Annotated in this window: 54 protein-coding genes and 1 pseudogene (2 of these 55 cut by a window edge); 33 read left to right on the forward strand and 22 right to left on the reverse strand. The window is 65.5% G+C overall.

What is annotated here, in order from left to right; translation table 11 throughout:
• On the forward strand, positions 1-1065 hold the 3' portion of the coding sequence (locus ARADN35_RS0109540; RefSeq protein ID WP_029413789.1) for an MFS transporter. The gene continues 135 nt to the left of window position 1, outside the view; 1065 of the gene's 1200 nt are visible here — the last part of the coding sequence; the start codon falls outside the window, past its left edge; its stop codon occupies positions 1063-1065.
• 21 nt (positions 1066-1086) lie between these two features.
• Here the strand turns inward: ARADN35_RS0109540 and arsB are convergent, their stop codons facing one another.
• The 4 genes from arsB to ARADN35_RS0109560 all read right to left on the reverse strand — a co-directional run bounded on the left by arsB (position 1087) and on the right by ARADN35_RS0109560 (position 3759).
• Entirely contained in the window at positions 1087-2109 is a 1023-nt protein-coding gene (arsB, locus tag ARADN35_RS0109545) for an ACR3 family arsenite efflux transporter (RefSeq protein WP_035196852.1), read from the reverse strand.
• Between the two features lie 231 nt (positions 2110-2340).
• Positions 2341-2847 carry an arsenate reductase ArsC gene (locus ARADN35_RS0109550; protein WP_010461440.1) on the reverse strand — a complete coding sequence of 169 codons (507 nt, stop codon included), beginning with the start codon at positions 2845-2847 and terminating at the stop codon, positions 2341-2343.
• A 17-nt stretch (positions 2848-2864) separates the two neighbouring features.
• Positions 2865-3377: an ArsI/CadI family heavy metal resistance metalloenzyme gene (locus ARADN35_RS0109555; protein ID WP_010461442.1), complete on the reverse strand. Its 513-nt coding sequence runs from the start codon at positions 3375-3377 to the stop codon at positions 2865-2867.
• A gap of 55 nt (positions 3378-3432) precedes the next feature.
• Positions 3433-3759 carry an ArsR/SmtB family transcription factor gene (locus ARADN35_RS0109560; RefSeq protein ID WP_010461444.1) on the reverse strand — a complete coding sequence of 109 codons (327 nt, stop codon included), beginning with the start codon at positions 3757-3759 and terminating at the stop codon, positions 3433-3435.
• Positions 3760-4060: 301 nt separating this feature from the next.
• On the opposite strand from ARADN35_RS0109560, the gene ARADN35_RS0109565 reads away from it, so the two are divergent.
• Together ARADN35_RS0109565 and ARADN35_RS0109570 are read left to right on the forward strand one after the other, a co-directional pair.
• On the forward strand, positions 4061-5107 hold the full coding sequence (locus ARADN35_RS0109565; RefSeq protein ID WP_010461445.1) for a methionine ABC transporter ATP-binding protein: 1047 nt from the start codon (positions 4061-4063) through the stop codon (positions 5105-5107).
• A 15-nt stretch (positions 5108-5122) separates the two neighbouring features.
• Positions 5123-5788 carry a methionine ABC transporter permease gene (locus ARADN35_RS0109570; protein ID WP_010461447.1) on the forward strand — a complete coding sequence of 222 codons (666 nt, stop codon included), beginning with the start codon at positions 5123-5125 and terminating at the stop codon, positions 5786-5788.
• A gap of 252 nt (positions 5789-6040) precedes the next feature.
• Here ARADN35_RS0109570 and ARADN35_RS0109575 read toward each other — a convergent pair whose 3' ends face one another.
• The 3 genes from ARADN35_RS0109575 to ARADN35_RS0109585 all read right to left on the reverse strand — a co-directional run bounded on the left by ARADN35_RS0109575 (position 6041) and on the right by ARADN35_RS0109585 (position 9102).
• Positions 6041-6823, reverse strand: coding sequence for a GNAT family N-acetyltransferase (locus tag ARADN35_RS0109575; protein ID WP_010461449.1), 783 nt, complete (start codon positions 6821-6823; stop codon positions 6041-6043).
• A 55-nt stretch (positions 6824-6878) separates the two neighbouring features.
• Entirely contained in the window at positions 6879-7838 is a 960-nt protein-coding gene (locus ARADN35_RS0109580; protein ID WP_010461451.1) for a Bug family tripartite tricarboxylate transporter substrate binding protein, read from the reverse strand.
• Between the two features lie 172 nt (positions 7839-8010).
• Entirely contained in the window at positions 8011-9102 is a 1092-nt protein-coding gene (locus tag ARADN35_RS0109585; RefSeq protein WP_010461453.1) for a tartrate dehydrogenase, read from the reverse strand.
• Positions 9103-9268: 166 nt separating this feature from the next.
• On the opposite strand from ARADN35_RS0109585, the gene ARADN35_RS26135 reads away from it, so the two are divergent.
• Together ARADN35_RS26135 and ARADN35_RS0109595 are read left to right on the forward strand one after the other, a co-directional pair.
• Positions 9269-10234, forward strand: a complete 966-nt coding sequence (locus tag ARADN35_RS26135; RefSeq protein ID WP_010461460.1) for a LysR substrate-binding domain-containing protein — start codon at positions 9269-9271, stop codon at positions 10232-10234.
• 65 nt (positions 10235-10299) lie between these two features.
• Positions 10300-10890 (forward strand): Lcl C-terminal domain-containing protein, encoded by a 591-nt coding sequence (locus tag ARADN35_RS0109595; protein WP_029413794.1) that lies wholly within the window; start codon positions 10300-10302, stop codon positions 10888-10890.
• Positions 10891-10901: 11 nt separating this feature from the next.
• Here ARADN35_RS0109595 and ARADN35_RS0109600 read toward each other — a convergent pair whose 3' ends face one another.
• Complete coding sequence (locus ARADN35_RS0109600) at positions 10902-11795, reverse strand: LysR family transcriptional regulator (protein ID WP_010461467.1); 894 nt, start codon at positions 11793-11795, stop codon at positions 10902-10904.
• Positions 11796-12045: 250 nt separating this feature from the next.
• Here ARADN35_RS0109600 and ARADN35_RS0109605 point away from each other — a divergent pair, with 250 nt between their 5' ends.
• The 7 genes from ARADN35_RS0109605 (at position 12046) to ARADN35_RS0109635 (ending at position 18221) form a co-directional block, all read left to right on the forward strand.
• Positions 12046-13119, forward strand: a complete 1074-nt coding sequence (locus ARADN35_RS0109605; RefSeq protein WP_010461468.1) for an alkene reductase — start codon at positions 12046-12048, stop codon at positions 13117-13119.
• Between the two features lie 30 nt (positions 13120-13149).
• Positions 13150-13974: a pirin family protein gene (locus ARADN35_RS0109610; protein WP_010461469.1), complete on the forward strand. Its 825-nt coding sequence runs from the start codon at positions 13150-13152 to the stop codon at positions 13972-13974.
• 80 nt (positions 13975-14054) lie between these two features.
• Positions 14055-14660: an isochorismatase family protein gene (locus tag ARADN35_RS0109615; RefSeq protein WP_010461470.1), complete on the forward strand. Its 606-nt coding sequence runs from the start codon at positions 14055-14057 to the stop codon at positions 14658-14660.
• Positions 14661-14744: 84 nt separating this feature from the next.
• On the forward strand, positions 14745-15890 hold the full coding sequence (locus tag ARADN35_RS0109620; protein WP_029413797.1) for an FAD-dependent monooxygenase: 1146 nt from the start codon (positions 14745-14747) through the stop codon (positions 15888-15890).
• A 195-nt stretch (positions 15891-16085) separates the two neighbouring features.
• Positions 16086-17225: a zinc-binding dehydrogenase gene (locus ARADN35_RS0109625; protein WP_010461472.1), complete on the forward strand. Its 1140-nt coding sequence runs from the start codon at positions 16086-16088 to the stop codon at positions 17223-17225.
• Between the two features lie 287 nt (positions 17226-17512).
• Positions 17513-17752: a hypothetical protein gene (locus ARADN35_RS0109630; protein WP_010461474.1), complete on the forward strand. Its 240-nt coding sequence runs from the start codon at positions 17513-17515 to the stop codon at positions 17750-17752.
• A 121-nt stretch (positions 17753-17873) separates the two neighbouring features.
• The gene (locus ARADN35_RS0109635) at positions 17874-18221 is read left to right on the forward strand and encodes an RNA recognition motif domain-containing protein (RefSeq protein ID WP_010461476.1); all 348 of its coding nucleotides are present in this window, start codon (positions 17874-17876) and stop codon (positions 18219-18221) included.
• Between the two features lie 153 nt (positions 18222-18374).
• On the opposite strand, the gene ARADN35_RS0109640 is transcribed toward ARADN35_RS0109635, so the two are convergent.
• Complete coding sequence (locus ARADN35_RS0109640) at positions 18375-19280, reverse strand: LysR family transcriptional regulator (protein WP_010461478.1); 906 nt, start codon at positions 19278-19280, stop codon at positions 18375-18377.
• Between the two features lie 214 nt (positions 19281-19494).
• On the opposite strand from ARADN35_RS0109640, the gene ARADN35_RS26140 reads away from it, so the two are divergent.
• The 3 genes from ARADN35_RS26140 to ARADN35_RS0109655 all read left to right on the forward strand — a co-directional run bounded on the left by ARADN35_RS26140 (position 19495) and on the right by ARADN35_RS0109655 (position 22382).
• Positions 19495-19848: a cyclophilin-like fold protein gene (locus tag ARADN35_RS26140; RefSeq protein WP_035196926.1), complete on the forward strand. Its 354-nt coding sequence runs from the start codon at positions 19495-19497 to the stop codon at positions 19846-19848.
• Positions 19849-20138: 290 nt separating this feature from the next.
• Complete coding sequence (locus tag ARADN35_RS0109650) at positions 20139-21134, forward strand: alpha/beta hydrolase (protein WP_081474599.1); 996 nt, start codon at positions 20139-20141, stop codon at positions 21132-21134.
• 99 nt (positions 21135-21233) lie between these two features.
• Complete coding sequence (locus tag ARADN35_RS0109655; protein WP_010461486.1) at positions 21234-22382, forward strand: MFS transporter; 1149 nt, start codon at positions 21234-21236, stop codon at positions 22380-22382.
• On the opposite strand, the gene ARADN35_RS0109660 is transcribed toward ARADN35_RS0109655, so the two are convergent.
• Together ARADN35_RS0109660 and ARADN35_RS0109665 are read right to left on the reverse strand one after the other, a co-directional pair.
• On the reverse strand, positions 22369-22938 hold the full coding sequence (locus ARADN35_RS0109660) for a GNAT family N-acetyltransferase (RefSeq protein WP_010461488.1): 570 nt from the start codon (positions 22936-22938) through the stop codon (positions 22369-22371). The genes ARADN35_RS0109655 and ARADN35_RS0109660 overlap by 14 nt on opposite strands.
• Complete coding sequence (locus ARADN35_RS0109665) at positions 22935-23582, reverse strand: helix-turn-helix domain-containing protein (protein WP_010461490.1); 648 nt, start codon at positions 23580-23582, stop codon at positions 22935-22937. Before ARADN35_RS0109665 ends, ARADN35_RS0109660 begins: the two co-directional genes overlap by 4 nt.
• Before the next feature lie 266 nt (positions 23583-23848).
• Here ARADN35_RS0109665 and ARADN35_RS0109670 point away from each other — a divergent pair, with 266 nt between their 5' ends.
• From ARADN35_RS0109670 to ARADN35_RS0109680, 3 genes are all read left to right on the forward strand, one after another.
• On the forward strand, positions 23849-24937 hold the full coding sequence (locus tag ARADN35_RS0109670) for a DUF6817 domain-containing protein (protein ID WP_010461492.1): 1089 nt from the start codon (positions 23849-23851) through the stop codon (positions 24935-24937).
• 233 nt (positions 24938-25170) lie between these two features.
• Complete coding sequence (locus ARADN35_RS0109675; protein ID WP_050812476.1) at positions 25171-26007, forward strand: MetQ/NlpA family ABC transporter substrate-binding protein; 837 nt, start codon at positions 25171-25173, stop codon at positions 26005-26007.
• 304 nt (positions 26008-26311) lie between these two features.
• Positions 26312-28618: a putative bifunctional diguanylate cyclase/phosphodiesterase gene (locus ARADN35_RS0109680; RefSeq protein ID WP_029413806.1), complete on the forward strand. Its 2307-nt coding sequence runs from the start codon at positions 26312-26314 to the stop codon at positions 28616-28618.
• 163 nt (positions 28619-28781) lie between these two features.
• Here the strand turns inward: ARADN35_RS0109680 and ARADN35_RS0109685 are convergent, their stop codons facing one another.
• Positions 28782-29426, reverse strand: coding sequence for an FMN-dependent NADH-azoreductase (locus tag ARADN35_RS0109685; RefSeq protein WP_010461496.1), 645 nt, complete (start codon positions 29424-29426; stop codon positions 28782-28784).
• Positions 29427-29557: 131 nt separating this feature from the next.
• On the opposite strand from ARADN35_RS0109685, the gene ARADN35_RS0109690 reads away from it, so the two are divergent.
• Both ARADN35_RS0109690 and ARADN35_RS0109695 read left to right on the forward strand, forming a co-directional pair.
• Positions 29558-30505: a LysR family transcriptional regulator gene (locus ARADN35_RS0109690; protein WP_010461497.1), complete on the forward strand. Its 948-nt coding sequence runs from the start codon at positions 29558-29560 to the stop codon at positions 30503-30505.
• Between the two features lie 180 nt (positions 30506-30685).
• Positions 30686-31555, forward strand: a complete 870-nt coding sequence (locus tag ARADN35_RS0109695) for an HDOD domain-containing protein (RefSeq protein WP_029413807.1) — start codon at positions 30686-30688, stop codon at positions 31553-31555.
• A gap of 52 nt (positions 31556-31607) precedes the next feature.
• On the opposite strand, the gene ARADN35_RS26945 is transcribed toward ARADN35_RS0109695, so the two are convergent.
• The 3 genes from ARADN35_RS26945 to ARADN35_RS0109710 form a co-directional block, all read right to left on the reverse strand.
• The gene (locus ARADN35_RS26945) at positions 31608-32759 is read right to left on the reverse strand and encodes an ankyrin repeat domain-containing protein (RefSeq protein WP_010461499.1); all 1152 of its coding nucleotides are present in this window, start codon (positions 32757-32759) and stop codon (positions 31608-31610) included.
• Positions 32756-33298 (reverse strand): sigma-70 family RNA polymerase sigma factor, encoded by a 543-nt coding sequence (locus ARADN35_RS0109705; RefSeq protein WP_010461500.1) that lies wholly within the window; start codon positions 33296-33298, stop codon positions 32756-32758. The genes ARADN35_RS26945 and ARADN35_RS0109705 overlap by 4 nt, the downstream gene beginning before the upstream one ends.
• A 113-nt stretch (positions 33299-33411) precedes the next feature.
• Positions 33412-34326: a hypothetical protein gene (locus ARADN35_RS0109710; protein WP_010461501.1), complete on the reverse strand. Its 915-nt coding sequence runs from the start codon at positions 34324-34326 to the stop codon at positions 33412-33414.
• A 219-nt stretch (positions 34327-34545) separates the two neighbouring features.
• Between ARADN35_RS0109710 and ARADN35_RS0109715 the strand changes: the two genes are divergently transcribed.
• The 7 genes and pseudogenes from ARADN35_RS0109715 to ARADN35_RS26150 form a co-directional block, all read left to right on the forward strand.
• On the forward strand, positions 34546-35187 hold the full coding sequence (locus ARADN35_RS0109715; protein ID WP_010461502.1) for a peroxiredoxin: 642 nt from the start codon (positions 34546-34548) through the stop codon (positions 35185-35187).
• A 65-nt stretch (positions 35188-35252) separates the two neighbouring features.
• Positions 35253-35834: an RBBP9/YdeN family alpha/beta hydrolase gene (locus ARADN35_RS0109720; protein WP_373404698.1), complete on the forward strand. Its 582-nt coding sequence runs from the start codon at positions 35253-35255 to the stop codon at positions 35832-35834.
• 231 nt (positions 35835-36065) lie between these two features.
• Positions 36066-37070, forward strand: a complete 1005-nt coding sequence (locus ARADN35_RS0109725) for a sulfate ABC transporter substrate-binding protein (protein ID WP_029413810.1) — start codon at positions 36066-36068, stop codon at positions 37068-37070.
• Positions 37071-37101: 31 nt separating this feature from the next.
• Positions 37102-37971, forward strand: coding sequence for a sulfate ABC transporter permease subunit CysT (gene cysT / locus ARADN35_RS0109730; protein WP_029413812.1), 870 nt, complete (start codon positions 37102-37104; stop codon positions 37969-37971).
• Complete coding sequence (gene cysW, locus ARADN35_RS0109735) at positions 37968-38876, forward strand: sulfate ABC transporter permease subunit CysW (RefSeq protein WP_029413814.1); 909 nt, start codon at positions 37968-37970, stop codon at positions 38874-38876. The genes cysT and cysW overlap by 4 nt, the downstream gene beginning before the upstream one ends.
• A 12-nt stretch (positions 38877-38888) precedes the next feature.
• Positions 38889-40013, forward strand: a complete 1125-nt coding sequence (locus tag ARADN35_RS0109740; protein WP_010461518.1) for a sulfate/molybdate ABC transporter ATP-binding protein — start codon at positions 38889-38891, stop codon at positions 40011-40013.
• Between the two features lie 146 nt (positions 40014-40159).
• A pseudogene (locus ARADN35_RS26150) lies at positions 40160-40678 on the forward strand (disulfide bond formation protein B); the annotation flags it as partial.
• Positions 40679-41112: 434 nt separating this feature from the next.
• Here ARADN35_RS26150 and ARADN35_RS0109750 read toward each other — a convergent pair.
• Both ARADN35_RS0109750 and trhO read right to left on the reverse strand, forming a co-directional pair.
• Entirely contained in the window at positions 41113-41778 is a 666-nt protein-coding gene (locus ARADN35_RS0109750) for a glutathione S-transferase (RefSeq protein WP_010461521.1), read from the reverse strand.
• Positions 41775-42776 carry an oxygen-dependent tRNA uridine(34) hydroxylase TrhO gene (gene trhO / locus ARADN35_RS0109755; RefSeq protein WP_010461522.1) on the reverse strand — a complete coding sequence of 334 codons (1002 nt, stop codon included), beginning with the start codon at positions 42774-42776 and terminating at the stop codon, positions 41775-41777. Before trhO ends, ARADN35_RS0109750 begins: the two co-directional genes overlap by 4 nt.
• 103 nt (positions 42777-42879) lie before the next feature.
• Between trhO and ARADN35_RS0109760 the strand changes: the two genes are divergently transcribed.
• Positions 42880-44511: a GAF and HD-GYP domain-containing protein gene (locus tag ARADN35_RS0109760; RefSeq protein WP_029413816.1), complete on the forward strand. Its 1632-nt coding sequence runs from the start codon at positions 42880-42882 to the stop codon at positions 44509-44511.
• Positions 44512-44583: 72 nt separating this feature from the next.
• On the opposite strand, the gene ARADN35_RS0109765 is transcribed toward ARADN35_RS0109760, so the two are convergent.
• Entirely contained in the window at positions 44584-45339 is a 756-nt protein-coding gene (locus ARADN35_RS0109765; RefSeq protein WP_010461524.1) for a Crp/Fnr family transcriptional regulator, read from the reverse strand.
• A 219-nt stretch (positions 45340-45558) separates the two neighbouring features.
• On the opposite strand from ARADN35_RS0109765, the gene ARADN35_RS0109770 reads away from it, so the two are divergent.
• The 4 genes from ARADN35_RS0109770 to ARADN35_RS0109785 are packed head-to-tail and all read left to right on the forward strand — an operon-like array spanning position 45559 to position 49375.
• A complete protein-coding gene (locus ARADN35_RS0109770; RefSeq protein WP_010461525.1) occupies positions 45559-46110 on the forward strand; it encodes an ester cyclase in 552 nt (183 codons plus the stop codon).
• Positions 46107-46898, forward strand: a complete 792-nt coding sequence (locus ARADN35_RS0109775; RefSeq protein ID WP_010461526.1) for an SDR family NAD(P)-dependent oxidoreductase — start codon at positions 46107-46109, stop codon at positions 46896-46898. The genes ARADN35_RS0109770 and ARADN35_RS0109775 overlap by 4 nt, the downstream gene beginning before the upstream one ends.
• A gap of 26 nt (positions 46899-46924) precedes the next feature.
• Positions 46925-47998, forward strand: coding sequence for an MBL fold metallo-hydrolase (locus ARADN35_RS26155; RefSeq protein ID WP_010461527.1), 1074 nt, complete (start codon positions 46925-46927; stop codon positions 47996-47998).
• 54 nt (positions 47999-48052) lie between these two features.
• The gene (locus tag ARADN35_RS0109785; protein ID WP_010461528.1) at positions 48053-49375 is read left to right on the forward strand and encodes an MFS transporter; all 1323 of its coding nucleotides are present in this window, start codon (positions 48053-48055) and stop codon (positions 49373-49375) included.
• A gap of 69 nt (positions 49376-49444) precedes the next feature.
• Here ARADN35_RS0109785 and ARADN35_RS0109790 read toward each other — a convergent pair whose 3' ends face one another.
• Positions 49445-50320, reverse strand: coding sequence for a LysR family transcriptional regulator (locus ARADN35_RS0109790; RefSeq protein WP_010461529.1), 876 nt, complete (start codon positions 50318-50320; stop codon positions 49445-49447).
• Positions 50321-50418: 98 nt separating this feature from the next.
• Between ARADN35_RS0109790 and blaACA the strand changes: the two genes are divergently transcribed.
• Complete coding sequence (blaACA, locus tag ARADN35_RS0109795) at positions 50419-51324, forward strand: ACA family class A beta-lactamase (RefSeq protein ID WP_029413817.1); 906 nt, start codon at positions 50419-50421, stop codon at positions 51322-51324.
• 316 nt (positions 51325-51640) lie between these two features.
• Here blaACA and argA read toward each other — a convergent pair whose 3' ends face one another.
• From argA to ARADN35_RS0109815, 3 genes are all read right to left on the reverse strand, one after another.
• Positions 51641-52987, reverse strand: a complete 1347-nt coding sequence (gene argA / locus ARADN35_RS0109805) for an amino-acid N-acetyltransferase (protein WP_010461531.1) — start codon at positions 52985-52987, stop codon at positions 51641-51643.
• Positions 52988-53071: 84 nt separating this feature from the next.
• Positions 53072-55186, reverse strand: coding sequence for an AAA family ATPase (locus ARADN35_RS0109810; RefSeq protein WP_010461532.1), 2115 nt, complete (start codon positions 55184-55186; stop codon positions 53072-53074).
• Between the two features lies 1 nt (position 55187).
• Positions 55188-55292 carry the final stretch of a hypothetical protein gene (locus tag ARADN35_RS0109815; RefSeq protein ID WP_010461533.1) on the reverse strand. 141 nt of this gene lie beyond the right edge of the window, so the window shows 105 of its 246 coding nt (coding positions 142-246); its start codon lies off the right edge, out of view — the gene reads right to left on this strand; the stop codon is at positions 55188-55190.

A 55292-nucleotide genomic window follows, 5' to 3' on the forward strand; every position in this document is an offset into this window, starting at 1 on the left:
GTGATTGCGGCGTTTGCCGTGGCCTATGGCGTGCTGCAGCTGGTGTATGGCCCGCTGGGTGACCGGGTGGGCAAGGTGCGCGTGATCATCGGCGCCACGGCGGCGTGTGCGGTGTTCAGCGCCATGACGGCGCTGGCGCCCAGCTTCAGCCTGCTGGTGGTGGCGCGTGCGGCCATGGGGGCGGCGGCGGCCGGGATCATTCCGCTGTCGATGGCGTGGATTGGCGATGAGGTGGCCTACGAGCAGCGGCAAGAGACCCTGGCGCGCCTGATGGTGGCCACGGTGACCGGGATGATGGCGGGCCAGTGGTTTGGCGGTTTTGCCACCGAAACGCTGGGGTGGCGTGCGGCGCTGGGTGTGCTGGCCGTGCTGTTCTTCACGGCGGCCACGCTGCTGTTGCGCCATGCGCGTGCCAGCGGGGCGCTGCGCCCGGTGGTGGTGCCAGGCGCACCGGCGTTCTCGCTGGCCAACTACCTCGCGGGCACCATGGCGCTGCTGCGCATCCCGCGTGTGCGCTGGGTGCTCACAGTGGTCACGATTGAGGGCGCGCTCGCGTTTGGCACGCTGGCCTTTGTGCCCGCGCGCATGGTGGATGGGTTTGGCCTGTCGGCCTCGGCCGCTGGCGGCGTGATGGTGCTGTATGGCGTGGGCGGGTTGATCTACAGCGTGTTTGCGCGGCGCTGGCTGGCGGCGCTGGGCGAGCGGGGGCTGGCCGTGCTGGGTGCCAGCTTCATTGCCATAGGGCTGCTCTCGCTGGCGTGGGCGCCCGCAGTGGGCTGGGCCATGCTGGGCTGCTTTTTGGCGGGCATCGGCTTTTACATGTTGCACAACACGCTGCAGGTGCAGGCCACGCAGATGGCGCCCCAGGCACGGGGCACGGCGGTGACGCTGTTTGCGTGCCTGCTGTTTCTGGGGCAGTCCACAGGCGTGCTGATGGTGGCTTTCAGTGTGGACCGGGGCTGGCTGCCACCGGTGTTCACGGTGGCGGCGGTGGGTATTTTTGGGCTGGGCCTGCTGATCTCGCGCCGGGTGCAGGCGCGGGGGGCGGTGGCGGCAGGCACCTGACCGTCCCAGGTGGCGTGCCTGTCAGCCCCGCGCTTCGTACCAGCCCTTGCTGCGGTTGACCACGGCCACCACCAGCAGCATCACGGGCACCTCGATCAATACGCCCACTACGGTGGCCAGCGCTGCGCCGGAGTGAAAACCAAACAGGCTGATGGCCGTGGCCACGGCCAGCTCGAAGAAGTTGGACGCGCCGATCAGCGCCGAGGGGCAGGCAATGCTGTGCTTTTCGCCCACGGCGCGGTTCAGGCCATAGGCCAGGGCGGAGTTGAACAGCACCTGGATCAGGATGGGCACGGCCAGCAGGGCGATCACCAGCGGTTGCTGCAGGATGGCCTCGCCCTGAAAGGCAAACAGCAGCACCAGCGTGGCCAGCAGCGCGGCGATGGACCAGGGGCCGGTGCGCGCCACGGCGGCGTCGAAGGCGGCCTGGCCCTTGCGCAGCAGGCGCTTGCGCAGCCACTGGGCGATCACCACGGGGATCAGGATGTACAGCACCACCGAGGTGAGCAGCGTGTCCCACGGCACGGTGATGGCCGACAGGCCGAGCAAAAAGGCCACCAGCGGCGCGAACGCCACGATCATGATGCTGTCGTTGAGGGCCACCTGCGACAGCGTGAACAGCGGGTCGCCGCCCGTGAGGCGGCTCCACACAAACACCATGGCCGTGCAGGGCGCGGCGGCCAGCAGGATAAGCCCTGCTATGTAGCTGTCGAGCTGCTCGGCCGGCAGGTACGGTGCAAACCAGTGGCGGATGAACAGCCAGCCCAGCAGCGCCATCGAAAACGGCTTGACCAGCCAGTTGACGAACAGCGTCACGCCAATGCCGCGCACATGCTGGCGCACCTCGGCCAGCGCGCCAAAGTCCACCTTCAGCAGCATGGGGATGACCATCACCCAGATGAGCAGGCCCACCGGCAGGTTGACGCGCGCGACTTCCATCGCGCCCACGGCGCGGGCCGCGCCAGGGAACCATTGCCCCAGCGCAATGCCCGCGACGATGCACAGCAGCACCCAGACGGTGAGGTAGCGCTCGAACACCGCCATGCCAGCGGCCGGGGAGGGGGGCAACGCGCTGGCAGCAGCGCGTTGCAAAGGGCTTGGTGGTAGGGGCATTTCAGTTATCCATTGCGCTGCGCGCCACCCGCGATGCATGAAACTGGCGCGGCCCAAACCCGTGCACCCGTGGAACTGGCTTTGCCAGGCCACCGGGTGCGTCCCCCTCCCGCGCAGCGAGAGAGGGGTGAAGGCGCGAAGCGACTCAGGGGGTGTTTCATTTCATTGCGCGGGCAGGTTACGGGCCGTCGCTTGCAGCACGGCGGCGGCCAACTTGTCGTGGGGCAGGTTCACCAGCAGCTCCAGGCGCCGCTGGATGGCGTGCAGGGTTTTGCGGAAGGCTTCGAGCTTGTCGGCGTCCGAGCCACCGCCCGCTGACGGGTCGGCATAGCCCCAGTGCGCCGTGGCCGGGTGGCCGGGCCAGAAGGGGCAGGCCTCGCCCGCTGCGTTGTCGCACACGGTGACGATCAGGTCCATGTGCGGCGCGCCGGGGGCGGCAAACTCGTCCCAACTTTTGCTGCGCAGTCCCTCGGTAGGGATGCCGGCCTGCGCCAGCACCTGCAGGCCGAGAGGGTGCGGTTGCTGATGCTCACGCGGGCTGCTGCCGGCCGAGTAGGCCTTGAAGCGGCCCTGGCCCATGGCGTTGAGCAGGGCTTCGGCCAGGATGCTGCGCGCGGAATTGTGCGTGCACAGAAACAGCACGTTCAAAGGGGTGCGTGGGTCGCTCACTGGGGGCTCCGGGCAGGTCAGCAGCACTTGTTGGCGACGGTGGACTTGGGGCCGCAGCACGCCGCCTGGGCAGGAGCTGCGGCAAGGGCTTGTGCCGATGGGGCGCCGGTAGGGCAGCAGGCCGCAGCGGTAGTTGCAGCTGATGGCGCAGCCGCTTCGTTGAACACCGGTATGTTGCCCAGCGTGTGGAAGTGCTCCCACGCCACGCCTTGCGGGTCGGTGATCCAGTGCTTGTCGCTGCGGGCGTAGCAGCAGGTGGTGGCGCCTTCGTCGAGCAGCGCCATGTCGGCGCCTTCAGCACGGGCTTTCAGCTCCGCCAGCTCATCGGCCTCATCGACCTGGAAACCCAGGTGGTCCACGCCGGGCTTGTCGCCCCGGGTGGAGATGGCGAAGTTCACGCGCGGGTCTTCGAGCATCCATTTGGCGTAGTCGCCCTCGACGCGCGCCGGCTCGGCTGCGAACAGCCTGGAGTAGAACGCGATGCTCTTGGCAAGGTCATCGACATGCATGTGGACGTGGAATCGCTTCATGGTGGTTTCCTTTCGGCTGTGGGTCGTGGGGGTGGGGTCGTCGGCGGGTGATGGGTCAGCACTTGCAGGCGGCTGTGGCTTCGTCGGTCGCGCACTCGGAGCCCTGGCAGCAGTTCTCGGTCAGGTAGGCGAGCAGGTCGTTCATGGTGGCAAACGATGCGCGGTAGATCAGGTTGCGGCCCTGGCGCTCCTGGCTGACCAGGCCGGCGCGGGTCAGCTCCTTGAGGTGGAAGGACAGCGTGTTGGGCGCTATGCCCAATTGCTCGGCAACGGCACCGGGCGTGAGCCCGTCTTGGCCCGCCACCACCAGTGCGCGGAACACGCGAAGGCGGGCTTCCTGGGCGAGGGCGGCGAGGGATTGAATAACATCAGCTTCTTGCATGCTTCGATAATACAACAAACGTTGAAATATGGAAGTACCAAAATGAGCTGCAGCGAACGATTCCGTGAAAAATTGAGTCTAAATGGGTGCTGGCGCTTATTGGTATTGCGCAATAAGCTATAAAAACAATAGCGATTGAAGAGGGACTACCACGCGCTTCATAACCAGGCGATCTAATCACCCGATTTTTCAATCGTTTGTGAACTTACGATCTGCCACTACAGTCGCCCATCCCAACCGACCCAACCCTGACCCTGCGGCAGAGGCCACGACCCATGGCTACGCTGCGCCACTGCATTTCATGATCGACTTACGGGGTATCACCCAAACCTACCAGGGCCCACAAGGCCCGGTCGAGGCCCTGCGCGGCATCGACCTGCACATCAACCCGGGCGAAGTGTTCGGCATCATCGGCAAGAGCGGCGCGGGCAAAAGCTCGCTGGTGCGTGTCATCAACCTGCTCAACCGGCCCACCCAGGGTCAGGTTTTCGTCGATGGCCGCGACCTAACGCAACTCAATGACGCTCAATTGCGCGAGGCCCGCCGCGAAATCGGCATGGTCTTCCAGCACTTCAACCTGCTGTCGTCGCGCACGGTGTTCGACAACGCCGCGCTGCCGCTGGAGCTGGCCGGCATGAGCAAAGCCGCCATCCGCGAGCGCGTGAACCCGCTGCTGGAGCTCGTGGGCCTGTCAGCCCTGGCCGACCGCTACCCCGCGCAGATCAGCGGGGGGCAAAAGCAGCGCGTGGGGATTGCACGCGCACTGGCCAGCCGCCCCAAGGTGCTGCTGAGCGACGAAGCCACGTCGGCGCTGGACCCGGAGACCACGCGCTCCATCCTCGACCTGCTGCGCCAGGTCAATCGCGAGCTGGGCCTGACGGTGGTGCTCATCACCCACCAAATGCAGGTCATCAAGCAGGTGGCCGACCGCGTGGCGGTGATTGAGGCGGGCCGCATCGTGGAGCAGGGCCGCGTGCTGGAGGTCTTCACGCGCCCGCAGCAGACCATCACCAAGAGCCTGATCGACGAGATCCTGCCGCAAGAGCTGCCCGCCAGCGTGCTCGGCCATGTGCGCAAGCTCGCAGGCCAACTCAGCACAGGCCGCACCGGCCAGCTGTTGCGCTTGTCGTATGCGGGGGACAGCGCCTATCAGCCCATCCTGTCGCAGCTGATCCGCGAGTTCGGCGTGGACATGAGCATCCTGCACGGGCAGGTGGACGAGATCCAGGACGAAACCTTTGGCTCGCTGGCGGTGTACGCCAGTGGCGAGGCCGAGCGCCTGCGCGGCGCCGTGGCGCACCTGCGCGCGGGCGGTGTCGAGGTGCAAGAAGTGGCCGTGGCAGGCTGAGAAGGATAGATAACCATGTTCAACAACTTCACTCCGGCCATGCTGGATCTGTTTGCCTCTTCGCTGTGGGAAACGCTCATCATGGTCGGCATCTCTGGCCTGGTGGGTGGTCTGCTGGGCGTGCCGCTGGGCGTCTTCCTGCGCCTGACCGACCACGGCGGTGTGCTCGAAAACGGGCCCGTCAACAAGCTGGTGGGCTGGCTGGTCAACGCCGTGCGCTCCACGCCTTTCATCATCCTGCTGGTGGCCATCATCCCGTTCACGCGCTTCATCACAGGTTCGTCCATCGGCACGGCTGCTGCCGTCGTGCCGCTGACGATTGCTGCCGCACCCTTTGTGGCCCGCCTCGTTGAAGCGGCCTTGCGCGAGGTGGACCATGGCCTGGTCGAGGCCGCCCAGGCCATGGGCGCCACCACCAGCCAGATCGTCTGGAAGGTGCTTCTGCCCGAGGCGCTGCCCGGCATCGTGGCGGGCCTGACCATCACCTTCGTCAGCCTCACCGGTTACTCGGCCATGGCCGGAGCCATTGGCGGTGGTGGTTTGGGTGATCTGGGCATCCGCTACGGCTACCAGCGCTTTCTGCCCGAGATCATGCTGGCCGTGGTGCTGGTGCTGATCTTTTTTGTGCAGGCGGTGCAGAGCCTGGGCGACTGGGCTGTGCGCAGGCTGAGCCATCGGTGATCTGGGTATTGGGCCCGGGCATTGTTTGCTATTGAATAAATAGCTGCTAGCGCTTGATGGTCAAGCGCCAGGGGCCAATTTCATTCAAATTTTCGATCTCAAACCTCTGAGCCAGCAACGGCGCCGGTCTTCACTCCCTCTCCCCTTGCGGGAGAGGACGGGGGGAGAGGGGGCAACGGAGTGTGCTGCGCTGACCTACCCCTCTCCCCAACCCTCTCCCGCAAAGGGAGAGGGAGTCTGGAAAAAACCCCCTCAACCCGGCACCCGGTAGTGGTAGCCATACGCCGTCTTGAACCCCATCGACTCATACAGCCGCAGCGCCGGAGCATTCTGCGCGCGCACCTGCAGGTAGGCACTGGTCGCCCCGGCCTCGGCCGCCCAGTGCAGCAGGGCCGTCACCAGCGCGCGCCCGCGCCCGCCGCCCCGGTGCTCGGGCGCCACGGCCAGGTCGTACAGGCCCACGGCGCCGCGCTCCAGCACCGCCAGCCCAAAGCCCACGGGTTGGCCCTGTGCGTCGTGCTGCAGTGCAAACGCGGCAGGGTGGGCGATGTGGTCCAGCATGCTGTTGTGCAGGGCGCGGTGGTGCAGGGGCACGCTGTTGGCAGCGGCAAAACCCTCCAGCCACGCATTGGAGGGGGTGGTGGCGATGGGGGTGCTGCCATCGGGCCTGCCCACGCTGCCTGCACCACCCAATGCCAGCGGCCGGTGCAGGACGAGGGAAGGGTCGAAGTGCTGGTAGCCCGCCTCGGCCAGCTCCTGGTCGGCCCCGGCCGGGGCCAGGGGCGAGATGCGGAACACGGCGGGCAGCCCATGCCGCGCATACAGCGCCGCAGCCGCTTCGCGCACCCCATCAAACGGCGCACCGGGCACGAGCGCATTGACCGAGTTGGCGCGCTTGGTGTAGCCCCCCGACAACCGGAACACCCAGCCCCGGTGAAACACCGTCTGCCGCGCTGGCCAGGCGTTGAAGGCGCGCTCTTCAAGGGCACGGATGAGGGCGACGGGAACGGTGGGCTCGATGGTGTTGGGCGTCATGGCAGGCGTTATACCAACCCGCCCCGCAGGCGCACAGTCAGTCGTTTCGGTCGGTTCAATCGGTCGTGATCTTGTGGTCGACCACCAGCTTGCCAAAGCGCGTGGTGTCGCTGGCAATCTGCTCGGCCATCTGCGCGGGCGTGTTGCCGATAGGCTCGGCGCCGATGTCTTGCATGCGCTTCTTGAAGTCGGGTGACTGGATCACCTTGACCATCTCGGCGTTCAGCCTGGCCACCACATCGGCGGGCGTGCGTGCCGGTGCCAGCACGCCAAACCAGGTGCCGATGTCGAAGCCCGCAAAACCACTCTCCTGCAGCGTGGGCACGTCGGGCAGCGACGAGGACCGCTTGGCCGTGGTCACGGCCAGCGCGCGCAGCTTGCCGGCCTTGATGTGGGGCAGCACGGGCGTGATGGTGTCGAACGACATGGATACCTGCCCGCCCAGCAGGTCGGTGGTGAGCGGCCCGCTGCCTTTGTAGGGCACGTGCAGCAGCGGCTGGCCGATGGCGGTGGAGAACTGCGTGCCGATCAGGTGCTGCGCCGTGCCCGCGCCGTTGGAGCCATATGAAAACTTGTCGGGCGCTGCCTTGATCAGGGCCACGAGTTCCTTCACATCCTTGGCGGGCGTGGTGGCGCTGACCGCGAGCACGTTGGGTACCAGGGCCACGGTGGTGATGGGCGCAAAGCTCTTTTGGAAGTCGTAGCTGAGCTTCTTGTACACGCTGGTGGCAATGGTGTGGTGCACTGCGCCCATCAGCAGCGTGTAGCCGTCGGCCGGTGCCTTGGCCACGTAGTCGGCACCAATGGTGGCGCCCGCGCCGCCCCGGTTTTCCACGATCACGGGCTGGCCCAGGGCCGTGCCCAGCTTTTCACCCAGCGCACGCGCCAGCACGTCGGTGGTGCCGCCCGCCGCAAACGGCACGACGATGGTGACGGGCTTGGTCGGCCAGGCCTGCGCGTGGGCGGCTGTGCTGGGCAGCAGGCAGGCGGCTGCGGCGGCGACCGCCAAGGCCATTAGATGGTGGCGGCGCAAAGGCTGGGAGATGCCGGTGTGGTGGGCAACAGGGAGGTGCATGGTTTGTCTCCGAAAGGATGGTGGTGCGGCGAATGCATGGTCTTTGCGACCTTGTTGTTGTGTCCGCCGGGCGGTGCCCAGGCCCGTCTTTGCGGGCCGTGGGCGTGCGCGATCAGGCGGCCTTGCGTGCGGCCTGTGTGCCGCTGACCAGCGCGCACACGGCGTCCGTCACCTGCGCCGTGGTGGCCGTGCCGCCCAGGTCGCGGGTGTGCAGGGCCGGGTTGGCGGTGACCTGTTCGATGGCCTGCATCACGTCGCGGGCCGCATCGGTCTCGCCCAGGTGCTCCAGCAACATCACCACCGACCAGAAGGTGCCGATGGGGTTGGCCAGGCCCTTGCCCATGATGTCGAACGCCGAGCCGTGGATGGGCTCGAACATGCTGGGGTAGCGGCGCTCGGGGTCGATGTTGCCGGTGGGTGCAATGCCCAGGCTGCCCGCCAGCGCGGCGGCCAGGTCGCTGAGGATGTCGGCATGCAGGTTGGTGGCGACGATGGTGTCGAGCGTGGCGGGGCGGTTAACCATGCGGGCCGTGGCGGCGTCCACCAGCTCCTTGTCCCATTTCACATCGGGGAACTCGGCTGCCACCTGCGCGGCGATCTCGTCCCACATCACCATCGCGTGGCGCTGGGCATTGCTCTTGGTGATGACGGTGAGTTGCTTGCGGGGGCGCGACTGCGCCAGGCGGAAGGCAAAGCGCAGGATGCGCTCCACGCCGACGCGGGTCATGATGGACACATCGGTGGCCGCCTCGATGGGGTGGCCCTGGTGCACGCGGCCGCCCACGCCCGAGTATTCGCCCTCGGAGTTTTCGCGCACGATGACCCAGTCCAGGTCCTTGGGCGTACAGCGTTTTAGGGGCGCATCGATGCCCGGCAGGATGCGTGTGGGCCGCACGTTGGCGTATTGATCGAAGCCCTGGCAGATCTTCAGGCGCAGGCCCCACAGCGTGATGTGGTCGGGGATGTCCGGGTCACCGGCAGAACCGAACAGGATGGCGTCTTTGCCGCGCAGGGCATCCAGCCCATCGGCCGGCATCATCACGCCGTGCGCGCGGTACCAGTCGCCGCCCCAGCCAAAATTTTCGAACTCGAACTGCAGGCCGGGGTGCTGGGCGGACAGGGCTTCGAGCACGCGCTGGCCGGCGGGAATCACTTCCTTGCCGATGCCGTCTCCGGGGATGGTGGCGATTTGATAGGTGGTCATGCGGATGCCTTGGTGGAAAGGTCTGGGAATGCCCGTGCCGCGATGGCCGGGCGTGGAAAACGAGACACGAGAAAAGCCAAACGTTGAGAAGGACTGTAGGCCTGGACGCCCTTACGGAACGGCGCTAAAGTGAATCCATCGTTAACCTGCAGTTAAGAGCTATTCGATGAGTTCCACCATTCAACCCGCTGAACTGGGCTTCTTCTCTGCGCTGGCCGCCAGCCCCAGCCTGAGCGCCGCCGGGCGCGAAATGGGGGTCTCCACGGCGGCGGTCAGCAAGCACCTCACGCAGATGGAAAAGCGCCTGGGCGTGGTGCTGGTCAACCGCACCACGCGCCGCATGAGCCTCACGCCCGAGGGCGAGCTGCTGCTGGAGCACGCGCGCCGCATCCTGCGCGAGATTGATGCGCTCGATGAACTCATCGTGCAGTCCAAGGCCAGCCCCAAGGGCCTGCTGCGCGTGAACGCCACCCTGGGCTTTGGCCGCATGCACATCGCCCCCGTGATCTCGGACTTTGTGCGCCAGTACCCCGAGGTGGATGTGCAGCTGCAACTGTCGGTGCACCCGCCGCCGATCACCGACGACGCCTACGACGTGTGCGTGCGTTTTGGTGAGCCGCCCGATGGCCGCGTGATCGCCCGCCGCATCGCTCCCAACCGGCGCGTGCTGTGCGCCGCGCCTGCCTACCTGGACCGCCATGGCAGGCCCCGGGTGCCGCGCGACTTGATGGAGCACCACTGCATCGGCATCCGCCAAGGCGATGAGGCCTATGGCCTGTGGCGCCTGACCACCGGGCGCGGCAGCAAGGCACACACCGAGTCGATCAAGATCACCGGCAACCTCACCACCAACGACGGCGAGATCGCCGTGTTGTGGGCCTTGCAGGGCCATGGCATCGTGATGCGCGCGGAGTGGGACGTGAACCGCCACTTGGCGCAGGGCTTGCTGGAGCCCGTGCTGCCGCAGTACCAGACCCCGGCGGCCGACATTTATGCCGTGTACCCCCAGCGGCACCAGTTCTCCACGCGGGTGCAGGCCTTTGTAGGGTTTCTGGCCGAGGCGCTGGCAGCGTCGGGGGCACCGGCGGGAGTGGCGGGCAGGGTGGGCAAACGCGCGTTGACGGTTTCTTGATCGGAAGGGGTGGCGCTGGTGTCGCTGTGCGGGTAGGGTGTCAGCGTTCGAGTCCGTTTTTGCCCATGAAACCAATTCCGCAACTTTCGACCTTGTTGGCCTGCACCCTCGCAGCCCTGCCAGTGCTGGCCGCCGACCCCACGGCATCGGCCGACTGGGCGCTGTCGGACGACGGTGCCTATGTGCTGGACCACCGCGCCGGGCTTGCCTGGCCGCGCTGCGTGGAAGGCATGCAATGGACCGGCAAGACCTGCACCGGCAAGCCCCTGCTGCTGGACCGCGCCGAAGCCACCACCCTGGCCGCCGACCGCTGGAAGGCTGAGGGTGTGGGCTGGCGCCTGCCCCGCGCGGCAGAGCTGCAGCGCCTGGTGGACAAATCGCTCTCCCCCCCGGGCACCAACCCCATCCTCTTTCCGGCCGCGCCCGGCGAGTGGCACTGGTCCGCCACCAGCAACGTGAGCGCACCCAACGTCAATCCCTACACCTACGGCAACATCGCACAAGGCCGTGCGGGCGACGGTGCGCGGCAGGCTGCCATGATCAACGGCTGGGCGGTGAACCTTTCCACTGGCGAGGCGCGGGGCGATGCCGCAAGGGCCAGCAAACTGCCCGTCCGGCTGGTGAGGCCAAAGCCGGTGGGTGGGGCAGGGCAGTAGATGAGCTGCAGCTAGTCCCGCGCCTCGTCGCCCCGCTGGCTCAGGCGCTCCTGCAGGAACTCGATGAAGCGCTGCACCTTGGCAGGCAGCAGGCGTGTTTCCGTCAATGCATAGACCGGAGTCGGCTTGCCCTCCCAGTCCGGGAGAACCTTCTGCAGGCGACCCGCCGCCACGTCATCGGCCACGATTTCTGCAGGCAGGAGAACGATGCCCATGTCCAATGTGGCCAATCTGCGGAACATACCTACGCTGTTGACCAGGAATCGCCCCCCGACATCAACCTTCACGGTTTCTCCGCTTCGGTGCAGCTCCCAGGTTGCTGCCTTGGGGAACCCGAGACACTCGTGCCGGGACAGTTGCGATGGATGCTCCGGCGTACCCGACACCTTCAGATAGCTGGGGGATGCATAGGCCTGCACCGAGAGGCGGGCCAGCAGCCTGGCAATCAGATTGGAGTCGCTAAGGTCCCCCATGCGGATGGCCACGTCAAACGGTTCGGAGACCAGGTCCACGCGCCGGGGAGTGAGGTCGAAATCGAAGCTGATACCGGGATAGCGGCGCGCGAAGTCTGCCACCAGCGGCGCCATGTAGATGGTCGCGAAATCGACCGGTAGAGAAGCGCGCAGTACGCCGCTGGGCTGCGCGAGCATTTCGCTAAGCTGTTCGTGCGCAATGCGCGCTTCATCCACGATTCGTCGGCTGCGCTCGTAGTACAGCTGCCCGGCTTCCGTGAGTTCAACCTTGCGTGTCGTGCGATGCAGCAGTCGCAGGCCGATGGCTTTCTCCAGCGCGCTGATCCTGCGTGACAGGGTCGAGTTCGGTACGCCGGTCACATCGGCCGCGCCCCTGAAGCTGCGTGCGTGTGCCACCTCCACAAACAGCGCCATGTCATTCAGCAACTCCAATTGATTGCTCCATTTTTGAATCAATGATTGCCATTTTTATGTATTTATCTCTTGGTGGGAATAATAAAAAATACTGACATCGCATTCAAAGGATCGATTCGATGTTCACCAGCACGGCCGCTCTCTCCGCAGGGCCACAAAGCAAAAGGGACGGTCCCACCGGATGGGCCGTCTCCGGCTGCCAGTGCTTTTGACATTGCCGTCGCGGCCTGTCTATCAACCCAAACCCCCAAATGCCCAAGGAATTCCAATGAACCCGTTGTTCACACCCATCCGCATCGGCCGCCTTGTCGCCCCGAACCGCGTCCTCATGGCACCCATGACACGCTCTCGCGCCAGCGATGACGGTGTTGTGGGCGACATCACGGTGACCTACTACGCCCAGCGTGCCAGTGCCGGTCTGATCATCACCGAGGGCGTGTTTCCTTCGGCCTTGGGCAAGGGCTACGTCAACACGCCCGGCGTCGAGACGCAAGCCCAGGTCGTGGCCTGGAAGAATGTGACCGAGGCGGTGCACGCCCGTGGCGGGCGCATCTTCATGCAGCTCATGCACTGCGGCCGTGTGTCGCACCCATCGCTGCTCCATGGCCAGACGCCTGTGGCGCCCTCCGCCATCCAGCCCGAGGGGCAAGCCTGGACACCTGCGGGCCAGGTGGACTTCGTGACGCCCCGTGCGCTGGGTCTGGAAGAAATTGCCGGGGTCATCGACGACTACCGCCAGGCCACCCGCCGGGCCCTCGACGCGGGCTTTGACGGTGTCGAACTGCACGCAGCGTCGGGGTACCTTCCCGAACAGTTCCTGTCCTCGGGAAGCAACCAGCGCACGGACCTGTACGGCGGCTCGGTCGAGAACCGCGCGCGGTTTGTTCTGGAGGTGCTGGACGCCATGACCGCCGAAGCCGGCGCAGACCGTGTCGGTATCAAGATTTCGCCGGAGATGAACTACAACAGCATCACGGATGCTGCGCCCCAAGAAACCTACACGTACCTCGTGGGTCAACTGCGCGACCGGGGCCTGGCGTATCTGCATGTCGCACTGTTCGGCAACCCTGCCGTGGACTACCACGCCGTGCTGCGACCCCTGTTCAGCGGCACCTACCTGATGGGCAGCGGCCTCACGAAAGGAAGCGCCGAAAAGCTGCTGCAAGACAAGCAGGCCGACGCCGCCGTGTTTGGCGCGCCGTTCCTCGCCAACCCCGACCTGCCAGAGCGCTTTCGCGTGGGTGCTGCGCTCAACGCACCCGACCGCAACACATTCTTCGCACCACCCACTGCCAAAGGTTACATCGACTATCCCGCGCTGGTGCCCGCTGAAGCCGATTGAAGTGGCCAACGCCACAAGGAGAAAGCCATCATGACGACCATCGCCCGCATGCAACGCGCCAACCGGGGAACGCAGTTCCGCGCCTACCGCTTGCACGGCTCCGATCCAACGCTGCTCGATCCCTTCATGGGCATCGACCATGCCTGGATGAGCGCACCTACGTTCCCGCCGCATCCGCATGCCGGGTTCTCTGCCGTGACCTACCTCTTCCTGGATTCGGAGACAGGCATTGCCAACCGCGATTCGCAAGGGAACAGGACGTTGATTGAGCCTGGCGGACTGCACTGGACCGCAGCAGGGCGCGGGGTGGTCCATGAAGAAAACCCGGCCGTCCTGGGAAGCACCACGCACCTGCTGCAAATCTTCGTCAACTTGCCGGAAGCTCGCCAGGCCGATGCTCCGTTTGCATTGACCTTGCGCCCGCAGGACGTGCCTGTCGTGCAACGTTCAGGGGCCAGAGTGCGTGTGCCATTGGGCAGCTTTGGAGACGTGAAGTCGCCATTGACTCCCCCGACCGACGTTACCCTGCTGGACGTCACGCTGGAGCCATGGGCATCCGTGGAGATACCCGTGCCCGCCGGTCAACGGGCGTTCTTCATGCCGGTGTTTGGCAGCGCTGAGATTGACGGGGAGGTGTTCGGTCTCGACGACCTCAGCGCCCCCGTCCTGCCAACCAGCGCGGAGGCGACGACCCACAAGCTGATGGCCAGGACGAGCGGGGCCAAGGTTGCCGTCTTCATCGGTCAACCCTTGCACCAACCTGTTCTGTCGAACGGACCGATGGCGTTTGCCAACCAGGATCATCTGGTTGCTGCAGCCGCCGCCTATCAACGTGGCGAGTTGGGAAGCCTTTAAGGGCGCCACACACCGCCGGGGCGGGTGTCCCCTACGCCCCATTTCATTCATTGACCACTTAGGTACTCAGGAGCTACACCATGAAAGTTGAAACATTCACCGCCGAAAACTCTGCCTTGCTGCTCATCGACCACCAGGTCGGTACCATGCAACTCATCAAGAACATCGACAGGGAACTGGCGGCCAAGCAGTCGATTGCCCTGGCGAAGATGGCCAAGATTCTCAACATGCCGGTCGTCATCACGTCCAGCCAGGAAGAGCGCGCCCAGGGCCCCATCCTTCCTGAGATTGCAAAGATTCTCCCTGAGGCCCATGACGCTCGCATCAAGCGCCCTGGCGTGGTCAACGCCTGGGCTTACCCCGACTTCAAGAAGGCGGTGCTCGCCACCGGTCGCAAGAACCTCATCATGGCTGGCGTGACCACCGACGTATGCCTTATCTTCCCCGCCATGGATGCCGCCAAGGAAGGTTTCGGCGTGCAGGCAGTGATGGACGCCTCCGGCTCGCCTAGCGATCTGTCCGAAGAGTTTTCGCGCCAGCGCATGCACGACGCAGGTGTCGTGCTCACCGCCACCAACACGCTGATGGCTGAAATTGCACAGGACTGGTCCACCCCCACCGGCGAGCAGCTGATCACCCTGCTGTTCACGGATGTGTTCCCTGCGCTGGGCGCAGCCATCGCCTAATGTGATTGATGTGCCTGTGAGCCTGGGCATGAGGCGCTTTGACCTGTAGGCACCATATCTTCTATCCGCGCAGATTTGCCCACGATGACTTCTTCACAACCTCTGGTGGTCGTGGTGGGGGGCTCACTGGCCGGGCTGACGCTGGCCCTCGCGAGCGCTGCACGAGGGGTGCCCGTTCAGGTCGTGGAGCGGGCTGCCGGGAGGGCGCAAGGCGGAGACAGCCTGAGCGTTGACCTCGCTGCCATTGCAAGGGCCGTGGGTCACGACCCGCGCTCCTACCCGGTGCTGCCCGTGGTGCCAGCCTACCGCGACCGGCATTTGACAACCTGGCCTGCGTTGTACGGTTGGTTGCGTGACCGGGTCGGCGAGACACCGGGCATCGTGCTTCAAGGGGGCAAAGCCGTCGCGTCGGTCCGGGCGCGGGACGGCATGGCAGAGCTGTCCTTTTCCGATGGAACCCAAACCATGGCTGATGCGGTCATTGGTGCCGACGGGTATCAGAGCGTTGTCCGCCGAGCGGTGTTGCCCGAAGCTCCCTTTGCCCGCTATGCGGGCTATCTGGTCTGGCGAGGCCTGGTGCCGGAGCAAGCGCTGAAGCACCCCGTCTCATGGCCATCGAATGGCGGGCTGTGGATTGACTTTGTGCAGGGCTATCGTCTGGTGGCTGCTGTTGTGCCGGGGCGCGATGGTTCCACCGATATCGGGCGGCGCCAGGTGACTTTTGCATGGTTCGACGCCCACCGCGATGGACTGCTGCGCGCCATGAACCGCTTGACACCCGATGGGCACCTCGTCGGCACACTGGGGCGCAGGAACATCGATGCAGATATCCGCTTGGAGCTGGTGGCCATGGTTCCGACGCTGTGGCCGCAGACATGGGCTGAGGCTGTGACGGTTGGGGTGCGATCCACAGATTCGCTCAGTGGTGCCTCCATTGCGGAGTACCTGCCCGAGAGGCTGGCTCAGGGCCCTCTGGCGCTTGTGGGGGATGCCGCCCACACCGTGTCGCCTATGACGGGGAGTGGTTTCGCAGCAGCGGTAGATGACGCCGTGGTGCTGGCCCGCATGCTTGCCGAGCGTCCTTCAAGCGAGCGCTTCTCCGCCGCCTTGCAACGCTACGAGTCCGTACGATTGCCCTGGGTGCGTGCCCTGGTCAACCACTCGCGTCGCCTGAGCTCGGAATACGTTCAGTACGCAACCCAAGGCAGAGAGGCTGGGGTGGGGAAGTAGTCGGAGCGGATTCAGCAGCCACCGACCGGCGCGTGTTGTGTGCGGCGAAAAACGTGGGGGACAGCAAAGCCAGCCCACTTGATCAAAAATGACGGCTGATAGCGAAGAGGCTCTGGCCAGCTCGGTCCCGCGCCTCCCTCCACACAGTCCGCCGAGCGCACGGCCCCATTTCCACACCCCTACCGCGAGTCACCCATGAACCCCTCCATCCCGACTACCGCACTCCAACTGCGCTCGCTGGTTCAAGCCGACGGCACCTTGCAGATCAGCCTGGAATCCGTGTCCGTGCCCACCCCGGGGCCCGACGAGGTGTTGATCCAGGTGCAAGCCACGCCCATCAACCCGTCGGACATCGGCCTGCTGCTGGGCCCTGCCGATTTGTCCACCGTGCAGGTCGCTGGCAGTGCCGATTTGCCCGTGGCGACTGCCCGCATCCCCGAGCGCGCGATGCCGGGCATGGCTGCACGCCTCGGTCAAAGCATGCCCGTGGGCAACGAGGGCGCGGGGCTGGTGGTGGCCGCAGGAGCCTCTCCCGCCGCGCAGGCGCTGCTGGGCCGCACGGTGGCCGTGATTGGCGGAGCCATGTATGCGCAGTACCGCGCCATGCCGGCTGCGCAGTGCCTTCCATTGCCAGAAGGCACCACGGCCGCCGAAGGGGCATCGTGTTTCGTCAACCCGCTGACCGCACTGGGCATGGTCGAGACCATGAAGCGCGAGGGCCACACGGCGCTGGTGCACACGGCGGCGGCCAGCAACCTGGGCCAGATGCTCAACAAGGTTTGCCAGAAAGACGGCATTGGCCTGGTCAACATCGTGCGCAAACCCGAACAGGCGGTGCTGCTGCGCGAGGCCGGCGCCCAGTACGTCTGCGACAGCAGTGCGCCTGGATTCATGGCCGACCTGACCGACGCGCTCGCGGCCACTGGCGCCACCATCGCCTTTGACGCCACGGGCGGTGGCACGCTGGCTGGGCAGATCCTGCAGTGCATGGAAAGCGCCATCAACCGCAGCGCCAAGGAATACAGCCGCTACGGCTCGGCCGTGCACAAGCAGGTCTACCTGTATGGCCACCTGGACACCCGCCCCACCGAGATCCAGCGCACCTTCGGCATGGCCTGGGGCGTGGGTGGGTGGCTGCTGTTCCCGTTCCTGAACAAGATAGGCGATGTTGCCGCCCAGGCACTGCGCGCACGCGTGGCGGCCGAGTTGAAGACCACGTTCGCCAGCCACTACGCACGCACGGTATCGCTGGCGGGCGCGCTCAGTGCTGACGCCATCGCGTTTTATGGCCCGCGCAATACCGGCGCCAAGGTGCTGATTGATCCGTCGATGTAGTTGAGGGTGGCCTGCCTCCAACGGGGAGTGGAGCAGGGTGTGGGCGGTGCAGCGGTTTTAATACTAAAAATAATATTAATTGCCAATTAAATGCTTATTGGTATATAATTGGCTTGGTTGTAGTCACGGCTCTTGACGCGTGCCGTCACCGCAACGCTTGCTCAGCGGCGTCAAGCCGCCCACGCAGGCCGCCTTTTGCGACCTTGTCGCCCAGTTGGTCTGTAGAGCTGCAGCCGACCGAGTCCTTCGATGCTCACGCAGGTCGATTTCCAAGCCTGCGATCCTGAATGAATCAGATTTCACAGACCGCCATTTCCATGGGCAAGTACGTCGTTTCGCCCGCGACACACCCGACCGACTGCGGCCGCTTTCGTGCCTCCTTCTCGGTCCATCGTTCCCAGGGCAACGGCAGCTACTGCCGCGTGTTCCGTTTTGACAAAGCCTTTGCCTCGCGCGAAGCCGCCCGGCTCTTTGCAGTCACCCAGGGCTGGCTGCAAACGTGCATGTTGCACCCTCCGGCGTGTTGATGATCTGCTGACCGCAGACTCCATCCAACCTTCCAAGTTGTGGCGGACTCCCAGTCTGCACATCCCGTATCCCCAACGGTGCGTCATTCGTTGCGCACCCTCCTTCAGAAAGGCTCTTTTCATGAGCAGCAAAATCTACGTGGGCAACCTGCCTTACTCCGTGACCGACTCCGTCCTGGAAAGCAATTTCTCCGAGTTCGGCAATGTCACTTCGGCCAAGGTCATGATGGACCGCGAAACCGGTCGCTCCAAGGGCTTCGGCTTTGTGGAAATGGCTTCGGCTGAAGTCGCCCAGGCCGCGATCAGCGCCCTGCACGGCATGTCCGTCGACGGCCGCTCGATCGTCGTGAACCTGGCCCGCCCCCGTGAAGAAGGTGGTGTTCGTTCGGGCGGCGCGGGTGGCTACACAGCCAGCAAGCGCTCGGACGTTGGCTATGGCACGGGTGGCTACGGCGGCGGTCGTTACTGAGCTCAGCAACCTTCTGCGAAAGACCGGCTCTGCGGAGCCGGTTTTTTTTCGTCCCGTGCAGGCCCGCGCCATGGAGGGATCTGTGCAAAGGGCGCCCGTGGGGCCTGGTGAGCGTGCCATTGCCCCAGGCCGCCAACCCGGCCACGAGGTACCCTACCGACGGCCTTTCTCCCCCAGTTGCAACGCCTGCAGCACCAGCGAAAAAGCGGGTGATGGCTGGCGCCGGCTGGGGTAGTACAGGTGGTAGCCCGCAAACGGGGGGCACCAGTCTTCCAGCACACGCACCAGGTGGCCGTCTTCGATGTGGGAGGCCAGTTCATCCTCGGGCAGCAGCGCGATGCCCAGCCCCGCCAGTGCCGCATCGACCTGGGGCGGGGCGGTGTTGAAGATCAGCGGGCCGTCCACCCGCACATTGACCTGTTTGCCCTTGCGCGAGAAATCCCACACATACAAGCCACCCGAAGTGGGCATGCGCTGGTTGATGCAACGGTGCGCCGTCAGGTCGTGGGGGGTCTTCGGAATGGGATGGGCAGCAAAATAGCCGGGGGAGGCCACCACGGCCATGCGCAAGGGCGGGCCGATGGGCACGGCAATCATGTCCTTGTCGATGGTGTTGCCCAGGCGCACCCCGGCGTCAAAGCGGTCGGCCACGATGTCGCGAAAGCCGTAGTTCATGTCGAACTCCAGCGTGATGTCGGGGTTCTCGTGCAGCAGCGGCATGAGCTTGGGCAGCAGCGTGGTGTGCATGACATGGTCGCCACAGGTGATGCGCACGGTGCCTGCGGGTTTGTCGCGCAGCGCGGTCAGGGCATCGAGCTCGGCCTCGATGTCGTCAAAGCGGTGGCCGATGGCGTGCATCAGGCGTTCGCCCGCTGGCGTGGGCGAGACGCTGCGTGTGGTGCGCGTGAGCAGCCGGATCTGCAGGCGCTCTTCGAGGCCACGGATGGTCTGGCTCAGCGCGGACTGCGTGACGCCCAGAGTGGCGGCGGCCCGGGTGAAGCTGCCCTCGCGCGCCACGGTGACGAAGGCCAGCAGGTCATTCAGGTTGCGTCGCGCCATGTTCGATTTCCCCATTTGATTGGTTAGCCAGGCTTATAAAGCCATTCGGTATTCATTATCTAGTCGTGGCTCTGGAAGGAAGGCAAACTCCTTTTTCATGACCTTGCGCAACCTTCCGCCTCTCCTCCATCGCCGCTCGCTGGCGGGTTTTTCCGTTGCGTGGTGCCTGGCCGCCAGCATGGCGCCCGCACCAGCCTTTGCACAACAAAAGCCCATGAAAATCCGCCTGCACCTCGACGACGCCGTTGCCACTGCCACGTTGGAAGATTCCGTGGTCGCCCGCGATTTCGCGGCCATGCTGCCGCTTTCGGTGACGCTGAAGGACTACGCAGCGATTGAACGCATCACCGACTTGCCGCGCAAGCTGCCCACCGCGCAGGCGTCCATGGGCATGACCCCCGTGACCGGTGACATTGCTTACTACGCGCCATGGGGCAACCTGGCGATCTATCTGAGTGGCACCGTTTACGACCGAGGCCTGGTGCGCCTCGGCAAGGTAGACAGCGGCCTGTCTGCCTTGCAGCGGCCTGCGCCATTCACTGTGCGCATCGAGCGTGCCAGCGATTGAACGGCGGCCGGACAGAAAGAAGCAAGCGGGCGGAACGCCAGCGTATTCCCGGCCGCCGTCTTTGCCGCCCAGCGGCCTCAACGCCCACTTTTCGTCATTTCTCCCATTCATTTTCCCCATTCACAGGACCATCGAACATGGACAACACCCTCAGCACGTTGGGCGCATTCCGCGCATTGAACACAACACCCGGCACAGATCACCCCACTTCGGACCGTCGCGACTTTCTCATCCGGGCGGGTTTCGGAGCCGCAGCCCTGGGCGGGTTGTCTGCTGTGGGCGGCAGCGCCATGGCGGCGGGGCCGCAGCCAGCACCCGGCAAGGTCAGTGGTGCCGACAATTTCTACAAGAGCGACCGGGTGGTGGTGCGCAAGGTGACCTTCAAGAACCAGTACCGCATGGCGGTGGCCGGGAACCTGTTTGTGCCCAAGAACCTGGACCGCAGCAAGAAAAGCCCGGCCATTCTGGTGGGCCACCCCATGGGCGCGGTCAAGGAACAAAGCGCCAACCTGTATGCCACCAAGATGGCGGAGCAGGGCTTCATCGCACTGTCGCTGGACCTGCCTTTCTGGGGCGAGAGCGACGGCCAGCCGCGCAACGCCGTGGCGCCAGACATCTATGCCGAGGCTTTCAGCGCGGCGGTGGATTTTCTGGGCACGCAGGCGATGGTGGACCGCGAGCGCATCGGTGCCATTGGCGTGTGCGGCAGTGGCAGCTTTGTCGTCAGTGCCGCCAAGATTGACCCGCGCATGAAGGCCATCGCCACGGTCAGCATGTACGACATGGGCGCTGCCAACCGTGATGCGCTGAACCACTCGCAGACTGTGGAGCAGCGCAAGCAGATCATTGCCGCCGCTGCCGAGCAGCGCTACGTGGAATTCACCGGCGGGGCCATCCAGTACACCGGTGGCACGGTGCACGCGCTGACGGCAGACACACACCCCATTCAGCGGGAGTTCTATGACTTCTACCGCACCCCGCGTGGCGAGGTCACGCCCAAGGGCGGCTCACCCAAAACCACCACCCACCCCACGCTGACCAGCAACGTCAAGTTCATGAACTTCTACCCGTTCAATGACATCGAGACGATTTCTCCACGCCCGATGCTCTTCATCACGGGCGACCAGGCGCATTCCAAGGAGTTCAGCGAAGACGCCTTCAAGCGCGCTGCCGAGCCCAAGGAGCTGTACATCGTCCCCGGTGCGGGCCATGTGGATCTGTACGACCGCGTGACCCTGATTCCGTGGGACAAGCTGACGGCGTTCTTCGGCAAACACCTGGCGTAAATGGTGACGACTCAGGTTTGCGGCGCGCCACCACCGGGCGACGCCGGCGACGCACGTGGTGCGGCGGTGGACCCTGCGCGCTGGAGCGGGGTATTCGCGATGACGCTCTGCGTGTTTGCGCTGATCGCCTCGGAGTTCATGCCGGTCAGCCTGCTCACGCCGATGGCCGACGACCTGGGTGTCAGTGAAGGTTGGGCTGGGCAGGGCATTGCGGCATCCGGCGTCTTGGCGGTGCTCACCAGCCTGAGCATTGCGGCGCTCGCAGGCAGGATGGACCGCAAGACCCTGCTGCTGGGACTGACGGCGCTGATGTGCCTCTCCGGGGCGGTCATCGCGCTCGCACCAAATTACGCGGTGTACATGGTGGGGCGCGCGCTCATCGGGGTGGTGGTGGGCGGGTTCTGGTCCTTGTCGGCAGCCACGGCCATGCGGCTGGTGCCTGTCCAGCAGGTGCCACGGGCGCTGGCCATCTTCAATGGCGGCAACGCACTCGCCACGGTGGTGGCGGCGCCGCTGGGCAGCTATCTGGGGGCTGTGATCGGCTGGCGCGGGGCCTTCTTGTGCCTGGTGCCGGTGGCGGTGGTTGCCTTCGTCTGGCAGTGGGTGAGCCTGCCGCCAATGCCTGCAGGGCCGCAGCGTGCTGGGGGCTCTGGCGCTGTTTTGAGGCTGCTCCAGCGCCGGGTGATTGCTGTCGGCATGCTGGCCGTGGGCAGTTTCTTCCTGGGGCAGTTTGTGCTGTTTACCTACTTGCGGCCGTTTCTGGAAACCGTGACGCATGTAGGCGGGTTCACCCTGTCATTCGTGCTGTTGGTGATCGGGGTGGCGGGTTTTGTGGGCACCACGCTCGTCAGTGCGGTGCTGGCCAGGGGCTTCTACCGAACCCTTTTCATGGCACCCCTCCTGATGGCGCTCATCGCCGTTGCGCTGATCTGCCTGGGCGACCGGTTGACCGCTGTGACGGCATTGCTGGGCCTGTGGGGCCTGGTGGCCACCGCTGCGCCCGTAGGCTGGTGGACGTGGGTCGCCCGATCGATGCCGGAGGACGCCGAAGCCGGAGGTGGCCTCATGGTGGCGGTGGTTCAGCTGGCCATTGGCCTGGGCTCCACGGTGGGTGGCCTGCTGTTCGACAGCAGCGGCTACCAGAGCACCTTTGCCGTGAGCGCCGCCTTGTTGTTGCTGGCCGCTTTGCTGGTCTTCCTGACCTGGCGCACCAGCATGGCCGATGGCCGCGCCATCACAGGTGCTTGAAGAAAAACGTGGTGCCGCACAACGCGCCATCCGGCATCAACGCGTAGCCGGGCACCACGCCCACGCGCTGCCAGCCTGCGCGTTCGTACAGGCGCTCGGCGTCGCCGCCGGTGACGGTGTCGAGCACCAGCACGGTTTTTCCCTCTGCGCGTGCGGCGTCGTCCACGGCTGCCATGAGCTGCTGGGCGATGCCCTGGCGGCGGGCCTTGCGGTGCACCAGCATCTTGGCCACGTCGGCGCGGTGGGGCTGGTTGTCGGGCATCGCGGTGACGAGCTGCACGGTGCCCACAACGGCGCCTTGCGCGTCTTCGGCCACCAGCAGCACGCGCTCGTTGCGCGCCACGCCTTCGGCCACGTTGTGCCAGAAGGCCACAGCCTTATCGCGCGGCAGGGGCTGCATGAAGCTGACCGACGCGCCACCCTGCACGCAGTCGATCAGCACGTCGGCCAGGGCTGGCACAGTGGCGGCAGCTTCGTTGGGGCCGAGGCGGCGCACGGTGGTGGATGCGTGGGGGGCATCCACGCAGGGCGATGAAAGGGCCAGCGGGGCGGTCATGGGGATTTTCTCCGTGTTGTGGTGTTGGAGGAGGGGGATGGTGGCGCGGGGGAGGCCACGCGCGGCGCAAAACCCTGCGGCGCGAGCGTGGCCAGGGCCACGAGGTAGCGCGCGGCCTTGCGCGTGGGGTTGTGGAACACGATCGGCTGGCTCAGTTGCATGGCCAGGCAGTCGCCTGCCTCCAGCGGCCAGGTGGTGCCGCCCACGGTGAGGTCCATGCGGCCTTCGATGACCCAGACCTGCTGGTGGATGTTGGCGTCGTGCACCGCAGAGTCCAGGGCCACGCGCTGGCCGGGCGGAAACTCCACTTCCACCAGCTGCAGCGGCGAGCGCGCTGGCGGCGAGAGCTGGCGGCGCATATAGCCCGACGCCGGGTCTTGCCACAGCGGCTGGTCGGCCGCGCGGATGAACGGGGAGGGCGCCTGACCACTGCGGGCACTGTCGTCAAAAAACGAGGCCAGGGCCACGCCGAGGCCGATGGCAAGCTTGTCCAGCACAGCCGCCGTGGGGCTGCTTTGTCCGCGTTCGATGAGCGAGATGTTGGAGCGGCTAACGCCGCTGCGTTCGGCCAGGGTGTCGAGCGAATAGCCCCGGGCGTCGCGCAGTTCGCGCAGCCTGCCGGCGATGCGGGTGTGGATGTCCATGAGGTCAGTTTAATGGAAAAAAATCCATAAAACTGGAAATTGTCTGAAATGATGGCGCCACAGATTGGTGCGCGGACCGGCCATGGCACAGGATTGGCGGGTAGATTGCTATTATTTGAATAGCTAAAAATACAATGTGGATAAGCGACAAGCCACTATTTTTCTTGTGATTTGATCGCGCCATGGCGAGTGGCGCAGGTCCTGGCGATGCTGATACTGTGTGTACTTTGCATTTCACGCACCTTCGACCGCCGGAGACAAAAACCATGACCCTGCCGTTTCATTCCCTGGATGCTGACCTGTTCGCCCGTGCCCAGACCTTGCTGGACGAGGAGTGGCTGGCACGTGACCCGGACCTGGCCCCCGTGTTGCCCACAGTGCTGGCGCGCAATGTGGGGCAGGACTGGCACAAGGCGGGCACCTTCCGCCACCATCTGGTGGGCGTGGCGCGCTCGCTCACCATGTGGCAGCAGCCGCGCGATGTGCGCCTGCTGGGGCTGTTGCACAGCGTGTACGGCAATGCGTTCGTGGATCTGGTGAAGTTCGACCCGGCCCAGGAGCGCGCCCGCGTGCGCGACCTGGTGGGTGAATCGGCCGAGCACCTGGTCTATGTGTTCTGCACCCAGTCGCGCACGCAGTTTGTGCAGAAGGTGCTGGCCCATGCGCTGGAGGCCGATGGCAGCCTGGTGCTGCAAAAGGACGGCATGGACCATGTGCTCACGCCATACGAGGTAGCCACCTTCATCATCGTCAGCATGGCCGACACCATCGAGCAGTGGTTCAGCTGGCAGGACGACATCTTCTCGCGCTTCCCGGAGGTGCAGCATCGCCACCAGAAGGCCCACTGGGCGGCATCGCTCTGGCCCGGGCCCATGCGGCCATCGGGGCGCATGGTGCACCAGATCAACGGGCTGGCCAAGGCGCTGCAGCACCCGGGCCTGAAGGGCCTGTTGCCCGTGCCACCGGTGTTTGGCCATTGCACGCAGCACCTGTCGGCCGCCAACGAGGCGGCGGCCGCCTCGCTGTACTGGTCGGTGATCCAGCAAGACCAGCCGCTGGTGGACCTGGATGTGGCCACCGGTGTGCTGGAAAGCGCCGTGCGCCACAACCCCTGGGTGGGCGAGCCGCAGATGGTGCTGGCCCAGCTGTACCTGTCGGCTGGCCGCCAGGACGACGCCAAGGCCGCCGCCGAGAGCGCGCTGCACCTGTTCAGCGCCTGGGGCAACTCGTGGGACAAACGCGTGCAATGGGACGCCTGGGTGGCCTGGACGCGCATCCTGCTGCAGGGCGCGACGGTGGAGGGCACCTGGCCGGAGCGGCTGGACAAGCTCAACAACGTTGCGCTGCGCGGCTGACTTGGAACATCCCCCTGAGTGGCTGCGCCACTTCCCCCTTCTCTCGAATCGCTGCGCGATTCGGGAAGGGGGACGCAGCCCTCGCTGCGGGGCGGCCCTTGCTCGGCTGCCCTCGCCGGGCGCGCGCCAGTTTCATGAGGTGAGGGTGGGGGCACGGGCCTTGTCTTCTTATTCGAATGGGTTGTAATGAAATGAAAACTTAGTTGTTCCAGTTTTATCGGGGAAACCCTAGGATGCGAACCATCTCTCAACGAAAGGTTTTCCCTGTGAACAACAACAAGCGCCTCCTCCTGCAATCTGCCCTGGCTTTGGCTGCTGCCGCCGCTTTCTCTACCGGCGCGATCGCCCAGGACAAGCCCCTCAAGATCGGCGTGACGGGCGGCCCCCACGCGCAGATCTTCGAGGTGGTCAAGAAGGTTGCCGAGAAGGACGGCCTCAAGATCCAGGTCATCGAGTTCAGCGACTATGTGCAGCCCAACGCTGCGCTCGCCGCTGGCGACCTGGACGCCAACAGCTACCAGCACAAGCCCTACCTGGACGCGCAGATTGCCGACCGGGGCTACAAGTTTGCCGCAGTGGGCTACACCGTCAACTTCCCCATCGGCCTGTATTCCAAGAAGGTCAAGAAGCTCGAAGACCTGAAGGAAGGCGCCAAGTTCGGCATCCCGAACGACCCCACCAATGGCGGCCGCGTGCTGCTGGTGCTGCAGGACAAGGGCCTGATCAAGCTGCGTGACGGCGCTGGCCTCAAGGCCACGCCGCTGGACGTGGTGGGCAACCCCAAGAAGATCAAGTTCGTCGAGCTCGATGCCGCCCAATTGCCCCGTTCGCTGGACGACCTGGACGCTTCGGCCATCAACACCAACTTTGCGCTGTCGGCAGGCCTGAACCCTGGCAAGGATGCCATTGCCCAGGAAAACGCCAAGAGCCCCTACGTCAACCTGATCGCCGTGCGCGATGCCGACAAGGACAAGCCCTGGGTCGCCAAGCTGGTGAAGGCCTACCACTCGGAAGAGGTGAAGAAGTTCATCCAGACCGAGTTCAAGGGTTCGGTGCTGCCGGGCTTCTGACCGTCTTTCCGGTGGCGCGCAGGGGCGCGCACTGTGGTCCTTCGCCGGTATGCCCTGCTGGCTTCCCCGCACCCTAACCTTCTTCCGCGAGGGGAGAGGGGCTGAGAAGGCTGCTGGAGCTACAAAGTATTCATCCAAATTGGCACCTGGCGCTTATTGGTTAAGCGCAAGGTGCTATTTTATTTGTAGCTATTGGCCGCGCCTAGTACCCCAGCAGTTCCGTGGGGAACTGGCGGGGCGTGGCCTGGGGCCACAATGAAGGTTAACGTTCGGTAACACACCCTCAGCCCTGCGACCCCTGCCCATGCCTCTCGCGGAACGAAACCTCACAGTGGCCTGGGCCGTCGCGGCGGCGCTGTTGTTCGCCGCATCGCTGTGGGTGCCGCACCAAAGCGTGCGGGTGTTTCTCGACAACGCGTCGTGGACGCTGGCCCTGTGCCTGTCGGCCTTCTGGGCCTGGCGCGGCCGCATGCAGGTGCCGCCGGCCGAGCGTTTGCTGCACACGGGTTTGTTCGTCGGCACCTTGCTCATGGCCACCGGGCAGATGGTGTGGAACCTGCAGGTGGCCCTGGACTGGAACCCGTTCCCTGCGCCAGCCGACCTGTTCTTTCTGGCCGTGGGCCCGGTGTGGGCGGCCACCGTGATCCGCGCCACGTTTGCGCGCCTGGCCAAGGACCGCACTTACCCGGCATCGCTCGATTTTGGGGGCGCCGTGCTGGCGCTGCTGGCCTTCACCCTGGTGATCTACCTCCCTACGGGTGAGATGCGTTCGCTGGCAGAGGGGGCGGTGCTGGTGCTGTACCCCGCCACGTTTCTGACCGCTGCGGGTGTCGGGGCTCTGGCCATTCCCACGGTCGGGGTGCGCATCACACGCTCGCATCTGTTGGTGCTGCTGGGCATGCTGGGCTACGGCCTGAGCTGGATGCAGTGGAATCTGATGGTGATCCACGGCACGGTGCAGCCCGGGCTCTGGTTCAACGCCAGTTTCAGCCTGTCGGCGCTGGCCTTTGGCTGGGGCGCGCGCTGGCTGCGTTTTGAGGTGTCGGCAGACCAGGACTACCGGCGCCAGTGCGATCAGCTCATGAACTACGTGCCGCTGGTGTCGATGACGCTGGCGGCCATCACGCTGGTGTTGCTGTTCATCACTCCCGACGGACGTGTCGGCGTGCAGGCGCTGATCCTGGGGTGCTGCCTGCTGGTGCTGCTGCTGGCGGCCCTGCGCCAGACCATCGTGGTGGGCCTGCTCAACCGCCTGCGCACGGCGGAGGCAGCGGTGCTGCGCAACGAAGAGCAGCTGTACCAGGTGGCGCACTTTGATGCCCTCACGGGCCTGCCCAATCGCCGCTATTTTGAAGATGCACTGGAGCGCGCCGTGGCCGATGCGTCGCGCTACGCGCACGCGCCCGACCGGCGTGTGGCGCTGCTGCTGATCGACCTGGACCACTTCAAGAGCGTCAACGAAACCTACGGCCACCGCGTGGGCGATGCGTTGCTGAGCGAGGTGGCACAGCGCATCACCCAGCTGCTGGCGGGGCAGGGGCTGGTGTCGCGGCTGGCCAATGACCAGTTCACCGTGATGCTGCTGCGGCCCGCGTCGCGCACGGTGCTGGCGCAGCGGGCAGCTTCGCTGGTCGAGGGGCTGTCGCGGCCCTGGGAGCTGTCGGAGGTGGGCGCGCAATACATGGGCGCCAGCATCGGCATCAGCCTGTTCCCGGACGACGCCAGCAACAGCGCCGAGCTGGTGCGGCACGCGCATTCGGCACTGCATGCCACCAAAAGCGCCGGGCGCGGTTCGTACCGCTTCTACATTGAAGAGTTCACGCAGATCACGCGGGGCCGGCTGGAGCTGCGCCGCCGCTTGCACAGTGCGCTGCAGGGCGGTGAGTTCACGCTGGTGTACCAGCCGCAGCTCAACCAGCAGCGCCAGACCGTGGGAGCCGAGGCGCTGCTGCGCTGGTCGGTGGATGGCAAGGCGGTGTCGCCCGACGAATTCATCCCGCTGGCCGAAGAAAGCGGGCTCATCGTGCCGATTGGCCTGTGGGTGTTCGAGACCGCCTGCCGCCAGGTGGCGCAGTGGCGGGCCGAAGGCTGGCAGGTGCCGGTGGTGTCGGTCAACGTCTCCACCATCCAGCTGCGCGAGCCCGGGTTCACCCAGACCCTGCTGGGCGTGACGCAGCGGGCAGGGGTGAGCCCCGCCGTTCTGGTGCTGGAGATCACCGAGTCGCAGCTGCTGGACGAGTCGCTGTATGCCATTGCGCTCGATCTGAAGAACGCAGGGTTTGCGCTGTCGATCGACGACTTTGGCACCGGGCACTCGTCGCTCATCAAGCTCAAGCGGCTGCCCGTGGGCGAGCTGAAAATCGACAAGGTCTTTGTGCGCGACATCGTGGTGGACGTGAACGACCGCGAGATCTGCGCCACCATCAACGCGCTGGCCCGCACCCTGGGCCTGGAGGTGGTGGCCGAAGGGGTGGAGACTGAGGAACAGCTCCAGCTCCTGATCAAGATGGGCTGCGAGCGTTTTCAGGGCTGGCTGTTTGCCCCGGCCCTGGCGCCGGAGCAACTGGCCCGGCACTGGCTGCAGCGGCAGGTGCCGTTGGCGGTCCACTGAAAGCCCCGAAGCTCCGAAGCGCCGGGAGTCAAAAATGATAGCTGCTTGCGCTTTATTTATATGCGCCAGAGACCATTTTTATTGGCGAAAATGACAAAACCCGGTGCAGGGCCGGGTTCTGGGGGCGCCGCAGGGCTGGCGCCCTGTGGCGGTGGGGTTGTGACTACGCAGCCTGCGACACGCGGGCCTGGTTGGCGGCCACGCTGGTGTTGCTGGTGATCGCCTGCTCGGCCAAAGCCAGGGCGGCGGCCTTGGCGTCCGGGCCCATGCCCACCCCTTCGGCGCGCACAAAACGCACGTCGGTGATGCCGAAGAAACCAAACACCACCTTCAGATAGCTCTCTTGGTGCTCCATGGCCTGGCCGCCTTCGCTGGTCGAATACACGCCGCCACGGCTGGACGCCACGATCACGGTCTTGCCACCGGCCAGGCCCACGGGGCCCTTGTCGGTGTACTTGAAGGTGCGGCCGGTTTGGGCGATGCGGTCGATCCAGGCCTTGAGCTGGCTGGGCACCGAGAAGTTGTACAGCGGCGCGCCAATCACGATCACGTCGGCCGCCAGGAACTGGCTCACCAGCGCCTCAGACAATGCGTTTTCACGGCGCTCCACATCCGTGGCAGCGGCCTGGCCCGTGCGGAAGCCGAGCGATTCCACCGACAGGTGGGAGGGGGCCTGTGTGGCCAGGTCCAGGTAGTCCACCGTGGTGCCGGGGTGGGCGGCTTGCCAGGCGGCCACGGTGCGGGCGGTCAGTTGGCGGGACACGGATTGTTCACCGGTGATGGCAGAGTCGATGTGAAGCAGTTGCATGGAAAACTCCTGGGAGGTCTGTGGGTGGAGCCACAGCGTGTGGCCATGGGATGAATTGTGGTTGTTCGTTCTTCTGTTGATAAGGTGGGGAACTTGCGATAGATTGTTCTATCCATAGGACGATGACTGCGATGCAAGATCTCAACGACATGCTGTATTTCGCCGAAGTGGTGGAGCGGGGCGGCTTTGCCGCTGCGGGCCGAGCCCTGGGCATCCCCAAGTCGCGCCTGTCCCGGCGTGTGTCGGACCTGGAGACACAACTGGGCGTGCGCCTGCTGCAGCGCACCACCCGAAAGCTCTCGTTGACCGAGGTGGGCGAGGCGTACTTGCGCCACTGTCAGGCCATGCGCGAGTCGGCCCAGGCCGCCGCCGACACGGTGGCCCAGGTGCAGACCACCCCACGCGGCACCATCCGCGTGAGCTGTCCCGTGACGCTGGCGCAGACCGTGCTGGCCGAGCTGATGCCGCAGTTTCTGGCCAACTACCCGGAGGTGCGCATCGACATGCTGGTGAGCAACCGCGCGGTGAATCTGGTGGAAGAGGGCATTGATGTGGCGCTGCGCGTGCGCCCGTCGGTGGACGACAGCGGCAGCATGGTCGTCAAGCGCCTGGACCACACCACGCAGATCCTGGTGGCCAGCCCCGAGCTGCTGATCCGCCAGGGCACCCCCAAGACGCTGGACGATCTTGCCAAGCTCGACAGCATTGCCATGTCCGCGCCCGAGGGCCGGTCCATCTGGAACCTCATCGGTCCTGGCGGCGTGCACCAGATGGTGCAGCACACCCCGCGTTATGTGGCCGATGACCTGCTCACGCTCAAGTACGCCGCTGTGGCGGGCACCGGTGTGTGCTGGATGCCCGACTACATGTGCCAGGAAGAAATGCGCGAGCGCAAGCTGGTGCGTGTGCTGCCCGACTGGGCTCCCGCACCCGCCATCGTGCATGCCGTGTTCCCCTCCCGCCGGGGGCTGTCGCCTGCGGTGCGGCGATTTCTGGACTACCTGGGCGAGGCCATGCCCGGGCGCAGCAGCTTGAGCACCCGCCAGGCCTTGCAGGGGGTGGACGGGGCGGATATCTGAGGCTGGGCGAAAGCGCGCCCCGACCGGACTGGCGTCCGCGCCGAATCCGCCGACTGCGGCAAAGACCGTATGCCGCCACGGGCTGCGTCGGCACATCGCTTTTTGGCGCCACAATGCAACGAATTGCAACTGTGCGGGCAGCCCCTGTGTTTACCGCACCGGGGCCGTCCGGGATTCCTTGTGACCGCTCCACACCCCATCGATCAAGATATCCGGCAAGCCCGCGTGCACCCTGCGGTGCGGGCCATCGTGGTCCCGCCATGCCCCGAGTCGCTGCTGCGCCTGCAGCAGATCATGGCCGCGCCCGAGCTGGACTCTGCCGCCCTGGATCAACTGGCGTCCTCGGACGTGGCCCTGGCCGCTGCCGTGATGCGGCTGGCCAACAGCCCGCTGTATGGCCTGGCCCAGCCGGTGCAGACCGTGGGCATGGCGCTCACGGTGCTGGGGCTCCAGCCTGCGGTGGAGCTGCTGTCGGCCTTCATCACGCGCAATGCCCTGCAGGTGCGGTCCCCGCTGCTGGAGCATTTCTGGGAAAGCTCGCAGCGCCGCGCCATTGCGTGCGAGCACATCGGCCACCAGCTCTACAGCTTTGACCCGGGCCTGGGCTACAGCTTCGGGCTGTTCTGCCATGTGGGCATGCCTGTGCTGGTGAAGGCCGTGCGGGGCTATGCCAGCACCGTGACCGAGGCCCTGGCCCGCAAGGACCGCACCTTCACCCAGACCGAAAACGCCAGCCACCGCACCGACCACGCCGTGATGGGCGCCATCGTGGCCCGCACCTGGCACCTGCCGGGGGATGTGGCGCAGGCCATCTGGCTGCACCACGACTTTGCGTGCCTGGGCGATGAGCGCTTCAACCCCACGGTGCGGCACCTTGTGGCGCTGGGCCTGCTGGCCGAGTACCTGGTGAACCACCACGACAACCTGGCCCCCACGCGCGAATGGCTGCAACACGGCCAGGCCTGCATGCAGCATCTGCACGTGACGCAGGATGAGCTGGACCACTGGATCGACGCACTGCACCCGGCCTTTGAGGCCGTGCGGTTCTGAGAACGTAGACACGTTCTGACACTGGACATCGCCTGAGCTGGCGGCTTCGCGACTAGCGTTGTTCAGCGTCGATCAGGTCCGCAATGCGCGTATGTCCCCGTTGCCGGGCTTGCTGAGCCGCGTTCAGTCCTTCACGGTCCACCAGGGTTCGGTTGGCGCCCAGCGCCAGGAGTTTCTGGACGGTGGTGGTCTGGCCGTGGGTGGCCGCAAGCATCAGTGCCGTCCTGCCACCACTGTCGCGGGCGTCGATGGGCGAGCCCTGGCGAACGAGGTTTTCCACCTGGAGGGGGTCGCCTGTACGGGCGGCTTCCCACAAGTGCTGCAACAACAAGACGCTGGAACCCACATCGGCGCTGGGTGTGGTGGCCGCGAGTTTGCCGCTCGCAGCGTTGCCCCCTTGTGGGCTGCGGGCAGCCGGAGCGGCGGCAGGTGCCGCAGCGGATGGCATGGCCTGGGGCTGTGGCACCACTTCCCTCGAAGCGGCACCATCTTGCACCGCGGAGCGCTCGCGCATTTCAGCGCGGGGGGCTGGCGCAGCGGAGGGCGCGGGTGGCGGTGCTGGACGGGGCGTCATGGCCTTTTCGGCGGTAATGGGCGGCGATGCGGGAAAGCCTGAAACGGCCCCGGCTGCGCTGCGGCCCGATGAGGACTCGGCTTCGGGGGCTGTGGTTGCCGGTGCGGGTGAAGGTGCTGGTGCAGTCTTGGCCAGCGGCCTGGCATGGCCTGGCGCCGCAGGTTTTTGTGCCGTGGACATGGCCGGTGGGATCGCCGTGTCGCGGGCACGGGCTGGCAAAGCTGCAGCGGCCGATGGCGCCGCGGCTGCCGCCGAGCTTGTTTCTGCGGCCGGTGCGGTAGACGGTGCTGGCGTGGGGGCCGGCAAAGCGGCAGGGGCTGGCGCCTCAGCCCGGCGGCGGCCGTAGGCGGTTTCTTGTTCTTCGGGCGTCCCGCGCTCGAATTGCAACATCAGCAAGCCGGCCAGCCCCACCACGGCCACGGTAGCCAGGGCCGAGATCTTCCAGCGTGACTGGTTGGCAGCAGTACGGCTTGGGGCTGCTGCCGTGGGCGATGGGGCCATGGCAGCTGCTGCCGCCAGCATCTGCGCATGCGCTCGCACTGCCTCGCGCACCTGCGCGCCGGGGCGGGCATCTTCCTGTGCGCTGGCTTCGCGGTATCGCCGGACCAGGTCGTCGTCTGGCGCGCTCATGATGCAAACTCCTTGAGATGCTGGCGAAGGCTGGCCCGCGCATAACGCAGGCGGCTCTTGGCGGTTTCAAAATTCACACCGGTAGCCTGTGCAATCTCCTGCACGCTGAGGTCACCTTCGGCCTGCAGCAGAAAGGCCTCCCGCTGCTCAAGGGGCAGTTGTTCCACGGCGGCGATCAGCGCTGCCGCCTGCTCACGCGACTGCAACTGCCGTACCGGCCCGAACCCGGAGTCGGCCACCAGCGTGTCGGCCAGGCTGCGCGCGTCCTCGTCGCTCGCGTCCAGGCTGGCGTGGTGTTTGGCGGTGCGAAGATGGTCCACCAGCCGGTTGTGCGCCAGCGTGAACAGCCAGGTGCGAAATTTCGCCTTGACCTCGTAGCCGCTGGCGTGGCGCGCCACGGAAAACCAGACATCCTGCAGCAGGTCGTCGGCCACGGCCTGGACCTTGACGCTGCGAAACACAAACCGCCATACCGCCAGTTCGTGCCGGCCGTACAGCGTGTCGAATGCGCCCATGTCTCCCCCGGCATAACGCAGCATGAGCGTCTCGTCGGGTTCGTCCGTGTGGGCGGGGGAAGGAGCTGTTGACACCGGAGCATTATGCGAGGCCCTCATGCACCGGCGGGCCTGTGCAGAGCGGAAGCCCTCAAGGCCTACCTCGGGTCGGGAACATACGACAGGTTGTCCGACTGCGGAAATGCGCGGGGCACATGCGGCCGTGCCAATGGCTCGCGGATCACGCCGCTGGCGACCAGGTTTTCGCGGCTGTCGTACCGGATGCTGATCACCTCGTTGGGCTGGTCCTGCAGGCGCGTGAAGGTGGTGTGCGAGACGACCGAGGTCTCGCGCTGGCCGTGGGCAGTGCCCAGCTTCGCCGACGGCACGGGCGCCGCCTTGGCCACACTGTCCGCAGCCATCGACCGTGCAGAGGATTCGGCTTCCGAGGAGGGGGCGGGTGCTGCAGCGGCGGGCGCTGCCGATGGCAAGGGCTGGTGGGGGGCAGGCTCCTCGCGCAAGCGCCCCAGGCTATTGCCGTTTCCACCGCTGTTTTCACGGCGCTGGCTCTGGCTGTAGGGCTCGGGGGTGACGGCGGGCGATGGCACGGGCGGCTGTTCGCGGAACAACGCCACGCCGATCACGCCCACGTGGGCCGGGCGGCCTGTGCGGCTGGCGTAGGAGTTGGCAATGCTGGAGAACTCGAAGGCGGCGACCTGGCTGTCGCTCTTGCGCCAGCCGGTGATCTGGTAGCGCTCGTAGGGCGAGAACACATAACCACGCTGGTCCCAGGCGGCGGTTTCACCGCTGAGCACATTGACGCCATCCACTGAAGGCACAGCCAGCACCCGTTCTCCCGAGCGGTTGCGCACCGTGATGGCGTAGCGCGCGCCGGGGCGCCCAGCCACCCAGTATTCGCCTTTGGCGTAATGCACCGGCAGGGTGGCCCCGGTATCGCGGTCCACGATGGTGACATCGGCCAGGCGGCCAATGGCCTGGGCAGGCAGGCTGGCCAGCGCCAGCAAGGCGGCCAGTGCAGTGACTGCGGGAAGGGTGAATGAACCGGGTTTCATGGCAGCTCCATCAAAGTGTTGTTGGTGCTGAGTGAAACGAACGGGGCGGGTCAATGGGGTTAAGCCTTCCACAAAAAATCGCAGGCTCGGTGGGTGCAGTAGGGCGGTCAATCAGCCTTTTGTTAGACGTTTTGGCGATTAAGTAAGAGCAATATATTCGTTTGGGTTTTAAAGACCGGATCGCAGAATGCCCCCTCAGACATTGAAGGAGCGTTTCACATGGCCACTTTGCGACTCGGCGACACCGCCCCCGACTTCACCCAGGAATCCACTGCCGGCACCATCCGTTTTCACGAGTGGGCCGGTGATTCGTGGGTAGTGCTCTTCTCGCACCCTGCCGATTTCACGCCCGTCTGCACCACCGAACTGGGCAAAACCGCAGCGTTGTCGGGCGAATTCGCCAAGCGCAATGTCAAGCCCATCGCCGTGAGCGTGGACCCCGTCGATTCGCACAACCGCTGGGTGGGCGACATCAACGAGACTCAGAACACCACCGTCAACTTCCCCATCCTGGCCGATGCGGACAAGAAAGTGGCCGACCTCTACGACATGATCCACCCCAACGCATCGACCACGGTCACGGTGCGCAGCGTGTTCATCATCGACCCGAAGAAGGTCATCCGCACCACCTTCACCTACCCCGCCAGCACGGGCCGAAATTTCGACGAGATCCTGCGCGTGATCGACTCGCTGCAACTGACCGACAGCCACAAGGTGGCCACGCCCGCCAACTGGAAGGACGGCGACGACGTGATCATCGTGCCCAGCCTGCAGGACCCGGCCGAGATCGCGCAGCGCTTCCCCAAGGGCTTCAAGGCCGTGCGCCCCTACCTGCGCATCACGCCCCAGCCCAACAAGTAAGAAGACAAAAGCACAACAACAGGGCGGGGCTGCGGCGCAAGGTCGTGGCCGGCCCTCTGATTTCTGTGACCACCACCTCCATCATCATCGTTCCCGGCTGGCGTGACTCGGGCCCCGGCCACTGGCAAAGCCTGTGGGCTGAGCGCCTGCCGCATGCCCGCCGCGTGGTGCAGGACGACTGGGTCACCCCCACCCGCTCGGCCTGGGTGGGCCAGCTTGAAAAAACCGTGCTCGCTGCGCCCCACCCGGTGGTGATCGTGGCGCACAGCCTGGGCTGCATTGCCACCAGCCACATCGGCACCGAGGCGGCGGCCCGCGTATGTGGTGCGCTGCTGGTGGCCCCGGCCGACCCCGAGCGCCGGGCCATCCTGAGCGACTTTGCTCCCGTGCCCTACGCCGCGCTGCCCTACCGCAGCATTGTGGTGGCCAGCAGCAACGACCCTTTTTGCCCCATCCGGCTGGCGGGTGCCTATGCCCGGGCCTGGGGCAGCGAGTTCGTGCGCATGCAAAACGCCGGGCACATCAACATCGACTCGGGCCATGGCGAATGGCCCCTGGGCTGGGCATTGCTGCAATCGCTGGAAGGCGATCACGCCGTGCCGCAGCAGCCTGCCGCCCCAACACACGTATCGTCTGCAGCGGCCTGATTGCTATAATTTTAATAGCTATTGGCGCTTGATATTAAAGCGCTAGCGGCTTGTTTTGCTTGAAGCGCCGCGTACGGGGTGGCTACCCGGGCAGGCATGCAATCGACCTGCGGCGGTCGATGAAAAATCCATATGCCAATATACGATTAATTAACAAGAATATATTCTTTTGAGTTTTAAGGACGCCTCCGCACAATGCGTCATCTCCAGTATTTTTTGGGCGACACCACCATGACTTCTTTGAAACTCAAGACCCTTCTTGCCTCCTTGGCCCTGGCCGCCAGCGGCATGGCTGCCGCACAGAATTCCCTGTTGAACGTGTCGTATGACGTGGCCCGCGAGTTTTACAAGGACTACAACGCCGCCTTTGCCGCGCACTACAAGAAGACCACTGGCCAGGACGTGAAGATCGACCAGTCGCATGCCGGCTCCAGCGCCCAGGCGCGTGCCGTGAACGACGGCCTGGCCGCCGACGTGGTGACCATGAACACCACCACCGACGTGCAGTTCCTGGCCGACAGCGGCGTGGTGGCCAAGGACTGGGCCAAGAAGTTTCCGCACGACGCATCGCCCACCACCTCGACCATGCTGTTCCTGGTGCGCAACGGCAACCCCAAAGGTATCAAGGACTGGGAAGACCTCATCAAGCCCGGCGTGCAGGTGATCGTGGTGAACCCCAAGACCGGCGGCAATGGCCGTTATGCCTACCTGGCTGCTTGGGGCGCCGTGCGTGAAAAGGGTGGCACCGAGGCGCAGGCCGCCGAGTTTGTGGGCAAGCTCTACAAGAACGTGCCTATCCTGGCCAAGGGCGGCCGTGATGCCACGGCCACCTTCCTGCAGCGCAACCAGGGCGATGTGCTGATCACGTTCGAATCCGAGGTGGTCTCCATCGACCGCGAATTCGGCGCCGGCAAGGTCGATGCGATCTACCCGTCGGTGAGCGTGGTGGCCGAGAATCCCGTGGCCGTGGTGGAGCGCACCGTGGCCAAGAAAGGCACCGCCCAGCTGGCCAAGGCCTACCTGGACTACCTGTACTCTGACGAAGCGCAGGAGATCGCGGCCAAGCATGCGATTCGTCCCCGCTCGGAAACCGTGCTCAAGAAGTACGCCGACACGTTCAAGCCGCTCAAGCAGTTCACGGTGGCCAAGTATTTCGGCTCGCTGACCGAAGCGCAGAAGGTGCACTTCAACGACGGCGGCCAGTTCGACAAGCTCTACACGCCCGGCGCCAAGTAAGCCAGCGCGTTTCGTTTCTACTTCCTCATTTATGACCACCGCGACTGCAGTGGCCGCAGCCCCGGCCGGACGGCGCGCGCCCAAACGCGTGCTGCCCGGCTTCGGGCTGACTCTGGGCTACACGCTTTTCTATCTGAGCATCATTGTGCTGATCCCGTTGTCGGCACTGATCTTCAAGACCTTCACGCTGACCTGGGAGCAGTTCTGGGCGGCCATCAGTGCGCCCCGCGTGATGGCTTCGTACCGCCTCACATTTGGCGCATCGTTCCTCGCAGCGTTGGTCAACCTGGTGTTTGGCCTGCTGATTGCCTGGGTGCTTGTGCGCTACAAGTTTCCGGGCAAGAAGATTGTGGACGCGCTGGTAGATCTGCCGTTTGCGCTGCCCACCGCCGTGGCCGGCATCTCGCTGACCGCCTTGTTGGCTGGCAATGGCTGGGTCGGGCAGATTCTGGAGCCCATGGGCATTCAGCTCGCGTTCAAGCCCGCCGGTATCGTGATTGCGCTGATCTTCATCGGCCTGCCGTTCGTGGTGCGCACCGTGCAGCCCGTGCTGGAAGACGCTGAAAAAGAGCTGGAAGAAGCCGCCACCTGCCTGGGCGCCACGCGCCTGCAGACCTTCACCAAGGTCATCCTGCCCTCCATCACCCCTGCGCTGCTCACCGGCTTTGCCATGGCGTTCGCGCGGGCGGTGGGGGAGTACGGCTCGGTGATCTTCATCGCTGGCAACATGCCCATGGTGTCGGAGATCACGCCGCTCATCATCATCGGCAAGCTCGAGCAGTACGACTACGCCGGCGCCACTGCCGTGGCCGTGGTCATGCTCGTGATCTCGTTCATCCTGCTGTTGGTCATCAACGCACTACAGGCCTGGCAGCGACGCCACGCGGGGGCTCCAGCATGAGCGGCAACAACTCCCGGACTATCCGCCGCGCACAAGCGGGAACTACTGAAGCGCCCTGGGTCCGCTACACGTTGATCACCATCGCGCTGATCTTCATGCTGCTGTTCCTGGTGCTGCCGCTGGCCGCGGTGTTTGCCGAGGCGCTGCGCAAGGGCTTTGGCGCGTACCTCGAAGGCCTGCGTGAACCCGATGCCTGGTCGGCCATCAAGCTCACGCTAATCACTGCACTCATCGCCGTGCCGCTGAACCTCGTGTTTGGCGTGGCGGCCGCGTGGTGCATTGCCAAGTACGAGTTCAAGGGCAAGGCGTTCCTGACGACGCTGGTAGACCTGCCGTTCTCGGTATCGCCCGTGGTGGCGGGCCTGATCTACGTGCTGATGTTCGGCGCGCAGGGCTGGTTTGGCCCCTGGCTGCAGGCGCACGACATCAAGATCATTTTTGCCGTGCCGGGCATCGTGCTGGCCACCGTGTTTGTGACCTTCCCGTTCATCGCGCGTGAGCTGATCCCGCTGATGCAGGCGCAGGGCAACGACGAGGAGCAGGCCGCCATCGTGCTGGGGGCCACCGGCTGGCAGACCTTCTGGTACGTGACCCTGCCCAACATCAAGTGGGGCCTGCTGTACGGCGTGATCCTGTGCAATGCGCGGGCCATGGGCGAGTTTGGCGCGGTGTCCGTCGTGTCGGGCCACATCCGTGGGCAGACCAACACCATCCCGCTGCACGTCGAGATTCTCTACAACGAATACCAGTCGGTGGCTGCGTTTGCGGCGGCTTCGCTGCTGGCGCTGCTGGCGCTCGTCACCCTGGTGATCAAGACCATTGCCGAACACCGCAACGAGCAGGCGCTGAAGGCGGCTGCCGAATTGCCCCCCGAGCGGCCCGCGCCTTTGCCAACCGCCCGCTGAAGGAAGAAGACCATGAGCATTGAAATCCGTAACGTCAGCAAGCAATTCGGCGACTTCCAGGCGCTGCGCGATGTGAGCCTCGATATCGCGTCGGGCGAACTCATCGCGCTGCTGGGCCCCTCGGGCTGCGGCAAGACCACGCTGCTGCGCATCATCGCGGGCCTGGAGACGGCCGATGTAGGCACCATCCATTTCAGCGGCGAAGACACCACCGATGTGCACGTGCGCGAGCGCAACGTGGGCTTCGTGTTCCAGCACTATGCGCTGTTTCGCCACATGACGGTGTTCGAGAACGTGGCCTTCGGCCTGCGCGTCAAGCCCCGCAGCGAGCGCCCGAGCGACGCGCAGATCAAGCAGAAGGTGACCGACCTGCTCAAGCTCGTGCAGCTCGACTGGCTGGCCGACCGCTACCCCTCGCAACTGTCCGGCGGCCAGCGCCAGCGCATTGCGCTGGCGCGCGCACTGGCGGTGGAGCCCAAGGTGCTGCTGCTGGATGAGCCGTTTGGCGCTCTCGATGCCAAGGTGCGCAAGGAACTGCGCCGCTGGCTGCGCCGCCTGCACGACGAACTGCACGTCACCTCAATTTTCGTGACCCATGACCAGGAAGAAGCGCTGGAAGTGGCCGACCGCGTGGTGGTCATCAACCAGGGCCGCATCGAGCAAAGTGGCTCGCCCCAGCAGGTGTGGGACCAGCCCGCCAGCCCGTTCGTCTACGGCTTTTTGGGCGACGTGAACCTGTTCCATGGCCGCGCGCATGAGGGGCTGGTGCACCTCGACGGCATGCAGATCGACTCGCCCGAACACAGTCAGGCGCAGAACGCCAAGGCCTTTGCCTATGTGCGCCCACACGACCTGGATGTGGAGCGCTATTCGCCCGGCGCCGGACTCGACGCCCAAGGTCGCCCGCGCGGCATCGTGGCCCAACTGAGCCGCGCCATTGTGGTGGGCCCGATTGCGCGGCTGGAACTTATTCCCTCCGACGATCACAAACCAGCGGACAATGCGTCCCCAGACCACTTGATCGAAGCGCAGATCCCTGCGCAGCAGTTCAAGGAAATGGGTTTCAAGGAGGGTGAAACGCTGGTGGTGACACCGCGCCGCGCCCGCGTCTTCTTGGATCACGCCGCTGGAATCTGACTCCCCCTGAGCCGCTGCGCGTCTTCCCCCTGAGGGGGCGCACCCGGTGGACTGGCGGAGCCAGATCCACGGGTGCACTGGCATGGGCCGCGCCCGTTTCGGAGGCGGCACCGTTTGCAATGGCTATTGGATGAGGGATAAGAATGATGGTGTTGAACTGGATCGATCAGGCCCCGCGCCGCGTGCTGGCACTGATCAGCGTGGCTTGTGTGGCGATGCTGGCTTTTGGCATGTACCTGCAGCATGTGGTGGGCCTGGAGCCTTGTCCCATGTGCATCGTGCAGCGCTATGCTCTCATTAGTATAGCAATCTTTACAGGTCTGGCAAGCGTCAGGGGGCAAAAAGGCTGGTGGATGACCTGGGCGGTGTTGGCGGTGATCGCGGCCGGGTTTGGCGCCTTTGTAGCGGCCCGCCAGAGCTGGCTGCAGTGGTATCCCCCCGAAATCGCCACCTGCGGCCGTGACTTCTACGGAATGATCGAAAACTACCCCATCAGCCGCGCCATTCCGATGATCTTCCGGGGCTCGGGCGATTGCACAGCGATTGACTGGACGTTCCTCGGTGGCTCGATTGCCAACTGGTCCTTTATCTGTTTTGTGGGTTTTGGCCTGGTGCTGCTGGTGCTGCTGGTGCGTGCCTTGAAGAATGGTGGGAGCCGGGGGGGGCTCGGGTTACTCAATGGCGTGATGCCCCTGGCTCGCCATGGACTAAAAAAGGCGCTCGTTGGAGCGCCTTTTTCATTTGCTGAACCAAGGTGTCGGGCGGTGCGGCCTGACGTCCCGGTGCCTCATTTCAATGGCTTTTCTTCCGTGGGCACGGGTGCAGCCTCGTCGGGCACCTTGGGGATGTCAGAGGCATGGTGCTCCATGGGAGTCTTCTTCCCCGGCTGAGGTGTCTTGTCAGCGCCCGGGGCGATCTCCTCGTTGTTGTGCTGCTTCGCTTGCTGAACCTTCTTGTCGTGCGCAATGTTGCGGGGATCGGTCATCTCGTACTTTCAGTGGTGGATACCCATCCTTGTCCGAGAACACAGTGGCACGGGTAGGACAACGGGACGTTGCAGTGCAAGGGGCGCGTTTGCACATCGGGTGTCCCTGTCTGGTTATCTACCATCCTCCAGGAATGGGAAAGGCACCCCCTTCGTTCCATCTACCCATCCCGGCAGCTTGTGCATCACGCTCTCGAACAGGCCGTTCACCTGCCACTGCGCCAGCCAGGTCTGAAGGTGTGGCCAGGGTTGGGCATCCCACCATGCGGCGTCAATGCCCGCAAACTGCCGAACGAAGGGGGCAATGGCCATGTCCGCCAGGGCGGCGTGGTCGCCAAACAGGAAGGGGCGTTGGGCAAGCCGTGTCTCCAGGCCGTGCAGCCATTCCACGGCCTGTGTGCGGGCCAGGGCGGTGTCGGCCTCGGGGTAGCGGCTGGGGTATTTGCAGCGGTCCAGTGCTTGCTTGAAGGGGCCGTCGCATTCAGCCACCAATGCCAGCATGTCTTCCACGTCGCCGTGGCTCGGGGCCAGCCAGCCGGCAGGGTCGTTTCGGGCCAATGCCCATTGCATGATGTCCAGGCTCTGCTCCAGCACCTTGCCGTCGGGCAGCACCAGCACAGGCACCGTCGCCTTGGGCGACGCCTGCAGCAAACCTTGTGGCTTGTTCCTCAGCACCACCTCGCGCAACTCGCACACGTGGCCACTCACGGCCAGCGCCAGCCGGGCGCGCATGGCATACGGGCAGCGGCGAAAGGAATAAAGGACGGGCAGGGCGCTCACGCGGATTCGTCCTCGTGATCACTCTCGTCGTCTCTGGAGCTGGATCGCGCCGGGTTGCCCGGTTGCCGCGCGCCGATGTGCGCCTGTCCGCGTTGGTTTGCCAGGTCCATCTGGCGCTGCCGCTCTGCCAGCGCGCGTTCCTGCTCGGGTGTGCGCGTGCCGTGGCAATAGGGGCAGCTCACGCCGCGCACGTAATGTGGCGAGTGCAATTCGGCCTCGCCCAGTGGCATTCGACACGACCGGCAAAGCTGGTGGTGGCCGGGTGCCAGGCCGTGGCCTACCGACACACGTTCGTCAAACACAAAACAGTCGCCATGCCAGCGGCTGGCCTCTTCGGGCACAGTTTCGAGGTACTTGAGAATGCCGCCTTCGAGGTGAAAGACCTCCTCGAACCCCTGCGATTTGAGCAGGGCGGTGGACTTCTCGCAGCGGATGCCGCCCGTGCAGAACATGGCCACGCGGGGTTTCCCAGCCAGCACGCCGCCAGGCTGCGATTGCGCGGCCACCCACGCCGGAAACTCCGCAAAACTCTTCGTGTGCGGGTTGATGGCGCGCTCAAAACTGCCGATGCCCACCTCGTAGTCGTTGCGCGTGTCCACTACCACCACACCGGGGTCGTCGATGAGCGCGTTCCAGTCCTCGGGCTTCACATAGGTGCCCGCGTTGCGGGCGGGATTCAGGCCGGGTACCCCCAGGGTCACGATCTCGCGCTTGAGCCGCACGCGCATGCGGTAGAACGGCTGGCGCTCGGTAGGCGCCTCTTTGTGCTGCAGGTTGGCAAAGCGCGGGTCGTTGCGCAGCCAGGCCAGTACGGCCAGCACATCCGCTGGCTCGCCCGCGATGGTGCCGTTGATGCCCTCGGGCGCCAGCAACAGCATGCCGCGCACGCCGCGCTCGTCGCACAGGGCCTGCAGCGGCGCACGCAATGCGGCGCAGTCGGGCAGATCGGCAAACTGGTAGAGGGCGACGGTGAGAAAGCGGGGTGTGACCGAGTGCACGAATGGAGTGCCTGAAGCAGCGACTTGTGGAGGGAAGGGGGTGATGATAGCGGTCACCTTTCGTTACGATGTGGTGTCGCCAACGCTGCACCAAGGTGGTTGTATGAGCAAGGAATCCACGATCGACCTGTTTCGCCGGCTGGAACAGCTCAACGGCATCGGCGCGGCGCTTTCGCGCGAGCGGGATATCGACCGGCTGCTGGAGAACATCCTGGAGGCGGCCAAGGCCATCACCGGCGCCGACGGCGGCACGCTCTACAGCGTGACGGAAGACCAGTCGGCCCTCAAGTTCGAGATCCTGCGCACGGACTCCCTGGGCATCCGCCTCGGGGGCACCACGGGCAAACCCATCGACCTTCCGCTGCTGCCCCTGCGTACAGCCGATGGTGCGCCCAACGACTCTCTGGTGGCCGCGCATGCCGCCATTCACGACCGCACCGTGAACATCGCAGATGCCTACAGCGCGGCAGGGTTTGACTTCTCGGGGACCCGTGCGTTTGACCTGCGCACCGGCTACCACTCGCAATCCTTCCTCACGGTGCCGATGAAGAACCATGACCGGGAGCTGATCGGCGTGTTGCAACTCATCAACCCGCGCGATCCGCAGACGGGGGAGGTCATCACCTTTTCACAGGCCGACCAGAGCCTGGCCGAATCGCTGGCCTCGCAGGCCGCCATTGCGCTGACCAACCGGCTGCTCATCACCCAGCTCGAACGGTTGTTCGAGTCGTTTGTGAACCTCATCAACCTGGCCATTGACGAAAAATCGCCGTACACCGGCGGCCATTGCCAGCGTGTGCCAGCTCTCACCATGATGCTGGCCGAGGCCGTGGATCGCACGGCGCAAGGCCCGCTGGCAGCCTTCAAGATGACCGAACGGGACCGCTACGAACTCAAGATGGCGGGCCTGCTGCACGACTGCGGCAAGATCACCACGCCCGTGCACGTGGTGGACAAGGCGACCAAGCTGCAGACGATTTACGACCGCATCGGCCTGGTGGACACGCGCTTTGAAGTGCTCAAGCGCGACGCCGAGCTGGCCGCGCTGCGCCGCCAGCTGGCGCTGCGCCCCGTGGTGGACGCGCGGGCCGAAGGCCAGGAACTGCAGGGCCTGCAGCAGGAGATCCACACGCTGGAAGAGGAGCGCAAATTTCTGCGCCACTGCAACACCGGCAGCGAAGCCATGCGGCCCGAAGACCAGCAGCGCGTGCGCGACATTGCCGCCATCCGCCACTGGCGCAACCCGCAGGGCGTGCAGACCAGCTTTTTGACGGCCGAAGAGGTCGAGAACCTCACCATCCGTGCGGGTACCTTGAACCAGGCGGAGCGCGACACCATCAATTACCACATCGTCGCCACCATCAAGATGCTGGAGACGCTGCCCTGGCCCCGGCACCTGAAGAATGTGCCCGAGTACGCGGGCGGCCACCACGAACGCATGGATGGCAAGGGCTACCCGCGTGGCCTCACGCGCGAGCAGATGTCGCTGCAGGCCCGCATGATGGGCATTGCCGACATCTTCGAGGCGCTGACAGCGGCAGACCGGCCCTATAAAAGTGGCATGACCCTGTCAGAGGCGCTGGCCATCATGCGCAGGATGCGGGACAACGGGCACATCGACCCAGACCTGTTCGAGGTGTTCGTGCGCGAGGGGGTGTATCTGCGGTATGGGCAGGAGTTTCTGGATGCGGGGCAGGTGGACGGGGTGGATATTGCAGCGCTGGGGTTTGTTTAGCAGGGCTGGTAGCTATTTTTTAATAGCTAACAGCGCATGCTGAATGGGCGCTAGCGGCCCATATGGATCAAATCACCCCCCATCCTGCACACACCCCTCCAGCTTTCCCCGATCCATCACCTCCACCACCCGATACCCCACCCGCAAGATCCCCTCGTCTTCCCACAGCTTCAACTGCCGGTTCACGCTCTGCCGTGACACCCCCAGCATGAAGGCCAGGTCTTCCTGCGACACCGCCAGCGTGGTCGCCCCGTCCGAAGCCTCGGGCCGCGCGTCCAGCGTCAGCAGCCGGTGCGCCAGCCGTACGGGCAGCGGCTGCAGGATGGCGTCATCGATCCAGGCCAACGCCTGGCGCAGCCGCATGCACACCAGCCTGGTAAACGCCATGTGCACCTGAGGCTGCGTGTTCACCAGGTGGTGGAAGTCGTCGGCATAGACCACGGCGATCTCGGCCGCATCGACCGCACAGGTGTCGTACACGCGCTCGCGGCCTACGAACAGCGACACCTCGCCGAACCAGTGGCCGGGCTCCAGCACGGCGATCACGGCCTCGCGCCCGCCGGGGGCCACCACGCTCACGCGCAGCGAGCCGCTGACCACGCCGAACAGCGCATCGGGCGCCGAGCCCTTGAGGAACAGCGAATCGCCGCGCTGCAGCTGCTTGTGGTGCGCCACCTGCAGCAGTTGCAGCTGCACATCGTCCGGCAGGCGCAATCTGTTGGCCGCGTCGGGGGCGGTGAGCGCGTGGGGCGCGTCGGGGGCGGTGAGCGCGTGGGGCGCGTCGGGGGACAAGGTGGGAGAGCGGGGCGGGGGCGTGCGCAGGGGCATGGGGTGGATGGCGGGCTTGTGCGTGGTGGCGAGCTGAGACGAGCGATCAAGGTGGGTGGCACGGTGTACCGCATGCGGGGGCGGGGCGGAAGGCCTGTGCGGGTTTGTCCGGGGCCGCAATTGCCAACAACAGACAGTCTGCGAAGGGAGGGCTGCGGATAGTCGATGGCTGTACTGCGATGCAACGCGCAGATCACCACCTAGACCAAGGAACCCACGATGACGACTGCCACCACCTCCCCAGCCCCACAGACCGCCCTGCAGGCCCTGCGGGAGAAGACCGTGCTGGACCATTTTGCCGACGAGACCCGCCAGGACTTCGACGCGGTGCTGGACACCTTTCCGCACCCGCACTACGAACTGATTCCGACCGGCGAGGTGCACGACGGCAACGAGGCGGTGCGTGCCTACTACCTGGCCTCGCGCAAGGCCTTCCCGGACCAGCGGCACGAGATCATCCAGCTGCGCCACACCGACGACGCGGTGATCGTGGAGTTCTGGCTGCTGGGCACCCACCGGGGCCCGCTGGGCAACCTGCCGCCCACGGGCAACAGCTTCCGCTGCCGCATGATTGCGCTCTTCATCTTTGAGGGCGAGCGCCTGGTTTGCGAGCGCGTGTACTTCGACTCGATGACCATGCTGCGCCAGTTGCTGGCCGGCGTGCCGCCCGCGCAGCTGCCGGCCATTGTGGGCTCGCTCCTGGCGGCGGGGCCCACCAGTGCGCCCGCAGCTTCAGGGCGCCAACCAGAAACCACTGCGGCTGCCGCATGACGACGGGCTCGGCGCTCTCGGGTCACCACGCGGTCATCACCGGCGGCGCACAGGGCATCGGCCTGGCCATTGCCCGGCGCTTTCTGGCCGATGGCGCCAGTGTGTCCCTGTGGGACCGCGACACAGAGGCGCTCCAGGCCGCCAGGGCCCCGCTGGATGCCAGCGCCCGCATCCACACGGCCCGGGTGGATGTGGCCCATGAGGCCGATGTCGAATCGGCCGCCCAGGCCAGCGAGGCGGCGCTCGGGCCTATCACCGTGCTGGTGAACAACGCCGGCGTGCTGGGCCCGCTGGCGCCGTTGTGGGAACACACCCCGGCGCAGTGGCGCCAGGTGATGGAGGTGAACCTCACGGGCGCCTTTCTGTGCTGCCGGGCCGTGGTGCCACGCATGCTGCGGGACCTGGCTGGCACCCAGCCGCCCGGCCTGGGGCGGCGCATTGTCAACATCGCCTCAGTGGCGGGCAAGGAAGGCAACGGGCTGAATGCGGCGTACTCCGCGTCCAAGGCTGGGCTCATCGCACTCACCAAGTCGCTGGGCAAGGAGCTGGCGGCGCCGGGCATCCTGGTCAACGCCATCACCCCCTCGGCGGCCGACACGGCGGTGTTCGATGCCGTACCGGCCGAGCACCAGGCCGCGCTGCGCCAGAACCTGCTTGCGCGCGTGCCCATGGGCCGCTTCGTGTTGCCCGATGAAGTGGCTGCGATGGCGGCCTGGCTGGCCTCGGCCGACTGCTCATTCAGCACCGGCGCGGTGTTCGACATCTCGGGCGGGCGCTCGCTCTACTGACCAGCCTACTTCTCCAGGAGAACTCCATGAAAAGAGACAACGCCCCTTCCACCCTGGTGGCGGTCACGGACTTCGACAGCGCCCGCAGCGCGCCGTCGCCGCAGGACCGCCTGCGCGCGCTGCGCCGCAGCGGCGCGCAGTTCCGCGAGCGGTTCCTCGACGAGCCGGCCGTGCGCTACGCCCGCAGCTTCGACCTGCTGCGCATTCCCTATCCGGCCTGGTATGCGTTCAGCGGTGTGTATTCGCAGCAGCTGCTCAAGCCGCACATGGTGCATCTGCTGGCGCGCACGGTACTCATCCAGTTCGAGGATTTCGGAGGGCAGCTGCGCCACCTGCTGTTCACGCCGGCAGACCACGAGACGGGGCGCGATACGCCGTACTTCCGCCGCCTGAGCGAGCAGACGCCGGCCTTCTTGCACAGCACCATCGCGCCCATCTATGGCACCGTGCTGGATGCCCTGGCCAGCGTGGGCGTGGCGCCCGAGCGCATCGACTACATCACTTATGACCACCTGCACACGCAGAACCTGCGGCGCTGGCTGGGCACGGGCGGCGGGCCCGGCCTGCTGCCCAACGCGCGCCTGCTGGTGCACCGGCAGGAGCTGGCGAGCGTGGCGGGCCTCTTGCCCACCCAGGCCGACTGGTACTGCCCCGACGGCCTGCGCGGCGTGGCCGGCGACCGCATCGTGCCATTCGACGGCAGCGTGCAGCTGGGCCGGGGCGTGGCGCTGGTGCACACGCCCGGTCACACCGAGGGCAACCATTCGCTGGTGTACCGCGTGCCGGACGGCCTGCGTGTGAGCAGCGAAAACGGCGTCTCGGCCGACAGCTGGGCGCCCGAGGTCTCGCGCCACAACGCCATCCGCCGCTTTGCCAAGGCGACCGGGGCCGAGGTGGTCCTGAACGGCAACACGCAGGAAAACAGCAACGACCAGTACCTCTCGATGGTGCTGGAGAAGACCATCGCGGGCACCTCGGCGTCGCACGGCTTCAGCAACGTGGTGCCGTCGAGCGAATGTTCGCCGCACTGGCTGTTCCCGGGCGCGCCCACGGGCCACCTCTGGGGCGCCACCGAGTCGGGACAGCTGCAGCGCGTGTGACGCCTGCGCACTGCCGGTGCGCCACGCGACAAGAACAAACCCAGGAGACAACCCATGAACACGGCCACCTATGGCGCGGCTGCGGCGGCATCCGCTGCCACCGAGAACACCAGCTCCCACGCGCTCTACCGCAAGATCAGCTGGCGGCTCATACCGCTGCTGTTCGTCTGCTACATCTTCAACTACCTGGACCGCACCAACATCGGCTACGCGCAGCTGCAGATGAAGGCCGACCTGGGCTTCGGCGATGCGGTCTTCGGCCTCGGGGCCGGGGTGTTCTTCATCGGCTACGCGCTGTTCGAGATCCCCAGCAATGTGATGCTGGCGCGTGTGGGCATGCGGGCCACGCTGCTGCGCATCATGGCGCTGTGGGGTCTGGCATCGGCGGCCACCTTGTTCGTCACCACGCCCACGCAGTTCTATGTGCTGCGGTTTCTGGTGGGGGTTTTCGAGGCAGGCTTTGCACCCGGCGTGCTGTTCTACCTCACGCTGTGGTTCCCGGCGCAGCAGCGTGCGCGGGCCACGGCGCTGTTCTTCATGGCCTACGGGGCGGCACCCATTGTGGCGGGCCCGCTGGCGGGGCTGACCATGACGTACCTGGACGGCGCGCTGTCCCTGCGCGGCTGGCAGTGGCTCTTCGTGGTGGAGGGGTTGCCGTGCGTGTTGCTGGGCGTGCTGGCCTATCGCTGGCTCGACAACCGCCCCGAGGAGGCCGGCTGGCTCACATCGCAAGAAAAAGCCCAGGTGCGGCGCGATCTGGCGCGGGAGCAAGCCATCGGTGGCGGCGCGCCGCAGTCCTTTGGCAGCGCATTGCGCAACCCGCAGGTGTGGCTGCTGGGGTTCATCTCGTTCCTGGTGATCCTGGGCATCTACGCCATGTCGTTCTGGCAGCCAACCCTGCTGCAGTCCATGGGGCTGTCGGTGCTGCAGATCGGGTTCTACTCGGTGGTTCCGGCGGCGCTGGGCATCGCTGCCACGCTGGTGGTGGCGCGGCATTCGGACCGCACCCAGGAGCGGCGCTGGCACTTTGCCGTGGGCGCGGTGCTCGGGGCCGTGGGGCTGTCGCTGACGACCCTGTTCATGCACAGCCCCTGGGCGGCCGTGGCCTGCCTGTCGCTGTCGGCCATGGGGGTGTCCAGCGCCTTCGCGGTGCTGTGGGCCGTGCCCGCCAGCCTGCTGGCCAAGGACGCTGCGGCGATGGGCATTGCACTCATCACCACGCTGGGCGGCACGGCAGGTGTGGTGGCACCGGTGATGGTGGGGGCCATCAAGTCGGCCACGGGCGGCTTCAGCCTGAGCCTTTACATCCTGAGTGGCGCACTGGTGCTGGCGGCGGCGTTGATGGTGGCGGCGGGGCCTCGGCGTCGTGTGGCCTGATGGGATATAAATGCTATTGTTTTGATAGCTATTTGCGCTTGATGAACAAGCGCTGGAGGCCAGTTTCCTTCATATTTCTTCCGACGCCATGCGGGCCTGGGCCCTGAGCCAGTCGCTGAACGCCACCAGGGCGCCCGTGGCCGGGCGCGACTGCAGCCGCGTGAGCCAGTAGGCGCCCTGGTGCAGTTCTTGGGCAAAGGGCTGCACCAGCCGGCCTTGCTGCAGTTCGCGCGTGAACATCTTCACCGGCAGCAGCGCCATGCCGGCGCCTTGTGCCGCTGCTTCTGCCAGGGTGAGGGACGAGTCGAACACCGCGCCGCGCACCACGGGGCAGGGGGCGCCAGCGGCCTCGAACCACGCCGCCCATTCATCGGTGCGGTAGCTGCGCAGCAGCGACTGCCGTGCCAGGTCGACCGACGAGCGCAGGCCGCGGGCCAGCGCGGGCGAACACATCACGGACATGGGCGCGTCCATGATGCGTTCGGCATGCGTGCCATGCCAGGCGCCGTCGCCAAAGCGGATCGCGCAGTCCAGCCCTTCGCCCGCCATGTCCACCCGGTTGTTGTGTGTGAGCAGGCGCAGGTCCACAAAGGGGCAGGCCTGTTGAAAGTCGCGCAGCCGGGGCAGCAGCCAGCCCACGGCAAAGGTGCCCACGGCGCCCACGGTCAACACCTCGCGCGGGCGGGTGTCGCCCAGTTTTTCCAGGGCGCGCTCCAGGCCAGAGAACGATTCCGTCACCACCGGCAGCAGCGCCTGCCCCTCGTCCGTCAGCGCCAGCCCACGCGGCAGGCGGCGGAACAGCGGCTTGCCCAGGCGTTCTTCGAGCTTGCGGATGTGCTGGCTCACGGCGGTCTGGGTCACGTGCAGCTCCTGGGCCGCCCGCGTGAGGTTCAGGTGGCGCGCCGAGGCTTCGAATGCGCGCAGGGCATTGAGAGGTAGATGCATAAGTTTTTCTGGGGTCTGGCGGCAATTATTATCGATGGTGCCGGGGGGGAGATATCCGTATCGTTCGAGCCTTGCTTCAACTCACCCCTCAATTTCATATGCAAAGACGACAGTTTTCCTTGGGTTTTATGGCCGCCACCGCCATGCCTCTTTGGGGTTGCGCGGCTGCCAGCAATGCGGCGAACCAGGACGCAACGGCCCGCCAATGGAATGACACCCTCGCCGGCATCGAACACTTCGCCCAGGGCCGCCTGGGCGTGGCCATGCTGGACACCGGTTCGGGCCTGGCGCTCGGCTGGCGCCAGGACGAGCGTTTTGCCATGGCCAGCACCTTCAAGGCGGTGCTGGCGGGCTGGATGCTGGCGCTGGTGGACCAGGGCAAGGAGCGGCTGGATGCCCGCGTGCACTACGCGGCGGCCGATGTAGTGGCGTATTCGCCCGTCAGCGGCCCCCGTGCGGGCGACGGCGGCGGCCTGACGGTGGGCGAGCTGTGCGCCGCCACCGTGAGCCTGAGCGACAACACCGCCGCCAACGTGCTGCTGGCGCGCCACGGCGGCCCGGCGGGGTTCACGGCCTTTGTGCGGTCACTGGGCGACGGCATCACACGGCTGGACCGCACCGAGCCCACGTTGAACGAAGCCAAGGTGGGGGACCCTCGCGACACCACCACGCCGCTCGCAATGTTGCAGACACTGCAAAAGCTGGTGCTGGGTGATGTACTCACCCCCCCGTCGCGCGCGTGGCTGCAGCGCTGGCTGGTAGATACGAGCACGGGCGACAAGCGCCTGCGCGCGGGTGTGCCAGGCTGGAAAGTCGGGGACAAGACGGGCACGGCGGGCGACAGTGGCACGGCCAACGATGTGGCGGTTTTGTGGCCCCCGGCTGGTGGCGCACCGGTGCTGGTGACGTGTTACCTCACGCGGTCTACGGCCAAGCCGGAACAGCGCGATGCGGCGATTGCGCAAGTGGCGCGCGCCGTGGCCACGGCGATCCTGAATCGATAGTGGAGCGCACAGTAATATCGTCGTACTTAGATAGTAGGGGCGAGAACACCATGACGCACGCAGCAAAAGTACCTGGCAAATTTGCGTGGGTACTCACCACAGCTATTGGCGCCGTGTTTGTTGCTCTGGGTGTGTGGTTGGTGATTGACCCATGAGCGCCACCGTATGGTGGAAAGGTCGGCTTCGTGTTTCATTTGGCCTACTTTGCGGCCGGGCAGTACGGACCCGCGATGGTTTTTGCATTGCTTGGCCTGTTTATGTTTTTTTGGGGGCTCAAGCAACGCCGCGGCTGATTTGCTCGGCCTCTCTCTAGTGACTACAGCTTCTTGACCAGCACCTGGCTCTTGCGGTCCCAGTTGTACTTGCGCTTGCGGGCTTCGGGCAGCCAGTCTGGGTCCACGCTCTGAAAACCACGCTTGATGAACCAGTGCATGGTGCGGGTGGTCAGCACGAAGATGCTGTCCAGCCCGGCGGCGCGGGCGCGCTGCTCGATGCGCTTGAGCAGTTTTTCACCATCACCCGTGCCCTGGCTTTGCGGTGAGACGGTGACGGCAGCCATCTCGGCCGTCTTGGCTTCGGGGTAGGGGTACAGCGCCGCGCAGCCAAAGATCACGCCGTCGTGTTCGATGATGGTGTAGGCGGCGATGTCGCGCTCGATCTCGGTGCGGTCGCGCTTGACCAGGGTGCCGTCCTTCTCGAAGGGCTCGATGAGCTGCAGGATGCCGCCCACGTCGTCGATGGTGGCCTCGCGCAGTTCTTCCAGTTTTTCGTCGATGACCATGGTGCCGATGCCGTCGTGCACATACACCTCGAGCAGCAGCGACCCGTCCACCGCAAACGGCAGGATGTGGCTGCGCTCCACGCCGGCCTTGCAGGCCTTTACGCAGTGCTGCAGGTAAAAGCCCGTGTCGGTGGGCGTCTGCGCCGTGGGCAGCGTGGCCAGCAGGGCCTGAGCGGCGGCCAGTGGCAGCTCGGTGTCGATGGGGTTGTCTTCGCTCTCGGGCTCTTCCGGTTTCATGCGGATGCCTTGCACCTCGCTCAAGAAGATCAGCTTGTCCGCGCGCATCTCAATGGCCACGCTGGTGGCCACTTCTTCCATGCTCAGGTTGAAAGCCTCGCCCGTGGGCGAGAAGCCAAACGGCGACAGCAGCACCAGGGCACCCATGTCCAGCGTGCGCTGGATGCCTGCCACATCCACCTTGCGCACTAGGCCCGAGTGCTGAAAATCCACCCCGTCCATGATGCCCACGGGACGCGCGGTGAGGAAGTTGCCCGAAATCACCCGCACCGTGGCGCCCGCCATGGGCGTGTTGGGCAGGCCCTGGCTGAACGCGGCTTCGATCTCATAGCGCAGCTGGCCCGCAGCCTCCTGGGCACAGTCCAGCGCCACCGAATCCGTGATGCGGATGCCGTGCGAGTATTTCGCCGCATGGCCCTTGGCCGCCAGTTGCTCGTTCACCTGCGGGCGAAAGCCGTGCACCAGCACGATGCGCACGCCCATGGCCTGGATCAGCGCCAGATCCTGCGCGATGTTGTGCAGCTTGCCCGCCGCAATGCCTTCCCCCGTGAGCCCGATCACGAAGGTCTGGTTGCGGAACTTGTGGATGTAGGGCGCCACCGAGCGGAACCAGGGGACGAAGGTGAAGTTGAAGACAGCGGACATGGCGGAGGGTGCGGTGGGGCGGGCCTTGAAACGAAGGAAAAACCGGCAACAACAGGCGGCCCGGTATGGCCGCCAAGTCGCGCATCATAAGCATGCAGGGCTTTCGCTGTCTGGGGCATGTGCCGGCTGCCCCCCGGTTTGTTGCTGAAACGCGGCCAGCCGGGCCGCAAAGGGCTCCAGGATCAGGGCTTCGTCAGGCCCCGTGTGGGCTGCCACCGCAATGGCCACGCCACTCTGGGCCATCAGCGCCTGCATCTCGGGCTGGGCGATCATCCCGTGGTCCATCAGTGCCTCTACCAGGCGGGTGAGGGCCCCCCGGTGCTGGCCCAGCAGGGTGCTGGCACGCTGGTATTGGGACTGCAGCAGTTCCTCGATGGCGGCGTTGCTGGGTTCCACGTCGGTGTTGAGGTGGTTGTCCAGCTCCACCGTCACGTCGGTTCGGGACAGGCGCGTGCCAAAGCCATGGTGGCGGATGAACCGCGCCGCTTCGGCCGTGACCTGCTTGTAGTCCTGCTCGGCGCCCGTCGTGCAGGCCATTTCGCCAAACACCAGCTCCTCGGCCACGCGGCCCGCCAGGCCCACGCACATCATGTCCAGTGCGTTCTGCCGGGTGGTGACCTTGAGGCCCGCGAAGCTGTTGTAGCCGCCCTCGAACGAGGCGATGTTGATCTTCACCTCCTGCGGGGCCTGGCCGAACAGCAGGCAGTAGACCAGTCCGTGGCCCGCTTCATGCACCGCCAGCAAGGCGCGGAAGTCGGCATTGGCGCGCTGCTTCAGGCGGTTGAGCTCCAGAGTCACCCCAAACTGCGCCTGCTGCACATCGCCCTGGCCACCGAGACCATGCACCACCAGATGGCACTTGTCCGCTGCCAGCGCGATGGCAAAGTCCTGCGCCAGGGGCAGCTGCTGCTCCAGCACCCACAGCGCGGCGTTGACCAGGTTGGCGCTCAGGATCGCGTGCACCGACGAGAACAACGGCCGCGTGCCCTGCGCCGGAAACACCGCGTTGGCATACAGCTCATCCAACACGTCCTGCCCGATGGCAAAGCGCACGCCGCATTGGGCGGCAATGTCGTCGCAGTACCGCGTGCACAGGTTGCGGATGAGCTGCTCGTAGGTGGCCTTGTTGAACGAGGGGTAGATCACATGCTCGTTGCCCAGCCGCGCGATCTGCTCGGGCTTGAAACGCTCGGAGAGTGCTTTCTTCACGTCGATGAGCGAGAGCTTGCGCGTGAGGCGGTGGAAGATGTCGGCATCGGTGTCGCAGTCTTCCACGCGCTGGGCGGTCTCGTGGTACATCTCGTCGAGGTTGCCGCAGACGAACACCAGCAGCTTGCTGTAGTCGGTCTCCCAGGACGAAAGCGATTGCTGAAACCGTGTGAACAGTGCCTGCACCTGTGTGGGCGGCCACTGCATGATCTCGGCCAGGGGCTCCGAGAGCTTGAGCATGCGCTTGAGCTCCTGCGCATCCCAGGCGTCGAGCTGGAAGCGGTAGGGTTTCTTGCCAGCGCGCTCATCTTCGTTGTCGTCGGCCCGTTCGGCTTCGTAGTGCGCGTCGGCCAGCTTGCGCTCGATGTTGGTGAGGGCACTCAGCGCGGGCGGCAGGCGCCCGTCGGACAGCAGCGTCCAGACATCCTGGTAGCGCTCCACCTTGACCTCCTCCCCCTTGGTGCTCACCGTGCGAAAGCGCTGGAATTCGTCCAGCACCAGCATGCCCGGCGCGCCCTCGTGGATGCCGGAGTCGCCCAGCATGCCCGAGATGGACGAGCTGCGGTAGCTCGCGCCGTGGCTGAAGCCGTCCATCTGCACTTCCACAAAACGGTCGTAAAAGCCCAGCAGCTGCGCCAGGCGCCGCGTGAGCTGCGTCTTGCCCGTGCCCGTGAGGCCCCATAGGCAGACGATGACGGGACGGGTGATGAGCTGGGGCAGCACATACCAGGCGCGGATGGCATCGATCACACGGTCGATCACGTCGTCGATGCCAAAAAGCTCGGCCTTCAGTTGCAGCGCCGCGTCGGTCAACGCCTGCTGGCGCTGGGCGAGCTCGGCTCGGCTGGCTGGGGCTCTGGCCGGCTCGCCCGGTTGCGCCCGCACGGGGGCCGGCTGCGGTGTGGAAGCCAGGGGGCGCACACCGGCCGGGGCCGCGTGCGGGATGGGATGCCGCGGGTGTGGCGGCACAGGGTTGTTGAAGGGGTTCATCTCAATCGTTCAAAAAGGGGTTCCGGATCGCCTTGCGCAGGGCGACGTTGTCCGCGCGGCGCTGGGCCCCACGGGTTCGGATGTGCTTGCCTGCCGCACTCGACAG

Origin of the sequence: Acidovorax radicis N35, assembly GCF_000204195.1 — a bacterium.
Taxonomy (GTDB): Bacteria; Pseudomonadota; Gammaproteobacteria; order Burkholderiales; family Burkholderiaceae_C; genus Acidovorax; species Acidovorax radicis.

Excerpts from the sequence above, each read along its gene's own strand:
- arsB (WP_035196852.1), bottom strand. The coding sequence starts at position 2,109 with ATGGCGGTGTTCGAGCGCTACCTCACCGTCTGGGTGCTGCTGTGCATC.
- ARADN35_RS0109555 (WP_010461442.1), bottom strand. The coding sequence starts at position 3,377 with ATGAAGCGATTCCACGTCCACATGCATGTCGATGACCTTGCCAAGAGC.
- ARADN35_RS0109560 (WP_010461444.1), bottom strand. The coding sequence starts at position 3,759 with ATGCAAGAAGCTGATGTTATTCAATCCCTCGCCGCCCTCGCCCAGGAA.
- ARADN35_RS0109565 (WP_010461445.1), top strand. The coding sequence starts at position 4,061 with ATGATCGACTTACGGGGTATCACCCAAACCTACCAGGGCCCACAAGGC.
- ARADN35_RS0109570 (WP_010461447.1), top strand. The coding sequence starts at position 5,123 with ATGTTCAACAACTTCACTCCGGCCATGCTGGATCTGTTTGCCTCTTCG.
- ARADN35_RS0109575 (WP_010461449.1), bottom strand. The coding sequence starts at position 6,823 with ATGACGCCCAACACCATCGAGCCCACCGTTCCCGTCGCCCTCATCCGT.
- ARADN35_RS0109580 (WP_010461451.1), bottom strand. The coding sequence starts at position 7,838 with ATGGCCTTGGCGGTCGCCGCCGCAGCCGCCTGCCTGCTGCCCAGCACA.
- ARADN35_RS0109585 (WP_010461453.1), bottom strand. The coding sequence starts at position 9,102 with ATGACCACCTATCAAATCGCCACCATCCCCGGAGACGGCATCGGCAAG.
- ARADN35_RS26135 (WP_010461460.1), top strand. The coding sequence starts at position 9,269 with ATGAGTTCCACCATTCAACCCGCTGAACTGGGCTTCTTCTCTGCGCTG.
- ARADN35_RS0109595 (WP_029413794.1), top strand. The coding sequence starts at position 10,300 with ATGAAACCAATTCCGCAACTTTCGACCTTGTTGGCCTGCACCCTCGCA.
- ARADN35_RS0109605 (WP_010461468.1), top strand. The coding sequence starts at position 12,046 with ATGAACCCGTTGTTCACACCCATCCGCATCGGCCGCCTTGTCGCCCCG.
- ARADN35_RS0109610 (WP_010461469.1), top strand. The coding sequence starts at position 13,150 with ATGACGACCATCGCCCGCATGCAACGCGCCAACCGGGGAACGCAGTTC.
- ARADN35_RS0109615 (WP_010461470.1), top strand. The coding sequence starts at position 14,055 with ATGAAAGTTGAAACATTCACCGCCGAAAACTCTGCCTTGCTGCTCATC.
- ARADN35_RS0109620 (WP_029413797.1), top strand. The coding sequence starts at position 14,745 with ATGACTTCTTCACAACCTCTGGTGGTCGTGGTGGGGGGCTCACTGGCC.
- ARADN35_RS0109625 (WP_010461472.1), top strand. The coding sequence starts at position 16,086 with ATGAACCCCTCCATCCCGACTACCGCACTCCAACTGCGCTCGCTGGTT.
- ARADN35_RS0109630 (WP_010461474.1), top strand. The coding sequence starts at position 17,513 with ATGAATCAGATTTCACAGACCGCCATTTCCATGGGCAAGTACGTCGTT.
- ARADN35_RS0109635 (WP_010461476.1), top strand. The coding sequence starts at position 17,874 with ATGAGCAGCAAAATCTACGTGGGCAACCTGCCTTACTCCGTGACCGAC.
- ARADN35_RS0109640 (WP_010461478.1), bottom strand. The coding sequence starts at position 19,280 with ATGGCGCGACGCAACCTGAATGACCTGCTGGCCTTCGTCACCGTGGCG.
- ARADN35_RS26140 (WP_035196926.1), top strand. The coding sequence starts at position 19,495 with ATGAAAATCCGCCTGCACCTCGACGACGCCGTTGCCACTGCCACGTTG.
- ARADN35_RS0109650 (WP_081474599.1), top strand. The coding sequence starts at position 20,139 with ATGGCGGCGGGGCCGCAGCCAGCACCCGGCAAGGTCAGTGGTGCCGAC.
- ARADN35_RS0109655 (WP_010461486.1), top strand. The coding sequence starts at position 21,234 with ATGACGCTCTGCGTGTTTGCGCTGATCGCCTCGGAGTTCATGCCGGTC.
- ARADN35_RS0109660 (WP_010461488.1), bottom strand. The coding sequence starts at position 22,938 with ATGACCGCCCCGCTGGCCCTTTCATCGCCCTGCGTGGATGCCCCCCAC.
- ARADN35_RS0109665 (WP_010461490.1), bottom strand. The coding sequence starts at position 23,582 with ATGGACATCCACACCCGCATCGCCGGCAGGCTGCGCGAACTGCGCGAC.
- ARADN35_RS0109670 (WP_010461492.1), top strand. The coding sequence starts at position 23,849 with ATGACCCTGCCGTTTCATTCCCTGGATGCTGACCTGTTCGCCCGTGCC.
- ARADN35_RS0109675 (WP_050812476.1), top strand. The coding sequence starts at position 25,171 with ATGCGAACCATCTCTCAACGAAAGGTTTTCCCTGTGAACAACAACAAG.
- ARADN35_RS0109680 (WP_029413806.1), top strand. The coding sequence starts at position 26,312 with ATGCCTCTCGCGGAACGAAACCTCACAGTGGCCTGGGCCGTCGCGGCG.
- ARADN35_RS0109685 (WP_010461496.1), bottom strand. The coding sequence starts at position 29,426 with ATGCAACTGCTTCACATCGACTCTGCCATCACCGGTGAACAATCCGTG.
- ARADN35_RS0109690 (WP_010461497.1), top strand. The coding sequence starts at position 29,558 with ATGCAAGATCTCAACGACATGCTGTATTTCGCCGAAGTGGTGGAGCGG.
- ARADN35_RS26945 (WP_010461499.1), bottom strand. The coding sequence starts at position 32,759 with ATGAGCGCGCCAGACGACGACCTGGTCCGGCGATACCGCGAAGCCAGC.
- ARADN35_RS0109705 (WP_010461500.1), bottom strand. The coding sequence starts at position 33,298 with ATGCTGCGTTATGCCGGGGGAGACATGGGCGCATTCGACACGCTGTAC.
- ARADN35_RS0109710 (WP_010461501.1), bottom strand. The coding sequence starts at position 34,326 with ATGAAACCCGGTTCATTCACCCTTCCCGCAGTCACTGCACTGGCCGCC.
- ARADN35_RS0109715 (WP_010461502.1), top strand. The coding sequence starts at position 34,546 with ATGGCCACTTTGCGACTCGGCGACACCGCCCCCGACTTCACCCAGGAA.
- ARADN35_RS0109725 (WP_029413810.1), top strand. The coding sequence starts at position 36,066 with ATGACTTCTTTGAAACTCAAGACCCTTCTTGCCTCCTTGGCCCTGGCC.
- cysT (WP_029413812.1), top strand. The coding sequence starts at position 37,102 with ATGACCACCGCGACTGCAGTGGCCGCAGCCCCGGCCGGACGGCGCGCG.
- cysW (WP_029413814.1), top strand. The coding sequence starts at position 37,968 with ATGAGCGGCAACAACTCCCGGACTATCCGCCGCGCACAAGCGGGAACT.
- ARADN35_RS0109740 (WP_010461518.1), top strand. The coding sequence starts at position 38,889 with ATGAGCATTGAAATCCGTAACGTCAGCAAGCAATTCGGCGACTTCCAG.
- ARADN35_RS0109760 (WP_029413816.1), top strand. The coding sequence starts at position 42,880 with ATGAGCAAGGAATCCACGATCGACCTGTTTCGCCGGCTGGAACAGCTC.
- ARADN35_RS0109765 (WP_010461524.1), bottom strand. The coding sequence starts at position 45,339 with ATGCCCCTGCGCACGCCCCCGCCCCGCTCTCCCACCTTGTCCCCCGAC.
- ARADN35_RS0109770 (WP_010461525.1), top strand. The coding sequence starts at position 45,559 with ATGACGACTGCCACCACCTCCCCAGCCCCACAGACCGCCCTGCAGGCC.
- ARADN35_RS0109775 (WP_010461526.1), top strand. The coding sequence starts at position 46,107 with ATGACGACGGGCTCGGCGCTCTCGGGTCACCACGCGGTCATCACCGGC.
- ARADN35_RS26155 (WP_010461527.1), top strand. The coding sequence starts at position 46,925 with ATGAAAAGAGACAACGCCCCTTCCACCCTGGTGGCGGTCACGGACTTC.
- ARADN35_RS0109785 (WP_010461528.1), top strand. The coding sequence starts at position 48,053 with ATGAACACGGCCACCTATGGCGCGGCTGCGGCGGCATCCGCTGCCACC.
- ARADN35_RS0109790 (WP_010461529.1), bottom strand. The coding sequence starts at position 50,320 with ATGCATCTACCTCTCAATGCCCTGCGCGCATTCGAAGCCTCGGCGCGC.
- blaACA (WP_029413817.1), top strand. The coding sequence starts at position 50,419 with ATGCAAAGACGACAGTTTTCCTTGGGTTTTATGGCCGCCACCGCCATG.
- argA (WP_010461531.1), bottom strand. The coding sequence starts at position 52,987 with ATGTCCGCTGTCTTCAACTTCACCTTCGTCCCCTGGTTCCGCTCGGTG.
- ARADN35_RS0109810 (WP_010461532.1), bottom strand. The coding sequence starts at position 55,186 with ATGAACCCCTTCAACAACCCTGTGCCGCCACACCCGCGGCATCCCATC.